This is a genomic window from Thalassotalea litorea, from assembly GCF_043642205.1.
Taxonomy (GTDB): Bacteria; Pseudomonadota; Gammaproteobacteria; order Enterobacterales; family Alteromonadaceae; genus Thalassotalea_A; species Thalassotalea_A litorea.
The window spans coordinates 9,870-57,748 of record NZ_JBHZSG010000018.1; the positions used below are offsets into that span (position 1 = coordinate 9,870).

A 47,879-nucleotide genomic window follows, 5' to 3' on the forward strand; every position below is an offset into this window, starting at 1 on the left:
ACGAACAGATACCGGGCTCCCCCGGTATGACGTTAGCCATACGTCGTTATAACGTTGGTGATAAGCCTTCACCCAAAACGTCATTCCGGTCTGCGAACCGGAATCTTTTTCAGAACCGAATTAACATTTCAGAACAAGTCCATTGAGACTCATAAAACAACTAGTTCCAGTAAGACAAGCCTATCTCGCCATTGCCCAGGTATTCAAAAGTAAGGTTGACTAGCCCACCGCTATTTGTCATCGCAACCAATACGTCGCAGTCAACTCCATCTAAACATGTGTATGGGTGTCCAAGAAAAAGGTAGTTGCCGTCCTCAAATGTAAATGTCGCGCTTTTAATTTCAGCATTATCATATTGATACTCAGTGCCAATAACATCCTCATTTTCAGAAATTAACTGCAAAACTTCATAGGTTGGCGGAAGTTGATCGGCATCCGAGCTCGAGAAACTCGTCACCAAAACGTTAAGCTCATAGCTGTGCCCCCATTCAGGCGTAAAATTCTCAAAGGCTAGATGAAAATCCTGGTATTCAGTTTGCGGTTCAAATCTGGCGATTATACAAAGGCTCTGAACGGAAAAATCACATACGGATCTATATGACTTTATATGGACGGTAACTTCTTCTTGATTATCGTCTTCTGATCCGCCGCATGAAATAACTAACAATGAACAAAGTATTAACAACAAGTTCCTTTTGAACATAATATTTCCTTAATTTTGATTTAGTCGATTTAACGTTCAAGTCAGCCCCATATAGGGCTGCGAGCAAGAGCACTAACTACAGAGCCCTGATATTAGTGAATTTCTTTGCTAAAAATGGTTTTACAGAGACCAAGATTTACCAGTCGATATTTTCCATCCCATCATAAGGACTGTCTTTACCGTATAAGATGTAGTGCACATCTTCTTTAGCTTTTGCCGACAAGTTGCGTCTATCACTATTTAAGAAGTTTTCGAGTTCTTTTAGCTCGCTTTGTGAATAGCGAAAAAGAATGTGTGTATCACCCAAAACATACTCGTCTTTGAAAACTCTAAATACTCTCAGTGGGACGCCGTAGATAGAGTGTGACTTTCGAGGCTTGTAGCTTATGGTGATGACTTTTGATAACTCTTCCAGGTAATGTCCGGCAAACGGTATTTTTTGTTCTCCGGATTGATACTTGTCTATCACCTTTAAGTAGCGCCAGTGCAGCGAAGCGTAATCTCTCCAATAGTAGTATTTGATTTTTACGTTATCGGCTGGTTTGTGCTCATCATTAAGCAACGTAATGCAGATATTCCCAGCCAATAGAAATGGGGGGATTAGTTCTTTTTTGTCGTAATTCTCATCTTGCGCGTATTCGCGCAGGTTGCAATCCGAGCCATCATAATCTTCAGCGTGACAGCTAAAAGCTACCGCGAATAAGGTTATGACAAATGTCCATGATAATTTCCATTTATCCATGTTAACCCCTTGTTTTATGGCAACTAGCTACGATCCTACAATAACTCACTGCTTACAAAATCGCTTCAAAGTTGAATCGTAAACCTGATTTCCACCGCGATAGCGTTTGAATTGTCGAATACATGCCTACGCTTCGTTGAAAGAAGACGTTAACCTTTTCAACGAGTTAACGTCAACTTTTTCGCCAATCACACCTTTACGATGTCCACGACTGAATGCCTATAACACCATGCGAGTCACGATAAGCGACAATAATGAATTGTATAGGCAATAACAACGTCGTGGCGAGAAGCAATAAAGAGCATTCCCATTTTATCCTGAAAACCTTACGTGGTTTTCCAGAAATTAAAGATGCTAAAACCCTGTTCGTCTTGGATGAGGTAAAACACACCACCGCTTTACCCGTAGCCCTACCCTGACGCTACCCGAATAAGGATTCTTTAACATTCTCAATAACTTATTAAACATCATATTTGGCGACGCAAATTTTTGTATCCGAACAGGTCAAAAAACAATCGTGTAAAGTTGTAACCAGAGCGACTCAAAAGTGGCGAAAATAAAGGCTATGTCTTAAAATTTGCTTCGAACTGACCACTTTCGAGGTACCATTGTGGCGGAACACAAATCCGATAATGCCGAGCTTGTTGATGAGCGCATTACCCAATTATTTCCTTTCAAAAAAGCCGCTAAACTCCCAAAACCAGGGACAACGGCCATTGAGCATGGTTTTCAAACCCTTTCCTGGTGGTTAAACGGTCGCCGACGATGCCATAAACACACGGTAACCAAACGACATGTTGCCAGACGCAAAATCCGACATTAAGTTCGTTCTGTTGAAAAAGATAAGCGCATGATTAACCCGAACGCCACTCGAGATAAACGTTAAACCACCGCCTGGTAAAACGTAATTGTTCGATGTTTTGTAAAATTAGCGCTTTGTCGCCTAGAGTTGTACTGATAGAATGTCCAGCAATTTTTAATTCACTCATCAGTATGGATTTGTAGAGCAATGCGTACCAGTAAATATCTTCTTTCTACGCTTAAAGAAACTCCGGCAAACGCCGAAGTCATCAGTCACCAATACATGTTACGAGCAGGTCTTGTTCGCCCCGTCGCCTCAGGTTTGTACACCTGGTTGCCGACAGGTTTAAAGGTACTGAAAAAAGTAGAAAACATTGTACGCGAAGAAATGGACAAAGCGGGCGCTATCGAAACCTTGATGCCTATGGTTCAGCCGGCTGATCTTTGGGAAGAGTCAGGTCGTTGGACCGATTATGGTCCTGAGCTATTGCGTATGGAAGACCGTCATCACCGCCCGTTCGTGCTAGGTCCAACCCATGAAGAGGTGATCACCAAATTAATTAGCTCTGAGCTTTCCAGCTACAAGCAATTGCCAATTAATCTGTATCAGATCCAAACTAAATTCCGCGATGAAATCCGTCCTCGTTTCGGTGTAATGCGTGGTCGTGAGTTCTTGATGAAAGATGCCTATTCTTTCCACTTATCTCAAGAATGTCTGTCTAACACCTACCAGGATATGCATACCGCGTATTGCAATATCTTTACCCGTTTAGGTTTAGATTTCCGTTCGGTAATCGCTGACACGGGTTCTATCGGTGGTGATGCCTCACACGAATTTCACGTATTAGCTGATTCTGGTGAAGATGATATTGCCTTCAGTGATGGCAGCGATTACGCAGCTAACATTGAAAAAGCGGAAGCGTTAGCGCCAAATACCGAGCGCGGCGCTGCAACTGCAGAGTTAACTAAGGTTGAAACGCCAAACGTTCGCACCATTGATGAAGTATCAAAATTCTTCGATGTCGCGGCGACAAATGTGGTGAAAACCTTGTTGGTTTTAGGTGAGCATGAAGACGGTGAAACCGCACCTGTGGTTGCTTTAGTATTGCGTGGCGATCACGAACTTAACGAAATTAAAGCCGAAAAGATTGCTGGTGTTGCCGCACCACTAACGTTTGCAACCGACGAGCAAATCAAAGCCGTTGCCAATTGCGATGCAGGTTCTATTGGCCCGGCTGGTTTAGATATCGACATCATTGTTGATCGCAGCGCTGCGGTTATGTCTGACTTTATCTGTGGTGCCAATGAAAGCGGTTATCACTTCACTGGTGCAAACTTCGATCGCGATATCAACAACTACAAAGTCGAAGATATCCGCAATGTTGTCGCTGGCGACCCAAGCCCTTGCGGTAACGGTAAGCTAACCATCAAACGTGGTATTGAAGTGGGTCATATCTTCCAGTTAGGTGAGAAATATGCCGATGCGATGAATGCAGGTGTACTAACGGAAACCGGTAAAAACCAGACTTTAACCATGGGTTGTTACGGTATCGGTGTTTCCCGTATCGTCGCTGCTGCTATCGAGCAAAACCACGATGAAAACGGCATTATCTGGCCGGATGCTATCGCACCGTTTAAGGTTGTGATCATTCCGATGAATATGCACAAGTCGCATCGTGTTCAGGAAACCGCTGAGAAGCTATACGCAGAACTAACAGCGGCTGGCGTTGAAGTGCTATTTGACGATCGTAAAGAGCGCCCAGGTGTTATGTTTAAAGATATGGAGCTAATCGGTATCCCACACGCCATCGTTGTTGGTGAGCGTAATATCGATAATGCTCAGGTTGAATACAAAAACCGCCGCAGTGGTGAGAAGTCACTTATCGCTATCGATGAAGCGGTTGAGTTTGTAATCCATAAATAACTCGCTGTGTTAGATTGATTGATATTGCAAAGGCCGCTGAAGCGGCCTTTTTCTTGTCAGTAAATCCGTTCTGTAAAGTCGGGAGACTTTAACGGGCGTCCGATAAACTCCCTACGGGTAAGCAATACTTTAATGTAATTGGTATTATCATTTTTAAGCCGGTGTTTTTCACCAGATATGCATTTATGTTCGCTCAACACCGCAACAAAACTCCTGAACCTTTCGTAATACCAATCACACTAAGTTTGTGCACAACTCAGAGTTAGGGGCGAGGTTCATTTACCACATAGATTTTATTGATATAGTCATTCTATATTAATGAAATATAGGGCCGTTAATGGGCCTCTCACTAACTCCCTTCGGGTGAGTTTTAAAGGCGTTTGGACTACGTTACTGATTTTGGCTGTTTTTGAGAGCTGAATGACCATTCTCTGCAATCAAAGCCTTGTCTAAAAGCCTTTAAATTCTCACTGAGTGAGCAATAATTTAATGTGATTGGTATAACACTACCAAAATAGCTTTATCGACTATACTTGCTTGCAAAGATGAGGCTTATACCAATCACATTAAGTTTGTGCACAATTCAGAGTTAGGGCAGCGGTTCACTTACAACATAGATTTCATTGATATAGTCATTTCTATATTAATGAAATATAGGGCAGGAAATGGTCCTCTCACTAACTCCCTACGGGGGAGTTTTAAAGGCGTTTGGACTACGTTACTGATATTGGCTGTTTTTGAGAGCGGAATAACCATTCTCTGCAATCAAAGCCGTGTCTAAAAGCCTTTAAATTCTCACTGAGTGAGCAATAATTTAATGTGATTGGTATTAACCAAGACTTCGTCAATGTTTTTGCCTTGCTAGCCTGATAAGTAGAAGGCTTCATTGGATTAATACGTTAACGTTTTAGGTAGTAATGATGAATTCATCCATTTTTCTAAAGTTTTGCGCCATCGCGTTGGTTCCAATTGCACTCGGCTACGGCGCGGCTCCCGCACAAACAATGTCGATGCTGTATGACGTAACGGTCGACAATACTAATTTAACGCATATTCTCAGAGCTGTGATGGGCCTTTATCTTGGCATGTCAATCCTCTGGTTTTTGGGCGCGGGCAAGCCGGCTTTACTCGGCCCGGCTTTGATCAGTTGCGCTGTATTCATGTATGGCCTTGCTGTAGGGCGAATTTTAAGCCTGGCATTGGACGGCATGCCACATCCACTGCTTATGATTTACATTCTTCTTGAACTCGTGATGGGGACGATAGCAATCATGCTTTATCGTCGCGATGTGAGCAATATTCAGAGTCACTCCTAATGAAGACCTACCCTTTTATCTACGCTCTTTTAACGCTAATTATTGGGCTGTTTCTTCAAGGTTGTAACCCAAAGCCCGAAGAAATTAGTGATCAGCGATACAATGGTCCCGACAAGCTTTATCAACAGCTTGAAACTAATATAAAAAATCATGCTGATTTTGACTTTATCGTTGATATTGACCACTCTCGCCTCGCTAAAAAAGCAGGCTCAATCATGCCTCCTGCTCATGTCATTATCTGGTCATACCCTCAACTTGAAGCAGACGTTATCCGGGAACAGCCTTTGGCGGCACTGGAATTTCCCTTTCGCGCTCTTGCTTATGAGCAAGCGAAAAGCCAACAGGCGAGCGTAATAACGAATAGTTATCAATATTTAGTTAATCGCTACCAACTTAACGCAAATGTTGATAGAGAAAAACAATACAACTCAGTGGTGGAAAGCGCTTTTTCGGGCATTCCAGCCCAAAATATCGAGACGTTGCCCGATGAGGTAGAAGCATTTGCCGGTATCACGACTCTCGACAGTCCCTATGATTTTGAAAAAACTAAGCAACGAGTAATGTCGGCCATTAAGGCGCAATCGGACACAGTTGTCTTTGGAGAAGTTAATTTCAATGAACGGGCTAGGTCTTACGGTGTCGATTTGCCACCACTGGTGCTGGTTCTATTTGGAGGCCCCGGACCTGGCGGTAAAGCTATGGCAGCGGCGCCGACGCTTGGGCTTAATGGTTTTTGTCAAAAACTACTCATTTGGCAGGGTGACGATGGTAAAATCAAGGTTAGTTTTAACGATTTATTAGATATGGCAAAGCAGCAAAATGCTGAGATCACATTGCCGCTCAGGGTCGTTAATCGAAGATTGAATAAAACCTTTTCAGACGCTCTGGAATAACGCTATTGGTTAAGCGCCTTATTTCTAATTATTCTGGCCTGTAGTGAACATCACGCAATCAACAAACAACTGAAAAGCCGTTGTCGTCATTGATATTATGACAGCCGTTGAAGAGTGTGATCACGCCTGAGAATTTATAGACGGTTCTGACGGCCGAGGGCTGTCGCCGTGGTGAGAAATCATTTATCACTAACAATGAGGCGGATGATTTTGTTATCAGCCTATAACTAAACAATATATTGTAATTTGAATGACAAGCTAAAAGCGATAAGTCATAGGTACTAGATGAAAATCGATACGCTAAAAGCAAATACATAATTCAAAAGTCATTCCCTGACACTACAGGGAATCTAAGAAAAACTTAAAGGCGATAAACAGCGGATTATCAGAATGTTATGTTATCGCCTTTTTCAATATTAGGATTCCAATAATTGGTTAAAATAAGGAATAAGTACTGGCATCGACGCCATCATCAAAACATTCATCGCCACAACGAAACCTATGCCTGCGTATGTTGCTTTATGAATTTTATTATTAACGCTCAAATCATAACCTACGGTTAATGCAATCAACATCAATGGATATGCAACGAAATACAACATTACATTTACATCCAAAATTTCTAGATACCGTCCTATCGCGGGGCCAATAATTGATAAAGAGGCAATGAATATCATTCGCTTGTGGGTATCAATATCGCCTTTTTTAACTGCATAAATGGCAAACACATAAAGGCATAAAAACGTAGACATTGTAAATGCATTTCCTACCAGAAGGTCGGTTCTTTGATGCTCATAAAAGAGATTAATTGAAGCCCACTCTCCGGTGACTACCATCGCAATCACTAGCCAAACGCTAAGTCCGCCCAGTTTTTTATGATATTTTAAACTGCCATTGGCGACTAGACGCGCTTGATAAGCAAATAAAAACAGCCAAGCCATCATTAAACCAGCATGTGTGATAACCAAAGGCGTGTAACGTGCTAAACGCACAGGATGCACAATCACTTTCAACGTGAATCCAAGCAGTACAAATATAAATAGAAAGATAGCGCTGAAAAACAGATACCGTGAGCGCCGTTGAATGTTATTTCCAATAGTGGCTTCCATGTCCCCTCCTAACTTATTAATACAGTTAAAATTTTGATTTATTCATTATGCTAACAACTTGAAGAAAAAGCGAACAGCGTTGTTAACCTGAGAAATAAACTGCTTTCAATTACCATAAAAGTATGGCGAAATCCCAACATCAGAAAAACGTGTAGGATTTTTCTTCTCGTCCCTAACGTTTAAGTCATTGCACAGACAAAAGGCAGTATCGGTTTGTTGATTACATTATTCTCTCGTTTATATCAGTTCGGTTTAAAACTCTTTGTTCTCTTTTTTCCTTTTCCTAAGCCTAAGCTTTATCAAGGTAATGAAGGCCTGCAGGACTGGGCCAAAACCATTAAAGACAAAGGCGAGACCAAGTTATTAGTGGTGACCGATGAAACCTTGGTAAACCTCGGAGTCATCAATCCCGTTATTAAAGCTCTGGAAGCTGAACAGATACGCTATTCCACATTTAGCCAGGTGCAGCCAAACCCTACCATTGCCAATGTTGAACAAGGATTGGTGCAATACCATAACAATCAGTGTCAGGCGATTGTTGCTATCGGCGGCGGTTCGGTAATGGATTGCGCTAAGCTGATTGGCGCCAGAGCGGTGAAACCGAAAAAGTCGGTTAAACAGCTAAAAGGCTTGTTCAAAATCCTGAAAAAACTTCCGCCTTTGTATGCGATTCCAACCACAGCGGGAACCGGCTCCGAAACCACCATTGTTGCGGTAATCTCAGACCCAGAGGTTCAGCAAAAATATGCGGTAACTGATTTAGTGCTCGCACCAAAAGCCGCGATATTAGTACCAGAGCTCACCACCAGATTACCTGCACATATCACCTCTACAACCGGGATGGACGCCCTTACCCACGCCATCGAGTCTTATATTGGCAATAATGCGACACCATTTACTAAAAAGCGCTCGCTCGAAGCCTGTAAGCTAATTTTTGGAAATCTTCGGCTTGCGTATAACCATGGCGAAAACTCTCAAGCTCGGCTTGCCATGTTACTCGGCTCATTTTATGCCGGCGAAGCATTTACCCGCGCAAGCGTTGGTTATGTTCATGCCATCGCCCATCAGTTAGGGGCGATATACAACACCCCACACGGCCTTGCCAATGCGGTGCTCTTACCCAAAATATTACGGTGGTATGGGCAAAGTTGTCAGAAAAAGCTCGCTGAAATTGCCGATCATTGTGGCTTAGATCAGCACGCTACCACCGTCCCTGAAAAAGGACAGGTTGTGATCGACACGATCGAAGCCATGAACCGTGATATGGCCATTCCGAATCAGCTAACGGAAGTGAAAAACCAGGATATCGACAAGATAGTCGATGCGGCGCTAAAAGAAGCGCAGCTGGATTATCCGGTGCCTAGATTTATGGAAAAAGCAGATTGTCGCAGTGTGGTGGAGCAGTTATTGGCTTAGTTTTATCAATAGATTCTATAAAGTGTTTGTATATTTCCAGTTATTATATTTAGTTAATTAAAAGTTTATTCTTACCGTCATCATTGGGTCCCTACCATCTAGAGCACTTATTTCGCTCCAAATGGACAGCACTACAACTGGGGGTATGCATGAATACAAATAACATAGCGACATTTAACACCATCAACCGTGGTTACAACCAGACATTTCAACCGGGTAAGCTGAGCATAGGCTTAGTCGTGCCTATCGAACGATATGAAAATGGGCCAGTGCCAAGTATGCAGGATCACTTGCAGAAAGTGCAATTGGCTGAATCTCTTGGGTTTTCTGCCGTTTGGTTACGGGATGTGCCTTTCAATGTTCCGTCTTTTGGCGATGCCGGTCAGGTCTTTGATCCCTTTGTTTACTTAGGGTATCTGGCAGCTGCTACCAAGGATATCGCCTTGGGTGTATCTAGTATTATCTTGCCGTTGCGACACCCCGCCCATGTGGCAAAGGCCGCAACCAGTGCCGATCAGTTGTCCGATGGTAGATTGATCCTCGGTGTTGCTTCAGGCGATCGCCCGGAAGAATATCCAGCAATGAATATGTCCTTTGACGATCGCGGCGAGCGTTTTCGTGAAAGCTTTAACTATATTCAGGCCATGTGGGAAACACGGCCAACGCTGCAAAACACCCATGGCAATATCAATGCAGATAAACTTAACCCGTTGGATATGCTGCCAAAGCCAGTGGCAGGAAAACTTCCGTTGTTAATCACTGGTAGCAGTCAGCAATCGCCAGAATGGGCCGCGCAAAATGCCGATGGCTGGATGACTTATCCGAGAAACCCTGTTGATCAAATGCGAGCCATTGGTGAATGGAAGCGCAATGTCGAAGCCGCAGGGCGTGCGCCACAACCTGTAATGCAACCTTTGTATATTGATTTAGTCGAGGATGTCAATGCCCGGCCAACCCCCATTCATCTGGGTTTCAGAACCGGCGTAAACTATTTGCGAGAATATTTGCAAACCGCCGAACAAATTGGCGTTAACCATCTGGCACTTAACTTAAGGTTTAATCGGGCAGATATGGATGAAACATTAAAACGTCTGGGCGAAGAGATATTGCCTAATCAAAATTCAATACAGCTTGCCAGCTAATTATCTGACAAGCTGATATTTCAAAGCTACTTCATTGGTGCGTAAAAATGCAAAGACGATAACTGCTCATCAATCAACGACAGCATTTGTCGGTAATTTGCCGACTGGGTATTGGTGTAATCGACAGTAAACTGATTGGCATCAATTCCCTCTGGCAAATCTCTTGGAAAAGGGATCAGTTCACGTTCATCAGTCATCGTCGCAAAAGTCTGTTGTATTGCCTTTGCGCTGACTTCATTTTGAGTCGCGTACTGTGCCAAACGGGTGCCCGCACGATCGGCATATAGATCAACAAAGCTAAACCCGCTTCCCCCCGAGTTTGAATCCAGTAACTCTTTGAATTCTCCCAGTGCAAACCCTGCGTTGGCATCACTTAATAGTTGTAGTGCCATGGAGTAGACAAAATGCTTTTGCAGATCATTGCGATTTAACAAGGTTGTGGTGCGCTTATGGGTGTTACGCAGAACCTGTTGCTCCCTTGTCATCGACTGCATTTCTCCGGTAAATAACGCAAACTTATTTGAACCAAAATATAAACTTAATGCCATCATCGCATCGCGATTTTCATCAACGGCCCGGCGTCCCGATAACTGCGAGTTCTTATTTGCCTCAATAAATTGGTGCTTGAGAAAGTACAACAAGCTATTGTCTCGCTTTGGCCGTTGTGCAAACGCGAGTAGGTTCGTGTAGTACTCCTGAACATTCTCCAGGTTTACCCCCTGAACCAATGAGTTTCTAAGTGACAACAAGCTTGCCAACCGACCAGTATCTGCAAGAGAGTTTTCGCCCTGATCCAAATCAATTTGCAGTTGTTTTTCACTTACCTCTACAGCTTTAACCATTTCTATCACTTCATAGTGCTCTGGTTTTAAGCGACTGCTTAAAAGACTAAGAGTTATATCAAACAACCATTGGCCGCTTACTGTCAGACCACCAATTTTCGCGTCACCAAATACCAACCCTTCATCTGAATCAGGTAAGGCCATGGAGAAATTTAGATAAATGTCTTTGTTAAAGGGCTTAACATAACCTAGGAACAAGGCTTTAGAGTCGGACAGATTTACATTGGTGGTAATTTTCGGGCTAAGGTTATTCGCCAGCATGCTTAAACTTTGCAGTTCGCTTTTGCTAAAAACGTATTTAGATTTTCCGCCTTGTTTAATTTGTCTGGCGGTGCGCTGCAAGATAGAGCGGGCATCGGACGCACTGGCACTGGATAAACGCTCCGGTTGTTGAAGCTTAGGCTGAGTTTCCACTACCACAAAAAACAGTGCCACAGCGGCTATGGTGCTGAGGATGAACAAATACTTAAATAAGCGGAATAGAAACGCCAATCTGAATCCTTGTTATTTTAATACTAACGAACAATAGAATTACCATATCTGATTTACACAGGTGAATGCTAGAGCAATCGACTATTTCCAACCGTCCCAGCGATCCCAGTAGATGATTCGATTGGTTTTTCGTGACAGGTAATTGTTAAGCAAATAAAACGTGGTCAGTTCCATTTCTTCACCCTGTATACAGGTCCAGGCAAAGCGATGGCAATTATTTTTAATTAAATCATATGCTTGATAACTATAGATTAGCTGTGCCGCCCTATCGGCCGTTTCCTGACTAGCAAGCGCCTCTCCCTTTGAGTCACAGGCGACATAGATCTCACTGCCCGAGCGCTCCGCCAGAAAACGCTGCGGCGAAATGGCTTTAACCAAGCCACTGCCATGCAGTTCGACAATAGTGAACCGGTCGATAAGAATACCAGTGTGCTCCAGTACTCCCCCTAACCCACAACACAATAAAGCCCCGGGTTTGATTTTAGCCAGGGTTTCTTTGCATTTTTCTTTAGCTAGTTTTTGTTTCGGGTATTTGCCAATACCACTGGCGTATTTATCCAGGCCTTTTCGAGTATGGCCTTGCGGTGTTGGTCGTCTTAATTCTGCCTGACGATTGCGCTCCGACAACTCGCCCACTGCAACCGCAGAAGCTATTGCCGCACCGACCCATACCAAAGGTAAAACCATAACGTCCTCTAATTCCGTATCCCTTTTAATTAATAGTTATAAACAATTCAAAAATTTATGCTGAAATAAATTGTCAGAAAGTGTTGCAATGCGTATGGTTATCAGTCTATTAGTGCAATTAATCAGATAATTATAAGTTCATCAACCGCAATGAAAACCTTTGAAAAATCTTCCAAGCTCTCAGATGTTTGCTATGACATCCGTGGTCAGATAGCCACCGAAGCACGCCGCCTAGAAGAAGAGGGGCATAAGATCCTTAAGCTAAATATTGGCAACCCTGCCCCATTTGGCTTTCTGGCACCGGACGATATATTGCGGGATGTGATTCACAATTTACCAACAGCACAAGGTTACAGTGAGTCTCAAGGGATTTATTCAGCCCGGGTTGCAGTGATGCAGTATTACCAGCAGCTTGGTCTGAAAAACCTCAATGTTGATAATATCTATATTGGCAATGGTGTCAGTGAGCTGATTGTGATGGCCATGCAGGCACTGTTAAATACCGGCGATGAAGTTCTGATACCAGCACCGGACTATCCATTATGGACTGCCGCGGTATCCTTATCGTCAGGAAAACCGGTGCATTATCGCTGTGATGATGAAAATCATTGGTATCCAGATATCATTGATATAAAAAGCAAAATCAATAAAAACACTAAGGCCATCGTCTTAATCAATCCGAACAACCCCACCGGCGCGGTTTACCCCCAAGAGGTATTGCAACAGATCATCGATGTTGCCAAAGAGCATCAACTGATTGTGTTTTCCGATGAGATTTACGACAAGGTTTTATACGATGGTGCCGAGCATGTGCCAACAGCGCGCTTAAGTGAAGACGTATTGGTCGTGACCATGGGAGGCTTATCCAAAAATTACCGTATCGCCGGCTTTCGTGCTGGCTGGATGATGCTCACAGGCCCACTATTGAGAGCCAGGGGCTATGTGGAAGGACTGAATATGCTGTCCTCTATGCGACTTTGTGCCAATGTTCCCTGCCAACATGCGATTCAAACTGCATTGGGAGGTTATCAAAGTATTAATGAACTGGTAAATGATGGCGGGCGTTTAAAAAACCAGTTAGATATTGCTCATTCGATGATCAACGACATCGACGGCTTAAGCTGTCATAAAGCCAAAGGTGCTATGTATTTGTTTGTAAAGGTTGATGGCGAGCAATTACGCATCAATAATTGTGAACAGATGGTGCTCGATATCCTGCGCCAGGAAAAGATACTCTTAGTGCATGGCAAGGCATTCAATTTAAACGAAGGTATCTACTTCCGATTAGTCTTCTTGCCGCATTCTGAAGATTTAGTCGATGCAATTAATCGGTTAAAACACTTTTTTAGCCACTACTCACAATATTAACGATTTGCTTTGGCGTTAAAACCTGTAATCGCAATTCGTTAGTGCCAATATTATTGAATTAGATTGTGTCCTTCGGTTTTTAGGAGCACAACTAAACCACTGGGAGAGCCTGATGGAAAGTACCTTTCTAGCCTGGATGTTCCGCATGCCGTTGATCAAGCGCTGGGCGCTGATGTATTGCGTAAAAAAAGAAAATGTTGCCGAACACTCCCATCAGGTGGCGATAATTGCCCATTTATTAGCGGTGATTAAAAACGAAAAATTCGGTGGCAATATCAATGCTGATAGAGTCGCAACCATCGCTCTGTATCATGAAGCGTCGGAAACCCAATACGGTGATGTTGTCTCACCGACCAAATATGCCAATAAGGAAATCTCTCGGGAATTTAAGAAAATTGAAGCATTAGCCGAAAAGCAATGTCTTGAATCCTTACCGGAAGATATTCGTCATGTATTTCGCGATATTATCGTTCAGGATAATGTTGACGCCCAATACAAAGCCATTGTAAAAGCAGCGGATAACCTTGCCGCCTATATTAAGACTCTGGATGAAATCCGCCATAATAATGTTGAATTTGAGCATGTGGAGCAACGATTAAGAGCCAAGCTGATGGTCACTCAACAACAGATGCCGGAAGTGGGCTACTTTATGGAAACCTTTTTGCAATACTGCACCGCTAGTGTCGATAAGCTCAGCGAAAAGCGTACTTAGTTACATCTTCAATTTCAGATGCAAACTTAAATGCGTCATACCTAGGTAGTTACTTTAACGTCATGCCGAAATAGCCAAGTAAACGTCATACATGGGTCGCCTCTAAAACGTCATACATGGGTCGCCTCTAAAACGTCATACATGGGTCGCCTCTAAAACGTCATACCGGGGTCGCCCGGTATCTCTGCACTTACCTTAGATTCCGTATCGAGTACGGAATGACGGCTGGATTTTTGAGTAGTCTTGGTCGCGTCATACCTGTGTAGTCACTTCAACGTCACGTCGAAATAGCCAAATAAACGTCATACCGGGGTCGCCCGGTATCTCTGAATTGTCTTAGATTCCGTATCGAGTACGGAATGACGATTTGATTTAGGGTCGCCCGCTATCTATGGCCGTTAACATTCTGGTTTTAAATCAGTTTTACTCCTGCTACAATGCTCGGCGCAAAATGGTGCCGCGACAAGCGGCTGCAAAGGGAATGTGGTACGAGACCTATCCTCGAGTTCTGAGAAGCATGTCTTTATCCCACAACTGTACCCGCAACTGTAAATAGGGCCAGGATCAAAATCCACTGACCACAGACTTAAGCGACGTAAGTTCGCTAAACATAGCAATAAGGTTGGGAAGGTTGATACTGGGTTATCTCTATGAGTCAGGATACCTGCCTTTTTGTAAACAGCAACTCGTGCGGGAAAACACGATGATGTCTGGCACTACATTGATTGATACAAAGCTTCATGGTGGCAAAGTCAGGTTTTGACCGCATCACGTTAGTCTTTTATCACCGCCAATTATTGCCCTTCTATCGATTCCGCGCTTACGTATAAACAGTTATTTAAGCAGTGGAATATATCTTGGCAGACCGGCCATTACCATCAGCACTCGAGGTTGAAAACCTGACCTGGTATGTTGCAGAGCAAAACATACTCACCGATATCAATCTGAGCATTGAACAAGGTGCACGTGTGGCAATTATCGGCCCTAATGGCGCCGGCAAAACCTCTTTGCTCAAATGTATTGCGGGTTTACAAAAAGATTTTACTGGCCACATCAACATTGCCGGGGATGCAATAACAACACTTTCGACAAGGCAAATTGCCCAACGCCTAGCCTATGTCAGCCAGCACCAAAGTACGCCATTTGACTTATCCGTCAATGACATTGTGCGCATGGGGTTGCTTGCCAACAAACCCGTGTTCGCCTTTAATGACGCTTTTGATGATTCTAATGACGATCAGCACATTGCCGAATCATTGCAACTGGTAGGCCTTAAACACAAACGCTGGCATTCCTTTAATACCCTTTCCGGTGGTGAACAACAACGCGTGTTAATTGCCCGTTCAGTGGTGCAATCGCCGAAGCTATTGATTATGGATGAGCCAACCAATCACCTGGATATTTACTATCAGCATCAAATTTTAGCGCTTGCTAATGAACTAGATTTAACCCTGATTTTTTCGATTCATAATCTTGAGTTAGCCAGTCAATATGCCGATACCTTAGTGTTATTGGAGCAAGGCCGTATTGTCGCCAAAGGTAATGCCGATACGGTATTAACCTCGGATCTGTTAGAACAGGTTTTTAAACTGCCCTGTCTGGTTGAGCCGCATCCTATAAATTCTGGCAAGCGCATTACGTTTGCAGCGGCTGGAACGAGGATAGCGCTATGATAAAAAGACTTTCCTTGCCAATAAATGCCCTCCTTATACTTGGGTTGCTATTAATCTCGGTTTTCTTTTCACTGGGTATGGGCACCCAGAGTGTCGGCTTTGACGCAATTTATGCATGCCTGTTTGAACAATGTCAGGGGCCATTTGACCAGCAAATACTGTTTGATATTCGTCTGCCACGTATCATTACTGGATTTCTCGCAGGCTTTGGCCTGGCAATGACCGGAGCCCTGATGCAAAACATCACCCGTAACCCTCTGGCGGATCCGTATCTTTTCGGTATCGTTGCCGGTGCAGGGCTTGGTGTTACTATGGTCAGCTTTTTCGCCGAATCTATTGCCCTGTCGATTCCATTCGCGGCATTTATTGGCGCTTTGCTAGCGGTAGTTTTAGTGATTGGCATTGTCTTTAATCGTCATTGGCAACGCATTGAATTTTTGTTACTCGCAGGTGTTGCGGTGTCATTTTTACTCAGTGCTATTACCAGTTTCACCTTGTATATCAGCGATGCTTTTGCTGCCAATCGGGTGATTTTCTGGCTAATGGGTTCGCTGGCTCGAACCGATAATCAAGCCATTTACTGGATAACGCCGGTCATTATTATCGGCCTGTTTATCTCACTATTACTTGCTAGACAATTAGATGCTTTGTTGCTCAGTGATGAAAGCGCCCGCAGCTTAGGGGTTTCGGTGAGCAAAGTCAGGATCGGCATATTGATTTTATGCGCGGCGATCACCGCCGCAATTGTCGCATTTTGCGGTGGCATTGGCTTTGTCGGGTTGATGATCCCGCATTTGGTTCGCAAATGGGTTGGCATTACCACCGGTAAGCTAATTATCTTTAGTGGCTTGCTCGGCGGCATCTTCCTGATGTTGGTAGATGTAGTTGCCAGAACCGCACTGAACGGTCAGGAAATTCCCATCGGAGTCATTACAGCCGCTATTGGTTCGATATTCTTTTTAGCCCTGATGCGAAAAGAATAGGGAGAAAAGCCTAGGGCGAAATGCAAAGCGCGAAAAGCGTAAGTTGCTAAGTGTAAGGTACAAGTGAACTAGATGAGTCATTCCAAAAACAACATAACGCCAACTCTGATGATTCAGGGGACCACATCCGATGCTGGAAAATCGACCCTGGTAGCTGCTCTTGCCCGAGTTTGGCAACGCCGCGGCTTGCGTGTTGCACCGATGAAACCTCAGAACATGGCGCTTAATGCCGCGGTTACGCCTTGCGGCGGCGAAATTGGCCGCGCCCAGGCTATCCAGGCCCAGGCGGCAAAGGTTGACCTTAACGTCCACTTCAACCCGATTTTATTAAAACCAAGTTCCGATACCGGAGCTCAAGTCATTGTGCACGGTAAAGCGCTGACAACCATGCAGGCAGGGCAGTATCAAGATTACAAGAAAACGGCGATGAATGCGGTATTAGTGTCGCACCAATATCTGCAGCAAGATTACCAGCGTATTGTGGTTGAAGGTGCCGGTAGTCCGGCAGAAATTAATCTTCGCGAAGGCGATATCGCCAACATGGGCTTTGCCGAGGCCACCGACTGTCCGGTAATACTGATAGCCGATATCGACAAAGGCGGTGTATTCGCCCACCTTGTTGGCACCTTAGCGCTGTTAAGTAAATCTGAGCAAAATCGGGTGGTTGGTTTCGTCATAAACCGCTTTCGTGGTGATATCAAATTACTGGAAAGTGGTCTCGACTGGCTTGAAGAAAAAACCGGAAAGCCAGTGCTTGGTGTCCTGCCCTATTTGCATGGTTTAACGCTATCAGAAGAAGACGCGGTTAATAACCAAGTAGCTAACAACGAAGACAATTACCAACGGCTCAAAGTCATCGTTCCTGTCTTGCCGAGTATGAGCAATCATGATGATTTTGACCCCTTACGCTGGCATCAGGACATCGATTTTGAATTCGTTTACGCCAATCCAGATAATCCAGAGCCTTTGCCTGATGCGGATTTAATAATTTTACCGGGCAGTAAATCGGTAGCCTCGGACTTAGCATTTTTGCGCAATCAAGGATGGGATAAGTCAATTTATCGCCACCTTAGATATGGCGGCAAAGTAATCGGTATTTGTGCTGGTATGCAGATGCTTGGTGAGGATATTAACGACCCATTTGGCGTAGAAAGCACCGCATTAAAGGCTATCGGTTTAAAACTGTTGCCGATAAGTACAAGCCTTGCGGTAGAAAAGACCCTGACCAATGTGCAATTTACATTAAATTCAGAATTGCAGAATGCCCAGGTAAATGGCTATGAGATTCATACAGGCCAAAGTCAACTTACAGAACGGACGCGAAGCAAGGTCTTGTATAAAGATGCTCCAATGGAGCGAGGCCTTATCAGTGATGATGGGCTGATAATAGCAACTTATGTCCATGGTTTTTTCAATCAACCGCAGGTACTACAAGCGATTACCAAGTGGTGTGGACACAAGATATCTCAATCAGATTCCGCCTGGGAGCTACAGGAAAAAGCCATCGACCGTCTGGCTGATGCCTGTGAACAACATTTAAATATTAACCTAATTGAAGACATACTGACTAAGTGGTACGCAAATGACAAATGAAAACCAAGAGTTAAAGCATAAAGAGCCAAGCCGCGAAGAGCAGCGCCACAAAGAGCGGCAGCAAAAAATTAAAGAAAAAGTTGATGAAAAAATCGCTCAGGCACAGGAAGAACGAGGCCTGCTGGTGGTTATTACCGGTAATGGCAAAGGCAAATCAACCTCTGGTTTTGGTACCGTTGCCCGGGCGGTTGGCCATGGTCAAAAAGCGGCCGTAGTACAGTTTATCAAAGGTACCTGGGAATGCGGCGAAGCCAATCTTTTAAGGCAACATGGCGTTGAGATTTGCGTGATGGCAACAGGCTTTACCTGGGAAACGCAAAATAAAGAAGCGGATATTGCTGCAGCCACAGAAACCTGGACCGACGCTAAACGATTGCTGACAGATCCCAGCATCGATATGGTGCTTCTTGATGAACTGACCTATATGGTCAGCTACCACTATCTGGATTTGGATGAGGTTATTCAGGCCATCGAAAATCGCCCTAAACACCAACATGTTTTGATAACGGGTCGCGCCTGTCATCGTCGTTTAATCGATCTTGCCGATACCGTATCTGAGGTTCAGGAAGTAAAACATGCCTTCCAAGCCGGTATTAAAGCGCAAAAAGGTTTGGACTGGTAATGATGAAACTGGCTCAACAACCGATGCAGCCGGTTATGGTTATGGTTATGATTATTCTGGTAGTTTTTTCCAGTATTGGCACCTACGCGGTTGCCAAATCTGACGATGAACCGAAGAAGATTCGCATTATTGCCCTAGCCCCGCATATTGTTGAGATGCTCTATGCCATCGACCTGGGTGACAATATCATTGCCACCTTAGAACATGCCGATTACCCGGACGCTGCCAAAGCTATCCCTAGGGTTGGCAATTATGCCCAGCTAAATATTGAACAAATTGTCGCACTTGACGCGGATGTGATCATTGCCTGGAAAACGGGTAATCCCGATGCCGATATTCAACGCTTAAAGCAACTTGGACAAACGGTTATTTATTCACACCCGCAACGCCTTGTTGATGTTGCCAATGAAATTGAAAGTTTTGGGATGCGTTTTGGCAATGCCGATGTGGCAAAAGAAAAGGCCGATGAGTTTCGACAAGCGCTTGAGCAATTACAAAAAAATTATCAGGATAAAGCGCCGGTAACCGTGTTTTATCAACTTTGGCCGCAACCGCTAACCACAGTTGCAGGCAATGCCTGGCCACAACAGCAACTGGATTTATGTGGCGCCCAAAACCCTTTTAAGAATGCAGACAATGACTATCCGCAAATCAATATCGAAGACGTATTGGTGGTCAATCCGCAGATAATCATTAACCCAAGTAGTCGCCATAGCAATGAATCGATGAGCATCAACTGGCAACAATATAAAAACATGGATGCAGTAAAGCATCAGCAAATGTTACGACCAGATGCGGATATTTTGCATCGCATGACGTTACGACTCCCCAGCGAACTTGCCAAGCTTTGCAAGCAAATCGACCAAACCCGCCACTTTTACCATGGGGTCAGAGTCAATTAATAAAAATACAATGTATTAAAAAACATGGGGTTAAGTGCCATTCATTTATGACTCTGTCCCCTTAAAAGGAATTTGCCGGCATATAGCTTGCAGGCAAAATGTGGTACTGACCACTAGGTCAGTGAAATCAGTGCTGAAGTGCTCGTGGCAATGTTTGTTAGAACGAGCAATTAGGGAATCAGGTGCTGGGCTATCGCCCAAAATCCTGGACTGCCCCCGCAACGGTGATAAATGGTGGTTTTTAAATAACTGTCGTTTTAAGTCCGGAGACCAGCTTCAGCGAATTTTTTCAGGTGCGGTGGGCGCCTTGTGTGAGGAAAAAATGAAATCTAAAGCAATAAAAACAAATCGACGCAATCAGGTTGCGTTGCCTTTAACCGCTGTGTCTTTAGCCTTAATCGCTAACACCTCGGTGATGCAACAGGCGAATGCCGAACAAATATCGTCCGTTGACGATAGAATCTTAGTTACCGCTAATCGCAGCGAAGAACCAAGATCCTTAAGCTTATCGTCAAACGTGGTGATCAATGCGGTCGATATCGAACGTCTGCAGGCAAAAAACGTCAGTGAGATCCTTGATCAAGTTGCTGGTATGTCAGTGACATCTCAAGGCGGTCCAGGACAAGCCAGTTTCGTATTTACCCGCGGCAGTAATTCTAACCAAACGCTTCTTCTCATCGACGGGGTACGGGTAAATTCTGCAACGCTTGGCTTAACTGACTTTTCACAAATTGCGCCTCAGCAAATCGAGCGCATTGAAATCATCAAAGGTCCTCGCTCTTCTCTTTGGGGCAGTGATGCCATCGGCGGAGTGATTCAAATATTCACAAAACGCTATGCCCATGGCAGCGGCAATGTTGGTGCCAGCCTTGGCAGTCATGGATATTTGCAAGGCTATGCTGGCATTGGCTTTGGTAATGACGAGCATAACTTGAGCCTTAGCATGAATGCCGAGCAAAGTGATGGCTTTAATGTCTTTGAAACGGATTCAGATAACCCTTATGACATTAATGAACCAGACAAAGACGGTTTTGAACGTCTTAATTTATCGGTAAATGGTGAGTCTTACATCAATGATGAAATACGTCTGGAATTAGTGGGTCGCTATCAAAAAGGCAACAATGAATACGATGCTTCCTATCCCGATTCGCCTTGCTGGAACGATCCTTCGCAATCCTGTCCGTCGTTTTATGCCAATGAGCAGGACAGCGAAAATTCGCACATTAAGCTTGCCAGTGTTTATGAAACCAGCGCCATCACTTCCAACTTATCATTGGCTATTATCGAAAACTCAGCCAAGACTTTTGGTAATGGCATTGACCGTGCCGATGGTGATGAAATCACCACCAAGCGCCAGCAAGTTGCTTTCATTAATCAATTTAGTGTTGCCGATGGCTTTCGGGTGAATCTTGGTCTTGACTGGTACAACGAAGAAGTCAGTACCAATCAGGATAAAGATCCCTGGACTGAAGGGTTTCAGGAGTGGCAAATAGACAGTCGCGATGTGACCGCCGTTTTTGTTCAAGGCCGACAAACCATTAACTCGTTGATTATCGAAGGCGCGGTTCGTTATGACGATATCGAGAAAATTGGTGACAAAACGACTTACAACCTATCCGCGGGTTACAAAGTATCGGCAAACTTATTGGTAAGTCTGAACCGTGGCACTGGCTTTAAAGCACCAAGCTTTAACGACCTGTACTGGCCGGGAAGTGGTAACCCGGATCTAGAACCGGAAGAAGCGACCAGCAATGAATTACTTGTTCGTTATGCTTTCGATTTCGGTCAATTGGAGCTTGCCGCTTATGATTCTGACATTGATAACCTGATTGCCTGGGCACCGAATGAATTTGGACTGTGGCAACCGAGTAATGTCAATACAGCCAAAATAAAAGGCATTGAGAGCAGCATTGAATTATTGCTCGGCGCAACCACCAATACATTGGCAATATCATACACCGATGCCAAAGATGCCGTGACCAATTTAGATCTTATTCGTCGTCCGGCGCTTACCGCTAATTACACTCTAGGGTATGAATGGCGAAACTATCAGTTTACAGCCATTGCCAGCTATCGTGACAAAAGCATTGATAGCGGTATGAATGAATTGCCGAGTTTTACCCGATTTGATCTGGGCGCACAGTATGCGGCAAGTGCGGCACTGACCTTCAATGTAAAAGTGAATAACCTGTTAGATCGCCAATATCAAACGGTTAACCAATATGTTGCAGATGGTATCAATGGTTATGCGGGATTAAGCTACAAGTTTTAAACGCAGTGGTTGTGGCACTTAAGTTATAAGTGCCACTTTTCCTATGAATTGAAGTTTAACGCTGAAAACGATATACCGAGCCTAAATTCAGGATTTGTGTCAGTTCATCAAGCGCTGTGCGAGATTCCACCAACAGTGACGGGTCGGTTAAATCATCAAAGCTCAGGCGATCACGGTAGTGTTTTTCTACCCAATTAACCAAGGTCCCGTAAAGCTCATCGTTTAATACACAGTTCGGGTTTACCGCAGCCAATTCAGACTCTTTTAATGCCACGCGTAAACGCAGACACGCCGGACCACCGCCATTTTTCATCGACTCATTCACGTCGAAATACTTCACTTCTTTAATTGGCGTCCCCATGGTCACCAGATTATCCAAGTAGGCTTTTACCCGTTCATTTTCATAACAATGCATCGGCGCGATAATGGCCATAGAACCATCGTTTAAGGTAATGATCTGAGTGTTGAACAGGTAGGTATTAACCGCATCCTGTACCGTCACGTCATCACTGTTTACTTGAATACAGTGCAAATCGTCGCCTGAAAATTTCTGACGTAATTCCCCTAAAAATTGCTCAGTATTTAAAAACGCCTGTTGATGATAGAAAAGCACATTCTGATTACCCACGGCAATGACGTCATTGTGAAATACGCCTTGGTCAATCACTGCTGGATTTTGCTGAACATAGACAACACGATTGTCATCCAATTGATGCAAACGTGCGACCGCCTGACTCGCTTCCAGCGTTTGCCGCGCCGGGTATTTCATCGGCATTGGTTTTGCTCGGTTAAACGCATAACGACCGAAAGTAAATATCTGTACGCCAGCGTCATCATAATCTGTGCACAACCGCGTATGGTTTGCCGCGCCTTCATCACCAAAATGATCATTATCATTAAGATGCAAATGATGTTCGAATACGTTGTCGTCATTAAAAACGGCTTTTAGAATATTGCCGGTAGTTTCTGGCTCTAATGAACGATGAAATTTATTGGTTAAATTTGCCGGAGTAAAATGCACTTTACCATCAGCGGAATCCGAAGACGGCGAAACCGTTGCGGCATTTGCTGTCCACATACTTGATGCGGAGCAACAGGCGGAAAGTAAGGCTGGTGATGTTTTCGCAGCTTGTGCTAGTACCGAGGCATCACTGCCACTAAAACCTAAGCGGCGCAGTGAAAATAAGTCCGGGCGCTCCTGTGGTGCCAAAACCCCCTGCCCCATGCCCATATCGTGCAAGGCTTTCATCTTTTTCAAACCTTGCAACGCGGCATTCTTTGGACTGGAAACATCGTGAGCATTCGACAATGACGCGACATTGCCGTCTGATAATCCTGCGTAATTGTGAGTTGGTCCAACTAATCCGTCAAAATTTACTTCCAAACTCTTCATACTTGCCCCATTTTTCATTAATTGCCTGCTAAAAACTGGTATGTTTTCGCTAATTTTTCAGCCATTGTAACGACTTAATTTTCCTTGTAAATGGCCTGTTTGCCGCTAAATCGCTAATATTTACAACAATTGTTAATTAGTTGTTGACATGTCCAACCAAACCACTTAAATATAAATGAACTATTCTTAATTTAAAATTTACTGTGAAATTTATTAACTCAGTCATTATTCTCCTGCTGGTCGTGGTTTTAGTACCAAGGGCCGGGTTTTGACTGAATAATTAAGAAACGCATAAAAATTCACGAAACCCTCGCCTAACCACCGAGGGTTTTTTAGTTTTTCTAAGCTTAAAAAAAGGCAAAAAAAATGACAACAGAGTTGTACAGTGGTTCTCAATTACTGATTAAGGCCCTGGCAGAATTAGAGGTGGATTACATCTTTGGCTACCCTGGCGGGTCCGTTTTGGATATCTATGATGCGATTTTTCAGCAGGATAAAGTCGAACATATTCTCGTTCGTCATGAACAAGCAGCAACCCATATGGCCGATGGTTATACCCGGGCAACGGGTAAAACCGGAGTAGTATTGGCAACCTCAGGGCCAGGTAATACCAACTGTATAACCGGTATCGCTACCGCCTATATGGATTCAATCCCAATGGTATTGCTCGCGGGCCAGGTGCCTTCCCAATTAATCGGCGACGACGCGTTTCAGGAAACCGACATCATTGGTTGTTCTCGTCCTATTGTTAAACACAGCTTTAACTGTCGCTCCGTTGTTGAATTACCGAATGTACTGGCCAAAGCCTTTTACCTGGCTGAGACCGGCCGCCCGGGTCCGGTGGTCATTGAACTACCAAAAGACATTCTGATACCTGACAACAAAGCGCCTTTTGAACTGAATAAAGACGTCAAACTGCGCTCTTATAACCCAAACGTCCGGGGCCATAGCAAGCAAATCAAGAAAGCGGTGAGCACCATTCTCAAAGCCAAGCAACTGGTGATTTATACCGGTGGTGGCATTGTCCTGGCAGATGCCAGTGAAAAACTCACCAATTTGGTCGAGCGATTAAATGCGCCAACGACGAATACCTTAATGGGTTTAGGTGGGCTTAGCGGTTTGCATCCGAACTTCTTAGGCATGCTGGGTATGCACGGCTCTGTGGAAGCGAATAAAGCCATGGCCAATGCCGATGTTATTCTGGCCCTTGGTGCGAGATTTGACGACCGGGTGACCAACAAGGTAGAAAAGTTCTGCCCCAATGCGACGATTATTCACGTTGACATTGACCCAACGTCGATCTCAAAAACCGTTAATGCTCATATTCCTATTGTTGGTTTGGTGGATGTCGTCATCGATCAACTTATGGCAGGCCTTGATGACGCGAATCATCAGCGCGATGACAATGCTTACGCGAACTGGTGGAAACAAATTAATGAATGGCGCAGCTTAAACAGCTTTAGCTATGAGACAGATGAAAACAAAATCAAGCCACAACAAGTGATAGAATCGGTATATAAACATACTGAAGGCAAAGCCTATGTGACCTCAGATGTAGGTCAGCATCAGATGTTTGCCGCGCAATACTACCCATTTGATAAACCCAGACAATGGATTAACTCCGGTGGTCTGGGCACCATGGGCTTTGGTTTTCCTGCGGCCATGGGTGTCAAGGTTGCGTTTCCCGATGCAGATGTCGTGTGTGTTACCGGCGATGGCTCGATTCAGATGAATATTCAGGAGCTTTCTACCTGTTTGCAATACAACCTGCCGGTAAAAATTGTCTCTTTGAATAATCGCTCGCTAGGTATGGTTAGACAGTGGCAGGACATGATTTATGGTGGTCGTCACTCCTCTTCTTACATGGAGTCATTACCGGACTTTGTAAAATTGGTGGAATCTTATGGCCACGTCGGTATTCAGGTGAATCACCCAAGTGAACTCGATGAAGCGATGGAACGTGCTTTTGCGATGAAAGACCGATTGGTGTTTGTTGATGTTCTGGTCGATGAAACCGAACATGTGTACCCGATGCAAGTGCGTTTTGGCGCGGTTGATGATATGTGGCTGAAAAAGGGAGAGAAAGTCTAATGCGCCGTATTCTATCTATTTTGCTCGAGAACGAGCCCGGCTCTTTGTCGCGAATTGTTGGCTTGTTTTCACAACGGGCTTACAACATTGAAAGCTTAAGCGTGGCGCAAACCGATGATGCAAGCCTTTCTCGTATTACCATTACCACCCGTGGTGACGACAAAGTGCTTGAACAAATCACCAAGCAGGTAAACAAACTGGTTGATGTGATCAAGGTAGCCGATTTAACCGAACGAGCCCATATTGAACGAGAGATGGTGCTGGTTAAAGTGTTAGCGATGAGCGATAAAACCCGTACCGAAGTGAAACGTGTCGCGGACATTTTCCGGGGAGATATCGTCGATATCGGCAAGCAAATTTATACCATTCAATTGACCGGTGATGAGAGTAAAACATCGGCATTTATCAAAATCCTCGGCCATGAAACGGAAATCATCGAAGTGGTGCGTTCTGGTACCGTCGGCATCGCCCGCGGCGAAAAAGCCCTGCGCGCTTCTTAACAGAAGCGCCTTTTTTATGGGGTCAGTGTCAATTACCAAATAACATTAACTTATAGTATCAATACGTTAGATACTATAAGTTAACGACTCTGTCCCCTTAATACGATGTCCCATGTCAGATTTTTTCATCGAAACCGCCGATAAATCCGATAAAAAAGCGATTCAACGCTTTTACAAGCAGCAGCGCTATTCCGCCCGCTTTCTTGGTGACGACGTCACCTACCTGGTCCGTGATAATCAGGACATCATTGCCTCGGTTATCATCTCTTTTAAAGACAGTCACCCGTTGCTGCATGCTCTTGTAGTCGACAACAATCATCGAGGCCAAGGCATCGCCCAATCGTTATTAGCGAAAGCCGCAGACCTACACCCACAGCTTTATTGCTTTTGCGGGAATGAACTGATGAGCTTTTATCAAAAACAACATTTCGCCGTTATCCAAGGCTCATTATTACCCGAAGAATTACGCCAAAGGTATCTTGCTTACCGTAAAAAACACGAATTGATTGCCTTGTATTTAAACAGCAACTAACTTTCGACTTTTATTAATACTTTTCTATACTTACCACATCTTTAATACAAAGGACCCCGTTGCAGCACTAGCTCAAGCGGTTCAACGCAGCGGACGCTGGTTATAGCAAGCAAAGCGGGGTCATAATGAAACTCAATCGCACCACTTTGGTAGTCAGTTTATTGCTGGCATTCGCCGCCAACAAAACCGTCATCGCCCAAGCTGACAAATACGACAAAGAATATTCTCCATATCAGGGTCTGGACACCCCAGACAATGTCTATTTTGGTGACACCCATTTACATACCTCATGGTCTACCGACTCAGGCATGGCCGGTGCCACATTGACCCCAGATGATGCTTACCGCTTTGCAATGGGCGAAACCGTTACCAGTAACCTCGGCTGGAAAACCCAATTAAGGCGCCCTCTGGATTTTATTGTGGTTGCCGATCATGCGGAAAACCTGGGGCTTGCGGATTTTATTCGCCGCGAAGATCCAATACTGATGGCCAATGAGCAAGGTAAAAAATGGGTGGAAATGACCAAAGCAGGGAAAGGATATGATGCATTTCTTGAGTGGATACGGGCTGAAGATAACGATTTAATTGATGACCCGAAAATGGTGAAATCCGCCTGGGATAAGGTGACCACTAACGCAGACAAATATAACCGCCCAGGGGTGTTTACCGCTTTCCATGGTTTTGAATGGACATCGCATCCAAATGGTAACAATATGCATCGGGTTGTGATTTTCCGTGACGATAAAGAAAAAACCAACCAGGTGTTACCTTATTCACAATTTGATTCAGTCGATGCCGAAGATTTGTGGAAATATTTGCAATCTTATGAGGATAAAACTGGCGGCAAAGTATTAGCTATTCCTCACAATGGTAACCTCTCGAACGGTTATATGTTCGATACCAAAACACTAAGTGGCGACCCTATCACCGAAGCCTATGCCAAGACCCGGATGAAGTGGGAACCGATTGTTGAGGTTACTCAGCAAAAAGGCGATGGTGAAACTCATCCGTTTTTATCACCAGATGATGCATTTGCTGATTTCGAAACCATGGATGCCGGCAACATCAGCGGTAAGGTAGCGAAAACAAATGATATGTTACCCGGCGAGTATGCTCGCTCGGCATTAAAGGAAGGATTGAAACAAGAAGCAGAACTGGGTGCCAATCCATTTAAATTTGGTATGGTCGGCTCTACTGATAACCATACTGGCCTTGCCACCACCCGAGAAGATAATAACTTTGGTAAAGCTCATTTTGTTGAGCCAGACCCACACCGCATTGAACATGTCCTCATTGAAGGTGAGAAACCAGAATTATCGCTATACGCCAAAGATCTCGGCGCCTCAGGTCTTGCCGCCGTTTGGGCTCGAGAAAATACCCGGGAAGCGATTTGGGATGCGATGGCTCGTAAAGAAGTTTATGCCACTTCAGGTTCTCGCCTGAAGGTTCGACTATTCGCCGGCTGGGATTTTCAGGAATCGGATTTAGCCCGGGAAGATTTTGCCAGTAATGGTTATGCCAATGGTGTTCCTATGGGCGGCGATCTCAGTCAAGCACCATCAGGAAAATCTCCTACTTTCTTAGTTCAGGCATTAAAAGACCAGGATGGCGCCAACCTCGATCGAGTACAGATAATCAAAGGCTGGTTAGATAAAGGCGGTAAAACGCACGAACGGGTATACGATGTCGCAGTGTCAGACGACAGGGAAATAGACAAAGATGGTATCTGCAAAGAACCGGTTGGTAATACCGTTGATGTAAAAAATGCCACTTACACCAATGATATCGGAGCAGTTGCCCAACAGGCCTACTGGCAAGATCCGGATTTTGATGCCAAAGAAAAAGCTTTCTATTACGTGCGCGTTATTGAAATACCAAAACCACGCTGGACCGCATTTGATGCCAAGTTTTTCAATTTAAAACTTGAGGATGATGTAAAAATGATTGTTCAGGACAGAGCTTATACTTCGCCAGTTTGGTACACCCCGAATTGATACCGGATTAACGCCCAACTAATACCAATCACATTAAGTTTGTGCACAACTCAGAGTTAGGGCAGAGGTTCAGTTACAACTTAGATTTTATTGATATAGTCATTCTATATTAATGAAATATAGGGTCGTAAATGGGCCTCTGGTAAACTCCCTACGGGTGAGTTTTAAAGGCGTTTGGACTACGTTACTGATTTTGGCTGATTTTGAGAGCGGAATAACCATTCTCTGCAATCAAAGCCTTGTCTAACAGCCTTTAAATTCTCACTGAGTGAGCAATAATTTAATGTGATTGGTATAACACCAACTAGCAAATAGTTAAGATCAAAAAAGCCAGGTCAGATACCTGGCTTTTTCATGCAAAAACTAAACGATTAGTTTTTCGCGGATAACATGTATTTTGCCACCGCCAGACGCGTTTCTTCGTCCAGGTAGTTTTGTGGCGGCATTTCCGGGTAGTCTTCACGTTTTTTAGTTGGATTAGCAATCCACTCAGCCAACCCTTCCGGATTATCCATATACAACGCCTGAATAATTTGCACCGGTGGGCCAATCATAGTGCCAGAATAGGTGTGACAACCGGTACAGATACCAAGATAGGCAATTTTACCACGCTCTGAGGCATCGATATCACGCGGTGGTACTGGTTTGTCTAGCAGGTACGTGTCGATATTATCGGTGTTCGTGAAGTCACACTCTTTCCAGTCATCAACACCAACGGTTACGTAACGGTGACGGTTGATAATACAAGAATCGATACCACCACCAACTTTAACGATATCCGCATCACCCTGTTTAAACTCAGTAAGCATCAAGGCTTTCACTTCATCAATGGTGTCGTAACCGTTTTTCATCATCACGTTATCGAGAATCATAGTACGATCCGGATACGGTTCTGAGTCCGGATCTCCGGTAGCATTACCAAATGAGATATGATCAGAAATCAAGATACCGGCGGTTTTGTTGTTGGTAATGATATTACCTTCGATGATGACATCATCACCTGCCCAGACAACAATACCGGAACCCGGTGGGATCATGGCAACCATAGAGCCTGGAATTGCAAAGTTTTCGTGGTTGTTATCCACAACAAAGTTGTTACGGATGATTACGTCATAGGTAGTTTTAATAGGTAGACCTGGAGTAATAAACGCCAGGATACCGCCTGTGTTATTGTGAACATAATTGTGCTCAACAATCGCGTGACGAGAATTTTCAATTTCGATACCAGCAACCGATTCAAATACATCGTTATAAGCCACCTGAATGTTGTCACTCATACCAACGTAAATCGCCGCATCTTCGATACCAGAAATAACATTGTGCTCAACCACGCCGTTTTTGCCGAGCTGTGGGAAAATACCGTAAATACCGGTATCAACAATCACATTGTTGCGGATCACAAAGTTGTTACCCGCCTGCCCCATAATACCATTGCCCTTGTAACGAGTAATTTTGAGGTTCTCAACAGCGAAGTTATTGCCTGAATACAGGATCGCGTCATTAAGCACGCCTTTACCGTCTAAAGTTGCACGTTCACCTTCTTTAATAACACCGACTAAAGAAATGCTTTCTTTGTCGACATAAACGGTTTCGTGATAGGTCCCTGGCATGATTTGAATGGTGTCACCTGGTTCTGCCGCTTTCACCGCATCCATGATTAACTCACCTTCATTGACGACAATGACATTACCGGTTGCTTTCAAATCTACCACATCTGTGGTGCCCGCCTGCGACTGGATATCTTGTGACTTATCATAGCCACCTGTAAAGCTGGCACCGCCTGCGCTTGAGGTGATAACTGGCGCACTATTTTTGCCACCATAGTACGTACCTCCTGCAAAGGCAGCAGCAACCAGTACCGCTGATAAAATAACCTTTCCTTTACTCATAAATATCTCCGCTTACTTCCCTTACGTTTTCTTGTTGTTGATTGTTAATGGATGATGCCCCCAACTTTTTATTGTTGCTCACTGAAGGCATCGGTTTATCCCCTGATAAATTGTGTAGATTCTGCAAATTTGCGGCATATTTCGCATCCACCACCGGCAAACCTGATGGTAATACAACAGGAATTTGCGGTGTCAGACTTTCATCAGTTAACGCATGGAGGAAATCGACAATTCGGTCCAACTCTTCGTCGGTCAAATTTGGCTCCCAAATATGCCAGTGAATGATTAACTCCTCGCCTTCCGGAACCGCATGCCCGCGGCCCTTGGTATAAAAACCTGCTGCTTCCCTTAAGCTTTTCATACCACCAGAATGCATGTATGGGGCGGTTTTGGCAATATTGCGCAACGTTGGTACTTTAAATCCGCCACGCATACGCTTGTCATTAAAAGGCACTTCCGCACCGGGGTCGAAAGGCATCCCTTCGGGTTCAGGTGTGCCTATCACGGCAATTTGATTGTTGGTAAATAGTGGCGGTTGATGACACTCGGCGCACCTTGCCACGAAAGAACGAAATATGTTCATCCCCTTAATTTCATTTTCACTCAGCGCATCATGAAAGCCATGGGCATATTGATCGTATCGCGAATTTAATGAAATTAATGAAGTCTGGAATGCGGCTAACGCCGTTGCTACTTGCTCTATCTCAATTTGATCCGATTCTGGAAATGCCTGATTAAACATCTTTGGATAGCTATCATTGGAGCGTAACGAGGACAATAACTGCTGCGGATTATTACCCATTTCTTTCGGGTCAAACAATGGGCCTATGGCCTGCTGTTCCAGTGTATCTGCGCGACCATCCCAGAAGAATCTATCCAAAAACGCCACATTCCATAAGGTTGGTGCGCTGCGCGGCACTTTTTCCCCGGTAACGCCGACGCTTCTGTCCATATCATCGCTAAAACCTTTTTCCGGCTGATGACAACTGGCACAGGATAGTGACCCGTCTTTTGACAATAACGGATCGAAAAACAAGTAGCGGCCTAAATCAATTTGCGCCGGAGTAAAGCCATCACGATGGTCAGGCAATGAAGTTTGCGTACCGCCCACCCCACGGTTTTGTACCGAATTATAAAATTCATACATGGTACGCAGCATACAGTGGCCTTTGGCGTTTTTCTCAAAACTCGGAGGACAATGCTGTTTTAATTCGAAGTTCTCCGCTTCACTTGCCTGAGCTTTTGACATGGCAGCAAATACCAATGCCAAAGACAGTCCTGCGATCAGGGCGACCCCTAAACTTATCAGGTTTTGAAATTTAGATTTAACGGCAATCAAAAATTTCATCTCAATTACTTATCCAGAGTCTGGATAAATGAAACGATGTCCTTAAGGTTTTTATCGTTGCTGATGGTGTTAGCCATCATCCGCATTTGTCGACCGTACTTGTCATCCTGATGATAGCCGCGGATACCGGCTTTGTAATTTTGTAATTGGCGAGTCAAATAATCTGCTGAAAGCGTGGTGAGGTTTGGCGATTTCAACGCTTCGTTACCTTTGCCGTTATTACCATGACAGGCTGCGCACTGTGAATTGTATTGTCTTGAGCCGTTGCGCATGGTTTCGGCGTCCAATTCTGTTTTAGCATCACTTTCTACATCAAAGGTGGCAACATAAGCCAATACGTCAGCTTTGGCCTTTTCATCGGCCACGAGTTGCGCCATCGGCAGCATTTGCATGCCCGCAGTATCACCTGCTTGCGTACCGCGTTTGCCGGTATTGTAATTATCTAACTGTTGCGCCAAATACCAAGGGTACTGACCCGCTAAAGCCGGAGCCTGCAATGCATCATTACCCTGACCATTATCACCATGACAGGCAACACAAGTTTGATACAACCGCTCTCCGTTTTTAGCGTCACCTTTTTCCGATGCCGACGCCACAGAAATTGTTGAAGTGCCAACAATCAAGACAAATCCCAAAGCAAAAAGAGACGAAATAATTTTTATCATTGTGGGTATCACGAAAATCACCTTTTGGATTTGAAAAGCTACAGCTTCACTATACAAATTGACCATTTAAATGCTTGCGGATTCCTGTAAATCTCTGACGAATTCCTTGCAAAGCCGCATTATTTATAGGTTATACCGTGATTTTTACGATATTGGCTCGGTGTGATGCTATGGGTTTCCTTAAACACTTTATTAAACGAACTTAACGAGCGAAACCCACTATTTAGGGCAAGCGTCAGGATCGGAGTCGAGGCATTTTCAGGACGTAGTAACTGTTTGCTCACTTCCTCGATGCGAAAATAATTTAAATAATCATTAAAGTTTCGATAGCCTAACACGCCATTAATCAAAGACCTTAATTTCTGCTCACCGAACCCTAAATGACGAGCAAGTCTGGCGATAGTGAGGCCTTCTTGTTGATACAGTTTTTCTTCTCGCATTGCTTGTTCAAGTTGCTGCAATTGTGGTTCATGGGATTCACTTTTCTCGGCAACTTGCTGAGGCGGTTCAAACATGGAGTTAGGTTTGATTTGCATCAGCAACACATTTAACCCTGTAGCCAGCAATGCCAGCAACCCAAGCTTCCCGGTCAGTAACCAGCTTCCTTGGACATCGAGCAATTGTTCAACGAAAATCACCAGAAAAATATAAGCTGAGCAAAAACTGATCACCGAGCCACGAATAAAACGCCGCTCAGCTACCAAATCATTACGCCAGTATTTCAGGGCGATAAACAGTGCATATAAAATCAACGCCAATTCAAGCAGCATTACCGCGACTTTGGCGGCCATAGCCAGCGTTTCCACCGTTGCACTGGCGGGATTATTAATCGCCAGCATAAGTTGCGCGAGTGAAGCTAACGTCACCGGCGTCAATGCCAGCAAATATTGCCAGGGCTTAATTTCAATGTGGTCACTAAATACACTAAGGCCTACCAGAAAAAATACCCCGGGTAATATATTTGAGGCAATAAACACCAGTATCCAAATCGGACTGTACAACGTGAGTGAGCCAAACATTTGCGGCAAAAGATACAACATGACGGTCGCCATCAAAAGACAGTACAAACGAACTTGTAATGACTGTTTCGCTCGGGGAAATAGGATTAACAATGCAAGGGAGAATTGAGCAAAAGCAAAATGACTTAAAAACAGGTTCAATGAACTCATTTACAGGAAAAAAACCGGCTTGTTGTTTGAATATGGGCTGAGGTTACCATCGGCCAACACCTTTTGCCAGTGATTTACCCGCATTGCAATAATGCGAATTTTTAGGGTTAGCAAAAAACGTTTGTTTTTCAGAAAGTTTGTTGAAAAAATGGCCTTAATTAGATTAATCACTCTAATTTAACTGGTCGGATCTTATTGACAACAAAGGATTTATTTGGGATTTTAGTCCCTGATTTAACCGTGGTTAGTATCTAGCCAATATTAGAATATTTGTTCTAGAAGGTTAATTTTAGTGAACCTAAGGATGGGTGCCCTAAAAGCAAATTTGAATTAATTTTTCAGGTTTGTTTTTGATTTACGTACGAAAATAGGATTAGGTATGCTTGTTTGAAAATAAACATATCTAATCCTTTTTCTGCTACCTAACATTCGATAAAACCAGATCTTGGCGACAAAATCCTCGAAACGCTTGCGCAAAAATTCACATTGCGCTGAAAAAGATAAATAAGCACCAACCTCACTTTTAATCCCAATCTGATTACTCACTATAGACCTTATACCAATCCCATTAAATTATTGCTCACTCAGTGAGAATTTAAAGACTTTTAGACAAGGCTTTGATTGCAGAGAATGGTTATTCCATTGTCAAAATCAGTAACGCAGGATAAATGCCTTTAAAACTCACCCGTAGGGAGTTAGTGAGAGGCCCATTTACTGCCCTATATTTCATATATATAGAATGACTATATCAACGAATTCTATGTTGTAACTGAACCTCTGCCCTAACTCTGAGTTGTGCACAAACTTAATGGGATTGGTATTATACCAATTCCATTAAGGCAGAGGTTCATTTACAGCATTTTACGCAATAAAAAAGGCAGGTGACATAATCACCTGCCTTTATCATTTAGCGTTAAACGCTGAAACAACTTAAGATTTAGATTAGAAGCCGTATTTCACTTCAATACCTGCTTCTAAACCACGGTTTACGGTAACGTATGGGGTACCTAGTACATCAGCAGTACGACCACCTAAGCTGCCTTCAACATAACGGTTGTCTAGCAGGTTCTTACCCCAGATAGCTAATTCCCAGTCTTCATCTTCACTTGCCCAGGAAATACGTGCGTTCAGGTCTTTACGATCGTCGAAGTAGTTTGGAATATCTTCAACAAATGCTGGCTGACCCACTTCAAATACCCGTGTGTTTTCCGCGAACACATAATCAATATGTAAACGGGTATCGCCTAAACCGATGTCCATCATCCAGTCATAGGTCAACGTATAATTAACACTGGATTCACCAGAAATAGTCATCGCATCAATCATCTCACCTACCGCATTGTAAAATGCTTCAGATTCCTGATCGGTCTCGCGATAATCGGTCACCGCACCAAAGGTCATACCGTCGATGATTTCCCAGGCTAAGGTAACTTCAACACCATTAAGCACTAAATCTTCGTTAACAACCGTAGGTAGCGCCTGATTTTGGCCCGGAGGTTTAGACTCAACACTGCGTTGACGGCCATCAAGAACGGTATGATAAAACGCTAACGTGGTGCGTAGACTGTCTGAAAGCACGCCCTTGTAACCAATTTCCAGGTTTTTCACTTCTTCTGGTTCAAATGGTTGTGCCTGACTGGAGATATTCAAAGAATCATAACCACCCGCTTTATAGCCTGTGGCATAAGATACAAATACCATATGATCATCATTGATTTGATAACCCGTACCGATGCGACCGGTCAGCTCATTCCAGGAATCTTCAGCACTGATTTGTGGCAACGCCGGGAATAAAATATTGGTTACACCGGGACGCTCTTCGGTAAATTCTGTTTCAGTAATTTCCCAGGTGAATTTTTTATCATCACGGGTATAACGAAGACCAAAGAAAGCATTCCACTTGTCGGTAAACTGATAATCAAAGTCAGAATAAACGCCATAACTGGTGAACTCACCAGTGTTAACGAAGTTCTCTGACCAGAACATACCTGAAAAGCTAGGCCCAAAAATCAATGGTGAACCAAACATTTGCGCCGCAAGATCATAGGTTAAATCGCCCGTTGCCGTGACGAAACCAGGGCTTGCGTCCATACCAAATGCCGACAAGACATTGGACCATTCATTGGCATTCCAAAGGTGATCCATTTCCAAACCAGAATCGGCATAAGCCTGGTCGACAACGTCAGCAAAACTAACCTGGCCGATACAGTTTGACGGGTCAAGCCCTTGTAGAGAACACGCATAAATCGCAGCGGCCTTATCAACATCGCCCATGGCCATATCGATTAATCCTGCTTGCTGCAATCCATTGAGGACTTCACCGCCGACAACTTGTTTTACCTGACCATTTAGGTCCTGAGTGACCAGGCGGGCAACAGTATCAGTGGTGACATTAATTTCAGATTCTTGCCAAACATCTTCTTTAGAATAGGTAAAACCACCCACATAGCTTAGCTTGTCACCGGTGTAGTTAAATTGCAGCTCATTGTAGAAAATATTGGAATCTTCGTTATTTGACGTATGAAGGTAACGGGTGATCTCTGCGGTACCATCTTCTTCACCGCGGTTAACGGTTTGCCATTCGCGATAACTGGTAACAAACTTCATTGACCAGTTTTCATCAAACTCATGATTTAGTTTAAAGGTATAGGCTGTCATATCGCGCCCTTCCTGACCATCGCGCAAATCGTTTGCGACGCTATTTGGGAAAGGGTTGTAGTTACCAGGTACACCGTCGCCAGGATTTTCGTCGTAGGCATACGGGCTTAAACCAATGGCCATTGGTGGTGCCTGATCCAAATCATCCCAATCGAATGAGACGCTAACATCGGTACGATCACTTACCTGCCATTTGACGGCTACACGGGCCGCGTCATGATTTTCAGCACCCAAATCCCAGATTTTAGTGCCTTCGTTCCACGCTGGACGCGCGACATTTTCAATAAAACCATCTTGCTCGTTGGTTAAGAAGTTGGCACGAAGGTATACATCTTCGAGCAGCTCGAAATTGATCATGCCTTCAATACGTACCAGATTATCGGTACCAAAAGTGCCTTTTACAAACCCTTCAAAATCTTCCTGCGGCGCATTCGGGATCATGTTAACAACCCCCATCGCCGCATTCTTACCAAATAAAGTACCTTGCGGACCTTTTAGCACCTCGATGCGCTGCATGTCGGAAAATAAGACATTTTGTGCGGCACGAGGCATGTAAACATCGTCAAAGAATGTTGCAGAAGATGGATCCTGACCTACGGAAATATTTGGGCTGGAAATACCACGAATGGTCACACCCGATTGAGTCATACTGCCTTCAGAGAAGTCAAAACCAGGAATGAATTTATCGATATCTTTTAGCAAGATAGAGCCAGATTCCTCGATAGTATCAGAGGAAACACTGTCAACGGTTACCGGAACTTTCATCACATTTTGCACGCGCTTTTGGGCCGTAACCACAATCACGTCACTAATGTCTTCTTCCGATGTATTGTCTTCGGCGGCAAACGCGCCCAAGGATGTTACAGCCAGTGATGTCGCCACTGTCTGAGCAATAAGTTTTTTACGAAATCTCGCGCAAGATTTCCCTGAATTAAAGGTAAAGGACACTTCATTTCCCCAATAAATGTTTTTATTTTTGGCACACTTTTATGCAATTACAAAAATGCATTCTGGTTCGTGAAGGTTAATATTTTAGTGGGCTGCAACCCTTGCAGCTGATGTATTGATACCACAGGAGAGGTCAAACGAAAAGACATTATTAGGTGTTCAGCTATCAATTGTTAACATTATGACAAATATCACCCATATCGCTCAAAAAACAGGCACAAGCATAACCAACAACACGGTATAGGGTCATTATCGATTCCTCCTCTATTCGCGGTAAAAAAAAGGAGAATGGTGTTTGCCATTCTCCTTATTGGTCCCAGTTGGGTATGATTTTTGGTGTGTGATTCTAAACGTTATTTAGAATCCGTATTTCACTTCAATCCCCGCTTCCAGACCTCGGTTAATCGTTACGTACGGCGTACCAAGTACACCCGCAGTACGGCCGCCTAAGCTGCCTTCAACATAGCGATTATCCAACAGGTTCTTACCCCAGATGGCAAGTTCCCAGTTTTCATTTTCGCTAGCCCAGGATATACGCGCGTTTAAGTCCTGACGATCATCAAAGTAATTGGGAATATCTTCCACAAATGCTGGCTGACCCACTTCAAATACCCGTGTGTTTTCCGCGAACACATAATCTATGTGTAAACGAGTATCCCCTAAACCTATGTCCATCATCCAGTCATAAGTCAGAGTGTAATTAACGCTGGACTCACCGGAGATGGTCATCGCATCAATCAGCTCACCTACCGCGTTGTAGAACGCCTCGGATTCCTGATCGGTCTCGCGATAATCGGTTACCGCACCAAAGGTCATACCGTCGATGATTTCCCAGGCTAAGGTAATTTCAACACCATTGAGCACCAAATCTTCGTTAACAACCGTAGGCAATGCCTGGTTCTGACCCGGAGGCTTAGATTCGACACTACGTTGACGGCCATCGAGAACGGTGTGATAGAAAGCCAATGTTGTACGTAAACTATCGGCTAACACCCCTTTGTAACCAAGTTCCAGGTTTTTTACTTCCTCTGGCTCAAACGGTTGCGTCGCACTGGAGATATTCAAAGAGTCATAACCACCCGCTTTATAACCTGTAGCGTATGAGACAAATACCATGTGATCATCATTAATTTGATAACCGGTACCAATACGCCCTGTCAATTCATTCCAGGAATCCTCTGCGCCAAACTTAGGCACCGCTGGGAATAAGATATTGGTCACACCGGGACGCTCTTCGGTAAACTGAGTCTCGGTAATCTCCCAGGTGAACTCTTTATCATCCCGGGTGTAGCGAAGACCAAAAAACGCATTCCATTTGTCGGTAAACTGATAATCGAAATCAGAATATATCCCGTAACTGGTAAAGTCACCGGTATTGACGAAGTTTTCAGACCAGAACATGCCACCAAAACTTGGCCCGAAAATGAGTGGTTCGCCAAACATCTGCGCTGCAAGGTCATAGGTTAAATCGCCCGTTGCCGTAACGAAACCTGGGCTTGCGTCCATACCAAATGCCGACAAGACATTAGACCATTCATTAGCATTCCACAGGTGATCCATCTCCAAACCAGAATCGGCATAAGCCTGGTCGACAACATCAGCAAAGCTTACCTGACCGATACAGTTTGACGGGTCAAGCCCTTGCAAGGAGCACGCATAAATCGCTGCGGCCTTATCAACATCGCCCATGGCCATATCAATCAAGCCAGCTTGTTCTAATCCATTGAGAACTTCGCCACCAACAACCTGTTTTACCTGACCGTTTAAGTCCTGAGTGACTAATCGCGCAACGGTATCGGTAGTGACATTAATTTCGGATTCTTGCCAGACATCTTCTTTTGAATAAGTGAAACCACCAACATAACTTAACTTGTCGCCAACATAGTTGATTTGCAGCTCATTGTAGAAAATGCTGGAATCTTCATTATTTGAGGTATCGAGATAACGGGTAATGTTGGCGGTACCGTCTTCATCCTGACGGTTAACGGTTTCCCACTCTCGATAACTGGAAACCAATTTCAACGACCAGTTGTCATCAAACTCATGGTTTAACTTCAGCGTGTAGGCCGTCATGTCACGACCTTCTACACCATGACGAACGTCATTTTCCGCTTTGTCGGCAAAAGGATCGATATTGCCCGGAACACCATCATTAGGGTTTTCCCAGGCGTACTCGCTTAAACCTATCGCCATTGGTGGCGCTTGCTCTAAATCATCCCAATCGAACGAGAACGTGACATCGGTACGATCACTCACCTGCCATTTTATTGAGGCGCGAGCGGCGTCATGGTTTTCAGCGCCCAATTCCCAAATCTTGGTGCCTTCATTCCACGCCGGGCGAGCTACGTTATCAACAAATCCATCTTGTTCATTGGTTAAGAAGTTTGCGCGAAAATACACATCTTCGATCAACTCAAAATTGATCATGCCTTCGATACGCACCAGGTTATCGGTGCCAAAGGTGCCTTTGATAAATCCTTCGAAATCTTCCTGCGGTGCATTCGGGATCATATTAACAACCCCCATCGCCGCATTTTTACCGAATAAGGTACCCTGCGGGCCTTTTAGCACCTCGATACGCTGCATATCTGAGAACAGGACATTTTGGGCGGCGCGAGGCATATAGACATCATCAAAGAAGGTTGCTGATGACGGGTCAGAACCGACACTGATATTTGGACTGGAAATACCACGGATGGTGACACCCGCCTGGGTCATGGTGCCTTCAGAAAAATCAAAACCTGGAATAAACTTATCAATATCCTGTAACAGGATGGAACCAGACTCTTCGATGGTATCAGACGATACGCTATCTACGGTCACCGGAACCTTCATGACATTTTGCACACGCTTTTGTGCGGTTACCACGATCACATCGCTAATGTCTTCTTCCGGTGCATTTTCTTCGGCAGCTAGCGCACCAAAGGATACCACAGCCAATGAAGTTGCCACTGTCTGAGCAATAAGCTTTTTGCGAAATCTAGCGCCAGATTTCCCTGAATTGATTTTAAGAGACACGTCTTTTCCCCAAATAAATTATTTTTATCGTTCGTTTTTATTCGGTTCAAAAAGGTTAAATTTTAGTGTGTTGCAACCCTTGCAACATCGTTATTGATATCACAAGGGAGTATCAAGGCAAAGGTTTTTTTGTTATCTTTTTTAAAAACTTGTGGGCGATTGGTTAATTTTTTGATCAAATTCACAAAATTTTTCAACCAGTAAGCCCTAGCATTAAGCCCTAGCAATCAGCAGCAGTATGATGAGAAACACTAAGATAACCACCAAGGCAGCAACCATCAATACCAGAATTCCCACTCTGTTAGTCTTGCTTTTGTCCCTATTTGTCACCGGCTGTGGTGGCCCTCAATTAAAAGCCCTCGACAGCAATGCGACTATCCTAGCGTTTGGAGACAGCTTGACTGCAGGTAAAGGGGTTAACATTGAACACAGTTACCCAACGATATTAAGTCAGTTAACCGGGCTAAATGTGATCAATGCGGGAATTTCTGGAGAAGTGACCGAAGCGGGATTGCGACGGCTTCCACCACTACTTGACCAACATTCAATCGATGTAATGGTGCTAATAGAAGGTGGTAATGACATTTTACGTAATCTAAATCTGGCGCAGACTCAGGAAAACCTGGATCAAATGATTCAATCAGCTAAACAAAGAGGCATAGATGTGATTTTGTTTGGTGTGCCAAAGAAGAGTTTATTTTCTGACAGTGCCGATTTTTATCAGGAATTAGCGGACAAACATGATTTGATTTTTGAAGATGAACTCATCGCTGACCTGTTGCGCTCACCACAATACAAATCTGACAGCGTTCACTTTAATCAACAGGGTTACACAAAACTTGCCCAACGTGTCCATGAATTACTCAAAGACAATGGCGCGCTTTAAAAAAACGTCAATAAGAAAAATATTCTTTTGCATCATACGGGCAATCCTTCGTTCTAAGGTTTGCCTTCGTCCAATTGCAGGTTTTCATCAAACCATTTCAAATGCGCAAGCGGATACCCTAAAAAGAACTTAGTACGATCGAGTACAATGCGAGTGTTAATACGTTTAATCGATAATTCTGGGTTTTCCGATAATTTATCGCAAGCATCATTGAGCGCTTTAATGTCTGAAAAACAACACAAAGAGATAAAATCAACTTCGCCGCTCATGCGCATGCAGTCCATAATTTGTGGAATATCATTGATCGCAGCCGCAAACTTTCGACATACCGGCGCACTGTTATCTGTCAGGGAAAATTCAACGTAGGCCAATACATGCTCACAGATTTGTTCGAGATTGACATCGGCATGAAACGTTCGAAAGTAGCCGGCTTCTTTTAACGCTTTAACCCTTTGAAAACAGGCGCTGGGAGACAGGTTGACCTTTGCTGCCAACTCGACATTAGTCAAATCCGCCTGCAAATGTAAGGTTGCTAATATCTTCTTGTTGTAGCTATCAATTTTTATGTTTTTTTTCATATTAACCTGGATCTCGAAAAGACATATTGCGCGACAAATCACGATAACGGGGCGACAACTATATATTTTTAGTGTCTGAACTACAATTTCAGGGAAATATTGCCAGTTCAATCGGTCACAACAAAATATTATTTTGCGACTGAAGTAGACAATAAGGATAAGAATAAAAATACAATTATCCTAAAGGTGGAAGTTATGAATAAACGAGTTAGTGGTTATTTTGCACCGTCGTTAGTCGCCAGTGCAATTGCATTATCTTTTTCAGCACCGATTCAGGCTGAGCAGCAAGAATCTGTCGTTGATACCGGTGACATCGAAACCATTGAAGTGACCGCCCGTGGTCGTGTAGAAACGATTCAATCGGTGCCCGATTCGGTAACGGCATTCAGTGCCGATGATATCGAATCAGCGCGCATTACCAGCATTCGCGATGTCGCCAACTTAACACCTAACCTGACGGCTTTAGATAATTTTCGCCCGGGATTAGCCCGTATTAATATTCGAGGATTGATCACACCGCAAGTGGGCGATCCACCACTGGCGTTTGTGGTTGACGGTGTAACCGCATCAGATCTTGAATTTATTAATCAGGATTTAGTGGATATCGAACGCATCGAAGTCATGCGCGGTGCTCAAGGTGCTTTGTATGGCCGTGGTGCTGTTGGTGGTGCCATTCTGATTACCACCAAGCAGCCTTATGAGGAGCTTGAAGGCAGCATCAAAGGCTCAATCGGCAATGGCGATACCTACGAATTAAACGGGGTAATTTCCGGTTCACTGAATGAGGATGATACCGCGTATTTTCGTTTAGGTGGCTACACCAAGAGTAGCGATGGCCTGATTAACAACGAGTTTCTCGATGAAGAGGCCGATTACCTTGATGAAGATTCACTATTCGGACAACTTCATTTTGAGATATTTGATGCAACTAGCGTGTCATTAAAAAGCCGTTACACAACCAGTGATGCTGGCTTTGCTTACTATCAAGGCGTAACTGAAGATACGGTAGAAGATTTTTCTATTGAAACGTCCCAAAATATCCGCAACAACGATAAGCGTGATGTTGCTGAGTTCAGTGCCAAGATTTCCCATGATTTTGACTATGCGACTCTGGACTTTATTACCGCCTACAACAAGTCCGAAAATGAACATTTCTACGATGGTGATTATTCTGCCGATCCAACGTATGAAGAAGATGAATTCGGCTTTATCCTGCGCGCTCCTTTTGGAACCGAAGGGTTATTTGATGTTGAATCGGTTACCGTAGAAGCGAGATTAACCTCCCAGTCTGAAAGTGATCTTCGCTGGGCGGTATCTACTTTCTACCAGGACAAAGAGCGCAACAACACCATTAACTTCTTCGACGATTTACTCGGTGACGTGCCGCTCGATCGCAGTGACTTTACCGACGATTTGATTTACCTGACTATCGCCGATATCAATAGCAGCGAAGCCTGGGCTATTGCCGGTCAGGTAAACTATGATCTCACCGACAAATTAGAGTTAACCGGTGCGCTTCGTTATGATTATGACGATCGCCAGTCTTTCGACCCTAACTTTAAAGAAGAGACCATTGCTAATAAAGACTTTAGTCAATGGCAACCGAAGGTGACTGTCGCTTATCAAATGAATTCTGACTTCCTGGTGTATACCGGTTACTCAAAAGGTTTCAGAAGTGGTGGCTTTAATGAGCCAGCCGAAGGTATCAGCCGGGTATTTGATAAAGAAACGTCCGATAGTTATGAGCTTGGTTTCAAATCAACATTATTTGCTGGCATGGCTACCTTCAACGGCGCGTTATTTGCCATCGATCAGCAAAATGCGCAAATCACTCAGTTTAATGTCGACACCTTCACCTTGGAAAATCTGGGCATTGATGAAGTCCTTACCCAGGGTCTTGAACTGGAACTTGCCGTAAACCTTACCGACAATCTGGATATGCAATTAAGTGCTGGCTGGCTTGATTCTGAGATCAAGGAATTTGCCGGAAGACCTGAATTAGAAGGGCGTTCGCAAGTTTGGGTTGCCGACTATAATTATGCATTATCACTCAACCATAGTATTGAAATTAGCGAGAACTGGTCATTAAATTCTCGTGCCGATGTGCAGGTTCTTGGCCCAAGATATTTTGATATTGAATCGCCTGATATTGAGTCTTCTACCAACACCTTCCTAAATGCCAATATCGGCCTGGTCTCGGAGCAGTGGGCAATTCAGCTTTATGCGAAAAACCTAACCGATGAGCGCAGTATTGAAGATAACTTCTTTTTCGGCGATGGTGTTACCGAATACGCGCGTATGCCAAACAAACCACGCAGCTATGGCGTTGAAGTAAAATACAGCTTCTAGCAACAGCAACTACGGCCCCACTCCCGGGGCCTTTTTATTTATCGGAAACTAAATGCCCGACACGAATAACAACTCAACCCTGGAAACAAACGATTATGCGACTCAGCGAGTCCCACAATCGCTAACGGTTAACGGCTTTAAAATCGGTATGATTAACGGCAGTCTGGCGTTTTCTGTACCGGGCTTGATTACCGGCATTGAAGTGGGAAATGGTCTTGGTTTTAAAGACAGTATGCTCGCTTTTTTCATCGGTGGTTTGATTCTGTCGATACTCGGGGCAATTACCGGACTGGTTGGTCGTTACAATCGTTTAACCTCCTGCATGACCTTAAAATTTGTGTTCGGTCGCTATGGCGCCGATATTATCAGCGCGCTTTTCGTGCTAGCTCTGCTCGGCTGGTACGGGGTAAACCTGGATTTATTCAGTGCCTCATTAACGCAATTAAGCGAGCAATTATTTGCCTATATTCCGCCGTTGATCCCGCTAGAAATTGCGATTGGTGTGGTTATCACGATTACCACAATCTGGGGATTTAAAATCATTGAAAAAATTTCCAATTATCTGGTGCCGATATTCTTCTTACTTTTGTTGTACATGGGCTATCAGAGTTTTGCGGTACTGAATTGGGAGACACTAAATTCCACCGGCAATGACACGATGGGATTTTCTGAGGCAATAGCCATCGTCGTCGGCAGTTTTATCGTCAGTGTGGTGTTAATGCCAGACTTTTCCCGCTTTGCAAAAACCGACAAAGATGCCGTTACGGCTTCATTTTTACCCTTCTTAGGTATCAGCAGTTTTGTCTACATTGTTTCGGCCATTGCGGGTATCGCCGTCGGCAGTAACGACATACTGAACGTTATGTTAGTGTTGGGATTGGGTTCTGTTGCTCTGTTTCTTCTGATTGCCTCAAGCTGGATCACCAATGTCATTAATTTATATAGCGCGGCGCTTGGCACCAATGCCATCATCAATCGCTGGCAAGAAAAGCATATCGTTATCGGCATGGGTATTCTGGGTACTGTTGCCGCCTCGCTTAATCTATTGGATCGTTTTACCGATTTCCTGTTTAGTCTTTCGATAGTTTTTACTCCGGTAGCCGCAATTTATGTGGTGGATTTTTTCATCTTGAGAAACAAACGCCCCTATCAGATTGAGGCGCTTGAACATCTGCAAAAGATTTGTTGGGTGGCAATCTGTGCCTGGATAGCTGGAATAATGATGGCAATTTCAGTTACCCGGGGATATTTCACCATTAGCGGTTATGAAGTGATTGATGCGCTGGTTATTTCTTCCTTGCTTTACATCGCCATTAAGAAACTCAAAGCGCGACTGTTGGCACAAAAACAATAATTTTTTAAATCACTAAATATAAAAACGATCATCGCCAATAACGCCATGCATACAAATACTTTTCAGCACCGGAAAAGTTAACATGATGACACTTACAACATTGAACTTAGATTCGTTTACAAAAGGTTTTTCTCAATGAAAGTTACAAGGTTAACCCGTCAGGACTTGTCCGATATTCTCTACGGTTGTGCCATTCTCGGCACTGGCGGTGGTGGCGAACTCGATGAAGGATTTGATTATATTGATCGTGCATTTGCCGCAGGCAAAACCTTTAACATGGTTAGCATTGATGATGCTCCACAGAGCGCAAAGGTATGTACGCCTTATATGTTAGGGGCATTAACGCCAATGGCTGCTGAAGAAGAAGCCATGTACCAAAACCTTCCGAGAAATAACGAGCCCGCAATTATGACGGCGTTTAAACGCCTGCAGTCTTACTCCAACGACGAATATTTTGGCACTATTTGTTGCGAACTTGGTGGTTCTAACACGGCAATTTCATTTTATCTGGCGGCGATGTTTGACGGTTATATCATTGATGCCGACCCTGCTGGTCGCGCAGTTCCGGAAATCACCCACTCCACCTATTACTTTAATGACCTGGACGCTGCCCCTATCGTTACCGCCAATGAGTTTGGAGAATGTTTTGTTCTCGAAAATATTATTGATGATCAACGAGCTGAACATGTTGTTCGGGCACTGTCCATGGTTAGTCGCAATGATATCGCCGCAATCGATCACGCTATGCCCGTTTCTGACATCAAGCATGCGGTTATCAAAGGAACTATCTCCAAAGCATTAGCCATTGGCAAAGCGTTTAGAATTGCCAAGCAGGACGGTTTGAATATCGCCAAAGAAATCGCTGAACATGGTGGCGGTTATGTGGCTTTCGAAGGCTTGGTTGAGCACTTCGAATTTACCACCGAAGATGGCTTTACCTTAGGTGAGGTATCGATAAAAGGTGATGCCAGGCATTCCGGTAGTACCTATAAGCTGCAGGTGAAAAATGAAAATCTGGTCGCCTATTTAAATGATAAGGTCGATGTCACCATCCCGGACCTGATATGTTGCCTGGATCTGGATAATCAGGAACCTGTTACCAATCCAAATTTTAGTCTGGGGATGCGAGTTGCCATTGTTATCCTGCCTGCTCCCAAAGAGTTCACAACAGAGCGAGGTCTAAAAGCATTCGGTCCGGCTTATGTTGGCCTTGACGTGCCATATCAGCCGGCGATTAAATCCAAGAAATAGTACTTTCAACGCAGCCAATATTCAGGAAACTTTTAAACCCCGCTTCCTACCTCGAAAAACTTTAGTTTCTAGGTGTTAATCCAAATAACGTATTTAACACCTTGAAACTGAAAGATAATAATGTAATCAAATTGTTATCCTTGGGTGCGAAATTGTAAATAGTACATTTTTCACCCTTTCTTGTTACAAAGATGTAAACAATATTTCTACACGTTTAAGCATTGTAAAACATGACGTTAGATACATTGTTAACAATAGATAATAATGATTAATTATCGACCTATTGATGTATTTTTAAAGAAAACTTAACCTCTACGTGCACTTTCACTAAAACGCTTGTTTTCGTTATTCAGTAGTACCCGTAGTGAGGTTATATGAGCATTGTTTCTAAAAATCGTCGAAAATTTATCCGCAACTTAGGTGGCGTAGCCATTCTTGGTGCCTCTGCGCCATTGATGAGCACAAAAGCCTACGCCAATATCCTGTCAGGCAACGGTAAGGCATTGAGATTTTATAACCGTCATACCCAGGAACGGGTTCAGGGCGTATTTTGGCAAAGCGGACAGTACAATAAACAGGTACTGGAATCATTTGACCATCACTTACGTGATCACCGCCAACAGGAAGTCGCCAGCCTGGATCCTAAACTATTCGATTTTATGCATGCTATCTGCGAAAAACTGGGTATAGATAAAGAAATTCATATTATCTCCGGTTATCGCTCACCAAAGACCAATGCGATGCTGGCAACCCAAAGCAATGGCGTTGCTAAGAAAAGCTATCATATGCGAGGTATGGCTCTGGACTTTGCCATTCCAGGTGAAGATCTGGCGCGACTTCGTGATACGGCCAAAGCCCTGAGATTAGGGGGGGTCGGCTATTACCCTGATTCAGGGTTCATCCATATCGATACAGGACGGGTTCGTAGCTGGTAATTTTTCACTATAATGTCGGGTTTTTGCAGGTAATCTAAAATCTGATGCCATACAATAATACCAATCCCATTAAATTATTGCTCACTCAGTGAGAATTTAAAGGCTTTTAGACAAGGCTTTGATTGCAGA

General features: G+C 44.1%; 37 protein-coding genes and 2 riboswitches. Of the genes, 24 read left to right on the top strand and 13 right to left on the bottom strand.

The window, feature by feature from the left end:
• Positions 1–160: 160 nt before the first annotated feature.
• Positions 161–703: a DUF4377 domain-containing protein gene (locus ACHUFQ_RS09845; RefSeq protein WP_394175132.1), complete on the bottom strand. Its 543-nt coding sequence runs from the start codon at positions 701–703 to the stop codon at positions 161–163.
• A 136-nt stretch (positions 704–839) separates the two neighbouring features.
• Positions 840–1,445 (bottom strand): hypothetical protein, encoded by a 606-nt coding sequence (locus ACHUFQ_RS09850; RefSeq protein ID WP_394175134.1) that lies wholly within the window; start codon positions 1,443–1,445, stop codon positions 840–842.
• Positions 1,446–1,699: 254 nt separating this feature from the next.
• On the opposite strand from ACHUFQ_RS09850, the gene ACHUFQ_RS09855 reads away from it, so the two are divergent.
• From ACHUFQ_RS09855 to ACHUFQ_RS09875, 5 genes are all read left to right on the top strand, one after another.
• On the top strand, positions 1,700–1,864 hold the full coding sequence (locus ACHUFQ_RS09855) for a hypothetical protein (RefSeq protein ID WP_394175135.1): 165 nt from the start codon (positions 1,700–1,702) through the stop codon (positions 1,862–1,864).
• A 191-nt stretch (positions 1,865–2,055) separates the two neighbouring features.
• On the top strand, positions 2,056–2,268 hold the full coding sequence (locus ACHUFQ_RS09860; RefSeq protein WP_394175136.1) for a hypothetical protein: 213 nt from the start codon (positions 2,056–2,058) through the stop codon (positions 2,266–2,268).
• A 186-nt stretch (positions 2,269–2,454) separates the two neighbouring features.
• Positions 2,455–4,170: a proline--tRNA ligase gene (locus ACHUFQ_RS09865; protein ID WP_394175137.1), complete on the top strand. Its 1,716-nt coding sequence runs from the start codon at positions 2,455–2,457 to the stop codon at positions 4,168–4,170.
• Between the two features lie 920 nt (positions 4,171–5,090).
• Entirely contained in the window at positions 5,091–5,486 is a 396-nt protein-coding gene (locus tag ACHUFQ_RS09870) for a DUF4345 domain-containing protein (protein WP_394175139.1), read from the top strand.
• Positions 5,486–6,379, top strand: coding sequence for a DUF302 domain-containing protein (locus tag ACHUFQ_RS09875; protein ID WP_394175140.1), 894 nt, complete (start codon positions 5,486–5,488; stop codon positions 6,377–6,379). Before ACHUFQ_RS09870 ends, ACHUFQ_RS09875 begins: the two co-directional genes overlap by 1 nt.
• Positions 6,380–6,795: 416 nt before the next feature.
• Here the strand turns inward: ACHUFQ_RS09875 and ACHUFQ_RS09880 are convergent, their stop codons facing one another.
• Complete coding sequence (locus ACHUFQ_RS09880; protein ID WP_394175142.1) at positions 6,796–7,488, bottom strand: hypothetical protein; 693 nt, start codon at positions 7,486–7,488, stop codon at positions 6,796–6,798.
• A gap of 213 nt (positions 7,489–7,701) precedes the next feature.
• On the opposite strand from ACHUFQ_RS09880, the gene ACHUFQ_RS09885 reads away from it, so the two are divergent.
• Both ACHUFQ_RS09885 and ACHUFQ_RS09890 read left to right on the top strand, forming a co-directional pair.
• Positions 7,702–8,904: an iron-containing alcohol dehydrogenase gene (locus ACHUFQ_RS09885; protein ID WP_394175143.1), complete on the top strand. Its 1,203-nt coding sequence runs from the start codon at positions 7,702–7,704 to the stop codon at positions 8,902–8,904.
• Positions 8,905–9,053: 149 nt separating this feature from the next.
• Positions 9,054–10,046, top strand: a complete 993-nt coding sequence (locus tag ACHUFQ_RS09890) for an LLM class oxidoreductase (RefSeq protein ID WP_394175145.1) — start codon at positions 9,054–9,056, stop codon at positions 10,044–10,046.
• A gap of 26 nt (positions 10,047–10,072) precedes the next feature.
• On the opposite strand, the gene ACHUFQ_RS09895 is transcribed toward ACHUFQ_RS09890, so the two are convergent.
• The gene (locus ACHUFQ_RS09895) at positions 10,073–11,380 is read right to left on the bottom strand and encodes a hypothetical protein (RefSeq protein WP_394175146.1); all 1,308 of its coding nucleotides are present in this window, start codon (positions 11,378–11,380) and stop codon (positions 10,073–10,075) included.
• A gap of 81 nt (positions 11,381–11,461) precedes the next feature.
• A complete protein-coding gene (locus ACHUFQ_RS09900; protein ID WP_394175147.1) occupies positions 11,462–12,067 on the bottom strand; it encodes a hypothetical protein in 606 nt (201 codons plus the stop codon).
• Positions 12,068–12,217: 150 nt separating this feature from the next.
• Here ACHUFQ_RS09900 and ACHUFQ_RS09905 point away from each other — a divergent pair, with 150 nt between their 5' ends.
• The 8 genes from ACHUFQ_RS09905 (at position 12,218) to ACHUFQ_RS09940 (ending at position 22,192) form a co-directional block, all read left to right on the top strand.
• On the top strand, positions 12,218–13,435 hold the full coding sequence (locus tag ACHUFQ_RS09905) for a pyridoxal phosphate-dependent aminotransferase (protein ID WP_394175148.1): 1,218 nt from the start codon (positions 12,218–12,220) through the stop codon (positions 13,433–13,435).
• Positions 13,436–13,547: 112 nt separating this feature from the next.
• Positions 13,548–14,147 carry a 5'-deoxynucleotidase gene (yfbR, locus tag ACHUFQ_RS09910; RefSeq protein WP_394175150.1) on the top strand — a complete coding sequence of 200 codons (600 nt, stop codon included), beginning with the start codon at positions 13,548–13,550 and terminating at the stop codon, positions 14,145–14,147.
• A gap of 435 nt (positions 14,148–14,582) precedes the next feature.
• Positions 14,583–14,833, top strand: a riboswitch (cobalamin riboswitch).
• 159 nt (positions 14,834–14,992) lie between these two features.
• A complete protein-coding gene (locus ACHUFQ_RS09915) occupies positions 14,993–15,820 on the top strand; it encodes an ABC transporter ATP-binding protein (protein WP_394175152.1) in 828 nt (275 codons plus the stop codon).
• Positions 15,817–16,803, top strand: a complete 987-nt coding sequence (locus ACHUFQ_RS09920) for a FecCD family ABC transporter permease (protein WP_394175154.1) — start codon at positions 15,817–15,819, stop codon at positions 16,801–16,803. The genes ACHUFQ_RS09915 and ACHUFQ_RS09920 overlap by 4 nt, the downstream gene beginning before the upstream one ends.
• Before the next feature lie 72 nt (positions 16,804–16,875).
• Complete coding sequence (locus ACHUFQ_RS09925; protein WP_394175156.1) at positions 16,876–18,396, top strand: cobyric acid synthase; 1,521 nt, start codon at positions 16,876–16,878, stop codon at positions 18,394–18,396.
• Complete coding sequence (cobO, locus tag ACHUFQ_RS09930) at positions 18,386–19,018, top strand: cob(I)yrinic acid a,c-diamide adenosyltransferase (RefSeq protein WP_394175158.1); 633 nt, start codon at positions 18,386–18,388, stop codon at positions 19,016–19,018. The genes ACHUFQ_RS09925 and cobO overlap by 11 nt, the downstream gene beginning before the upstream one ends.
• Positions 19,018–19,920: a cobalamin-binding protein gene (locus ACHUFQ_RS09935; protein WP_394175160.1), complete on the top strand. Its 903-nt coding sequence runs from the start codon at positions 19,018–19,020 to the stop codon at positions 19,918–19,920. Before cobO ends, ACHUFQ_RS09935 begins: the two co-directional genes overlap by 1 nt.
• A gap of 119 nt (positions 19,921–20,039) precedes the next feature.
• Positions 20,040–20,213, top strand: a riboswitch (cobalamin riboswitch).
• Positions 20,214–20,242: 29 nt separating this feature from the next.
• Entirely contained in the window at positions 20,243–22,192 is a 1,950-nt protein-coding gene (locus tag ACHUFQ_RS09940) for a TonB-dependent receptor domain-containing protein (RefSeq protein ID WP_394175162.1), read from the top strand.
• Between the two features lie 55 nt (positions 22,193–22,247).
• Here ACHUFQ_RS09940 and astB read toward each other — a convergent pair whose 3' ends face one another.
• Positions 22,248–23,585, bottom strand: a complete 1,338-nt coding sequence (gene astB, locus ACHUFQ_RS09945) for an N-succinylarginine dihydrolase (protein ID WP_394175164.1) — start codon at positions 23,583–23,585, stop codon at positions 22,248–22,250.
• A gap of 366 nt (positions 23,586–23,951) precedes the next feature.
• Between astB and ACHUFQ_RS09950 the strand changes: the two genes are divergently transcribed.
• The 4 genes from ACHUFQ_RS09950 (at position 23,952) to ACHUFQ_RS09965 (ending at position 28,702) form a co-directional block, all read left to right on the top strand.
• Positions 23,952–25,676, top strand: a complete 1,725-nt coding sequence (locus ACHUFQ_RS09950; protein WP_394175165.1) for an acetolactate synthase 3 large subunit — start codon at positions 23,952–23,954, stop codon at positions 25,674–25,676.
• Complete coding sequence (gene ilvN / locus ACHUFQ_RS09955) at positions 25,676–26,176, top strand: acetolactate synthase small subunit (protein WP_138320427.1); 501 nt, start codon at positions 25,676–25,678, stop codon at positions 26,174–26,176. The genes ACHUFQ_RS09950 and ilvN overlap by 1 nt, the downstream gene beginning before the upstream one ends.
• A gap of 112 nt (positions 26,177–26,288) precedes the next feature.
• Positions 26,289–26,708 (top strand): GNAT family N-acetyltransferase, encoded by a 420-nt coding sequence (locus ACHUFQ_RS09960; RefSeq protein WP_394175167.1) that lies wholly within the window; start codon positions 26,289–26,291, stop codon positions 26,706–26,708.
• A gap of 125 nt (positions 26,709–26,833) precedes the next feature.
• Positions 26,834–28,702, top strand: a complete 1,869-nt coding sequence (locus tag ACHUFQ_RS09965; RefSeq protein ID WP_394175169.1) for a DUF3604 domain-containing protein — start codon at positions 26,834–26,836, stop codon at positions 28,700–28,702.
• Positions 28,703–29,073: 371 nt separating this feature from the next.
• On the opposite strand, the gene ACHUFQ_RS09970 is transcribed toward ACHUFQ_RS09965, so the two are convergent.
• From ACHUFQ_RS09970 to ACHUFQ_RS09995, 6 genes are all read right to left on the bottom strand, one after another.
• Entirely contained in the window at positions 29,074–30,591 is a 1,518-nt protein-coding gene (locus tag ACHUFQ_RS09970; RefSeq protein WP_394175171.1) for a parallel beta-helix domain-containing protein, read from the bottom strand.
• Entirely contained in the window at positions 30,584–31,939 is a 1,356-nt protein-coding gene (locus tag ACHUFQ_RS09975; protein WP_394175173.1) for a cytochrome-c peroxidase, read from the bottom strand. Before ACHUFQ_RS09975 ends, ACHUFQ_RS09970 begins: the two co-directional genes overlap by 8 nt.
• A gap of 5 nt (positions 31,940–31,944) precedes the next feature.
• Positions 31,945–32,604, bottom strand: a complete 660-nt coding sequence (locus ACHUFQ_RS09980) for a c-type cytochrome (RefSeq protein ID WP_394175174.1) — start codon at positions 32,602–32,604, stop codon at positions 31,945–31,947.
• Positions 32,605–32,723: 119 nt separating this feature from the next.
• Entirely contained in the window at positions 32,724–33,644 is a 921-nt protein-coding gene (locus ACHUFQ_RS09985) for a helix-turn-helix transcriptional regulator (RefSeq protein ID WP_394175176.1), read from the bottom strand.
• A 1,071-nt stretch (positions 33,645–34,715) separates the two neighbouring features.
• Positions 34,716–37,379, bottom strand: a complete 2,664-nt coding sequence (locus ACHUFQ_RS09990; protein WP_394175178.1) for a TonB-dependent receptor — start codon at positions 37,377–37,379, stop codon at positions 34,716–34,718.
• 357 nt (positions 37,380–37,736) lie between these two features.
• The gene (locus ACHUFQ_RS09995; protein ID WP_394175179.1) at positions 37,737–40,397 is read right to left on the bottom strand and encodes a TonB-dependent receptor domain-containing protein; all 2,661 of its coding nucleotides are present in this window, start codon (positions 40,395–40,397) and stop codon (positions 37,737–37,739) included.
• A gap of 238 nt (positions 40,398–40,635) precedes the next feature.
• On the opposite strand from ACHUFQ_RS09995, the gene ACHUFQ_RS10000 reads away from it, so the two are divergent.
• Positions 40,636–41,283, top strand: coding sequence for a GDSL-type esterase/lipase family protein (locus tag ACHUFQ_RS10000; protein ID WP_394175181.1), 648 nt, complete (start codon positions 40,636–40,638; stop codon positions 41,281–41,283).
• A 53-nt stretch (positions 41,284–41,336) separates the two neighbouring features.
• On the opposite strand, the gene ACHUFQ_RS10005 is transcribed toward ACHUFQ_RS10000, so the two are convergent.
• Positions 41,337–41,861 (bottom strand): Lrp/AsnC family transcriptional regulator, encoded by a 525-nt coding sequence (locus ACHUFQ_RS10005; RefSeq protein ID WP_394175183.1) that lies wholly within the window; start codon positions 41,859–41,861, stop codon positions 41,337–41,339.
• A 195-nt stretch (positions 41,862–42,056) separates the two neighbouring features.
• Here ACHUFQ_RS10005 and ACHUFQ_RS10010 point away from each other — a divergent pair, with 195 nt between their 5' ends.
• The 4 genes from ACHUFQ_RS10010 to ACHUFQ_RS10025 all read left to right on the top strand — a co-directional run bounded on the left by ACHUFQ_RS10010 (position 42,057) and on the right by ACHUFQ_RS10025 (position 47,750).
• Positions 42,057–44,210: a TonB-dependent receptor gene (locus ACHUFQ_RS10010; protein WP_394175185.1), complete on the top strand. Its 2,154-nt coding sequence runs from the start codon at positions 42,057–42,059 to the stop codon at positions 44,208–44,210.
• 52 nt (positions 44,211–44,262) lie between these two features.
• Complete coding sequence (locus tag ACHUFQ_RS10015; protein ID WP_394175188.1) at positions 44,263–45,564, top strand: cytosine permease; 1,302 nt, start codon at positions 44,263–44,265, stop codon at positions 45,562–45,564.
• A gap of 135 nt (positions 45,565–45,699) precedes the next feature.
• Complete coding sequence (locus ACHUFQ_RS10020; RefSeq protein ID WP_394175190.1) at positions 45,700–46,815, top strand: DUF917 domain-containing protein; 1,116 nt, start codon at positions 45,700–45,702, stop codon at positions 46,813–46,815.
• A 374-nt stretch (positions 46,816–47,189) separates the two neighbouring features.
• Entirely contained in the window at positions 47,190–47,750 is a 561-nt protein-coding gene (locus ACHUFQ_RS10025; protein WP_394175192.1) for a DUF882 domain-containing protein, read from the top strand.
• Positions 47,751–47,879 lie beyond the last annotated feature (129 nt).

What these genes read in the sequence shown, in the direction of transcription:
- ACHUFQ_RS09845 (WP_394175132.1), bottom strand. Translation starts at nt 703, where the DNA reads ATGTTCAAAAGGAACTTGTTGTTAATACTTTGTTCATTGTTAGTTATT.
- ACHUFQ_RS09850 (WP_394175134.1), bottom strand. Translation starts at nt 1,445, where the DNA reads ATGGATAAATGGAAATTATCATGGACATTTGTCATAACCTTATTCGCG.
- ACHUFQ_RS09855 (WP_394175135.1), top strand. Translation starts at nt 1,700, where the DNA reads ATGAATTGTATAGGCAATAACAACGTCGTGGCGAGAAGCAATAAAGAG.
- ACHUFQ_RS09865 (WP_394175137.1), top strand. Translation starts at nt 2,455, where the DNA reads ATGCGTACCAGTAAATATCTTCTTTCTACGCTTAAAGAAACTCCGGCA.
- ACHUFQ_RS09870 (WP_394175139.1), top strand. Translation starts at nt 5,091, where the DNA reads ATGAATTCATCCATTTTTCTAAAGTTTTGCGCCATCGCGTTGGTTCCA.
- ACHUFQ_RS09875 (WP_394175140.1), top strand. Translation starts at nt 5,486, where the DNA reads ATGAAGACCTACCCTTTTATCTACGCTCTTTTAACGCTAATTATTGGG.
- ACHUFQ_RS09880 (WP_394175142.1), bottom strand. Translation starts at nt 7,488, where the DNA reads ATGGAAGCCACTATTGGAAATAACATTCAACGGCGCTCACGGTATCTG.
- ACHUFQ_RS09890 (WP_394175145.1), top strand. Translation starts at nt 9,054, where the DNA reads ATGAATACAAATAACATAGCGACATTTAACACCATCAACCGTGGTTAC.
- ACHUFQ_RS09900 (WP_394175147.1), bottom strand. Translation starts at nt 12,067, where the DNA reads ATGGTTTTACCTTTGGTATGGGTCGGTGCGGCAATAGCTTCTGCGGTT.
- ACHUFQ_RS09905 (WP_394175148.1), top strand. Translation starts at nt 12,218, where the DNA reads ATGAAAACCTTTGAAAAATCTTCCAAGCTCTCAGATGTTTGCTATGAC.
- yfbR (WP_394175150.1), top strand. Translation starts at nt 13,548, where the DNA reads ATGGAAAGTACCTTTCTAGCCTGGATGTTCCGCATGCCGTTGATCAAG.
- ACHUFQ_RS09920 (WP_394175154.1), top strand. Translation starts at nt 15,817, where the DNA reads ATGATAAAAAGACTTTCCTTGCCAATAAATGCCCTCCTTATACTTGGG.
- ACHUFQ_RS09925 (WP_394175156.1), top strand. Translation starts at nt 16,876, where the DNA reads ATGAGTCATTCCAAAAACAACATAACGCCAACTCTGATGATTCAGGGG.
- cobO (WP_394175158.1), top strand. Translation starts at nt 18,386, where the DNA reads ATGACAAATGAAAACCAAGAGTTAAAGCATAAAGAGCCAAGCCGCGAA.
- ACHUFQ_RS09935 (WP_394175160.1), top strand. Translation starts at nt 19,018, where the DNA reads ATGATGAAACTGGCTCAACAACCGATGCAGCCGGTTATGGTTATGGTT.
- ACHUFQ_RS09940 (WP_394175162.1), top strand. Translation starts at nt 20,243, where the DNA reads ATGAAATCTAAAGCAATAAAAACAAATCGACGCAATCAGGTTGCGTTG.
- astB (WP_394175164.1), bottom strand. Translation starts at nt 23,585, where the DNA reads ATGAAGAGTTTGGAAGTAAATTTTGACGGATTAGTTGGACCAACTCAC.
- ACHUFQ_RS09950 (WP_394175165.1), top strand. Translation starts at nt 23,952, where the DNA reads ATGACAACAGAGTTGTACAGTGGTTCTCAATTACTGATTAAGGCCCTG.
- ilvN (WP_138320427.1), top strand. Translation starts at nt 25,676, where the DNA reads ATGCGCCGTATTCTATCTATTTTGCTCGAGAACGAGCCCGGCTCTTTG.
- ACHUFQ_RS09960 (WP_394175167.1), top strand. Translation starts at nt 26,289, where the DNA reads ATGTCAGATTTTTTCATCGAAACCGCCGATAAATCCGATAAAAAAGCG.
- ACHUFQ_RS09965 (WP_394175169.1), top strand. Translation starts at nt 26,834, where the DNA reads ATGAAACTCAATCGCACCACTTTGGTAGTCAGTTTATTGCTGGCATTC.
- ACHUFQ_RS09970 (WP_394175171.1), bottom strand. Translation starts at nt 30,591, where the DNA reads ATGAGTAAAGGAAAGGTTATTTTATCAGCGGTACTGGTTGCTGCTGCC.
- ACHUFQ_RS09975 (WP_394175173.1), bottom strand. Translation starts at nt 31,939, where the DNA reads ATGAAATTTTTGATTGCCGTTAAATCTAAATTTCAAAACCTGATAAGT.
- ACHUFQ_RS09980 (WP_394175174.1), bottom strand. Translation starts at nt 32,604, where the DNA reads ATGATAAAAATTATTTCGTCTCTTTTTGCTTTGGGATTTGTCTTGATT.
- ACHUFQ_RS09985 (WP_394175176.1), bottom strand. Translation starts at nt 33,644, where the DNA reads ATGTTGTATCTTTTGCCGCAAATGTTTGGCTCACTCACGTTGTACAGT.
- ACHUFQ_RS10000 (WP_394175181.1), top strand. Translation starts at nt 40,636, where the DNA reads ATGATGAGAAACACTAAGATAACCACCAAGGCAGCAACCATCAATACC.
- ACHUFQ_RS10005 (WP_394175183.1), bottom strand. Translation starts at nt 41,861, where the DNA reads ATGAAAAAAAACATAAAAATTGATAGCTACAACAAGAAGATATTAGCA.
- ACHUFQ_RS10010 (WP_394175185.1), top strand. Translation starts at nt 42,057, where the DNA reads ATGAATAAACGAGTTAGTGGTTATTTTGCACCGTCGTTAGTCGCCAGT.
- ACHUFQ_RS10015 (WP_394175188.1), top strand. Translation starts at nt 44,263, where the DNA reads ATGCCCGACACGAATAACAACTCAACCCTGGAAACAAACGATTATGCG.
- ACHUFQ_RS10020 (WP_394175190.1), top strand. Translation starts at nt 45,700, where the DNA reads ATGAAAGTTACAAGGTTAACCCGTCAGGACTTGTCCGATATTCTCTAC.
- ACHUFQ_RS10025 (WP_394175192.1), top strand. Translation starts at nt 47,190, where the DNA reads ATGAGCATTGTTTCTAAAAATCGTCGAAAATTTATCCGCAACTTAGGT.